51 protein-coding genes, 1 tRNA gene and 1 other RNA gene (1 of these 53 only partly in view) are annotated in these 57671 nt (G+C 51.0%); 31 read left to right on the forward strand and 22 right to left on the reverse strand.

Annotation, left to right across the window (positions count from 1 at the left end):
* The 3 genes from BUB73_RS03665 to pheT all read left to right on the forward strand — a co-directional run.
* Positions 1 to 175, forward strand: the final stretch of a protein-coding gene (locus BUB73_RS03665) for an RluA family pseudouridine synthase (protein ID WP_073156839.1). Its footprint begins 998 nt before the window's first position; only the last 175 of its 1173 coding nucleotides appear in the window; its start codon lies off the left edge, out of view; its stop codon occupies positions 173 to 175.
* The gene (gene hemH / locus BUB73_RS03670) at positions 175 to 1206 is read left to right on the forward strand and encodes a ferrochelatase (RefSeq protein WP_073283696.1); all 1032 of its coding nucleotides are present in this window, start codon (positions 175 to 177) and stop codon (positions 1204 to 1206) included. The genes BUB73_RS03665 and hemH overlap by 1 nt, the downstream gene beginning before the upstream one ends.
* 171 nt (positions 1207 to 1377) lie before the next feature.
* The gene (gene pheT / locus BUB73_RS03675) at positions 1378 to 3813 is read left to right on the forward strand and encodes a phenylalanine--tRNA ligase subunit beta (protein ID WP_073283699.1); all 2436 of its coding nucleotides are present in this window, start codon (positions 1378 to 1380) and stop codon (positions 3811 to 3813) included.
* 141 nt (positions 3814 to 3954) lie between these two features.
* Here the strand turns inward: pheT and BUB73_RS03680 are convergent, their stop codons facing one another.
* A complete protein-coding gene (locus tag BUB73_RS03680; protein ID WP_073283702.1) occupies positions 3955 to 4335 on the reverse strand; it encodes a hypothetical protein in 381 nt (126 codons plus the stop codon).
* A 408-nt stretch (positions 4336 to 4743) separates the two neighbouring features.
* Here BUB73_RS03680 and dnaX point away from each other — a divergent pair, with 408 nt between their 5' ends.
* The 8 genes from dnaX (at position 4744) to BUB73_RS03720 (ending at position 17294) form a co-directional block, all read left to right on the forward strand.
* A complete protein-coding gene (gene dnaX, locus BUB73_RS03685; RefSeq protein WP_073156849.1) occupies positions 4744 to 6516 on the forward strand; it encodes a DNA polymerase III subunit gamma/tau in 1773 nt (590 codons plus the stop codon).
* 131 nt (positions 6517 to 6647) lie between these two features.
* Positions 6648 to 6956 carry a YbaB/EbfC family nucleoid-associated protein gene (locus BUB73_RS03690; RefSeq protein WP_073156852.1) on the forward strand — a complete coding sequence of 103 codons (309 nt, stop codon included), beginning with the start codon at positions 6648 to 6650 and terminating at the stop codon, positions 6954 to 6956.
* Between the two features lie 225 nt (positions 6957 to 7181).
* Positions 7182 to 8600, forward strand: a complete 1419-nt coding sequence (locus BUB73_RS03695; protein WP_073156854.1) for a TolC family protein — start codon at positions 7182 to 7184, stop codon at positions 8598 to 8600.
* Between the two features lie 17 nt (positions 8601 to 8617).
* Positions 8618 to 9667 (forward strand): efflux RND transporter periplasmic adaptor subunit, encoded by a 1050-nt coding sequence (locus BUB73_RS03700; protein ID WP_073156857.1) that lies wholly within the window; start codon positions 8618 to 8620, stop codon positions 9665 to 9667.
* A gap of 18 nt (positions 9668 to 9685) precedes the next feature.
* On the forward strand, positions 9686 to 12847 hold the full coding sequence (locus tag BUB73_RS03705) for an efflux RND transporter permease subunit (protein ID WP_073283705.1): 3162 nt from the start codon (positions 9686 to 9688) through the stop codon (positions 12845 to 12847).
* Between the two features lie 110 nt (positions 12848 to 12957).
* Positions 12958 to 14211: a GspE/PulE family protein gene (locus BUB73_RS03710; RefSeq protein ID WP_073283708.1), complete on the forward strand. Its 1254-nt coding sequence runs from the start codon at positions 12958 to 12960 to the stop codon at positions 14209 to 14211.
* A gap of 2 nt (positions 14212 to 14213) precedes the next feature.
* On the forward strand, positions 14214 to 15212 hold the full coding sequence (locus tag BUB73_RS03715) for an MlaD family protein (RefSeq protein WP_073156866.1): 999 nt from the start codon (positions 14214 to 14216) through the stop codon (positions 15210 to 15212).
* Between the two features lie 9 nt (positions 15213 to 15221).
* Positions 15222 to 17294 carry an ATP-dependent DNA helicase RecG gene (locus BUB73_RS03720; RefSeq protein WP_073283711.1) on the forward strand — a complete coding sequence of 691 codons (2073 nt, stop codon included), beginning with the start codon at positions 15222 to 15224 and terminating at the stop codon, positions 17292 to 17294.
* Between the two features lie 39 nt (positions 17295 to 17333).
* Here BUB73_RS03720 and BUB73_RS03725 read toward each other — a convergent pair whose 3' ends face one another.
* Positions 17334 to 17639: a hypothetical protein gene (locus BUB73_RS03725; protein ID WP_101479569.1), complete on the reverse strand. Its 306-nt coding sequence runs from the start codon at positions 17637 to 17639 to the stop codon at positions 17334 to 17336.
* Positions 17640 to 17805: 166 nt separating this feature from the next.
* Here BUB73_RS03725 and BUB73_RS03730 point away from each other — a divergent pair, with 166 nt between their 5' ends.
* On the forward strand, positions 17806 to 19272 hold the full coding sequence (locus tag BUB73_RS03730) for an OmpP1/FadL family transporter (protein ID WP_073283714.1): 1467 nt from the start codon (positions 17806 to 17808) through the stop codon (positions 19270 to 19272).
* Positions 19273 to 19461: 189 nt separating this feature from the next.
* Here the strand turns inward: BUB73_RS03730 and rnpB are convergent.
* Positions 19462 to 19842, reverse strand: an RNA gene (gene rnpB, locus BUB73_RS03735) — RNase P RNA component class A.
* A gap of 99 nt (positions 19843 to 19941) precedes the next feature.
* Between rnpB and BUB73_RS03740 the strand changes: the two genes are divergently transcribed.
* Entirely contained in the window at positions 19942 to 21711 is a 1770-nt protein-coding gene (locus BUB73_RS03740; protein WP_073283717.1) for a BamA/TamA family outer membrane protein, read from the forward strand.
* A gap of 85 nt (positions 21712 to 21796) precedes the next feature.
* Here BUB73_RS03740 and BUB73_RS03745 read toward each other — a convergent pair whose 3' ends face one another.
* Positions 21797 to 22111, reverse strand: a complete 315-nt coding sequence (locus BUB73_RS03745; protein WP_073283720.1) for a hypothetical protein — start codon at positions 22109 to 22111, stop codon at positions 21797 to 21799.
* 352 nt (positions 22112 to 22463) lie between these two features.
* Between BUB73_RS03745 and BUB73_RS03750 the strand changes: the two genes are divergently transcribed.
* From BUB73_RS03750 to BUB73_RS03800, 12 genes are all read left to right on the forward strand, one after another.
* Positions 22464 to 23039 (forward strand): TlpA family protein disulfide reductase, encoded by a 576-nt coding sequence (locus BUB73_RS03750; RefSeq protein WP_083538113.1) that lies wholly within the window; start codon positions 22464 to 22466, stop codon positions 23037 to 23039.
* A gap of 64 nt (positions 23040 to 23103) precedes the next feature.
* Positions 23104 to 23466, forward strand: a complete 363-nt coding sequence (locus tag BUB73_RS03755; protein ID WP_073283723.1) for a hypothetical protein — start codon at positions 23104 to 23106, stop codon at positions 23464 to 23466.
* A 77-nt stretch (positions 23467 to 23543) separates the two neighbouring features.
* Positions 23544 to 23720, forward strand: coding sequence for a hypothetical protein (locus tag BUB73_RS17165; protein WP_158236674.1), 177 nt, complete (start codon positions 23544 to 23546; stop codon positions 23718 to 23720).
* 63 nt (positions 23721 to 23783) lie between these two features.
* Positions 23784 to 23857: transfer RNA gene (locus BUB73_RS03760), tRNA-Arg, on the forward strand.
* Between the two features lie 445 nt (positions 23858 to 24302).
* A complete protein-coding gene (gene metF / locus BUB73_RS03765; RefSeq protein WP_073283726.1) occupies positions 24303 to 25193 on the forward strand; it encodes a methylenetetrahydrofolate reductase [NAD(P)H] in 891 nt (296 codons plus the stop codon).
* Positions 25194 to 25348: 155 nt separating this feature from the next.
* On the forward strand, positions 25349 to 25873 hold the full coding sequence (locus BUB73_RS03770) for a hypothetical protein (protein ID WP_073156891.1): 525 nt from the start codon (positions 25349 to 25351) through the stop codon (positions 25871 to 25873).
* A 164-nt stretch (positions 25874 to 26037) separates the two neighbouring features.
* Positions 26038 to 27156 carry a 3-phosphoserine/phosphohydroxythreonine transaminase gene (gene serC / locus BUB73_RS03775; protein ID WP_073156892.1) on the forward strand — a complete coding sequence of 373 codons (1119 nt, stop codon included), beginning with the start codon at positions 26038 to 26040 and terminating at the stop codon, positions 27154 to 27156.
* A gap of 174 nt (positions 27157 to 27330) precedes the next feature.
* Positions 27331 to 27648, forward strand: a complete 318-nt coding sequence (locus BUB73_RS03780; protein WP_139259105.1) for a hypothetical protein — start codon at positions 27331 to 27333, stop codon at positions 27646 to 27648.
* 53 nt (positions 27649 to 27701) lie between these two features.
* Positions 27702 to 28553, forward strand: a complete 852-nt coding sequence (gene asd, locus BUB73_RS03785; protein ID WP_073283731.1) for an archaetidylserine decarboxylase — start codon at positions 27702 to 27704, stop codon at positions 28551 to 28553.
* Positions 28554 to 28578: 25 nt separating this feature from the next.
* Complete coding sequence (locus BUB73_RS03790; RefSeq protein ID WP_073283734.1) at positions 28579 to 29451, forward strand: hypothetical protein; 873 nt, start codon at positions 28579 to 28581, stop codon at positions 29449 to 29451.
* A gap of 44 nt (positions 29452 to 29495) precedes the next feature.
* Positions 29496 to 30341, forward strand: a complete 846-nt coding sequence (locus BUB73_RS03795; RefSeq protein WP_073156903.1) for a hypothetical protein — start codon at positions 29496 to 29498, stop codon at positions 30339 to 30341.
* 55 nt (positions 30342 to 30396) lie between these two features.
* Entirely contained in the window at positions 30397 to 30732 is a 336-nt protein-coding gene (locus BUB73_RS03800; RefSeq protein ID WP_073156906.1) for a GerW family sporulation protein, read from the forward strand.
* Between the two features lie 85 nt (positions 30733 to 30817).
* On the opposite strand, the gene BUB73_RS03805 is transcribed toward BUB73_RS03800, so the two are convergent.
* Positions 30818 to 31597: a hypothetical protein gene (locus BUB73_RS03805; protein WP_249269300.1), complete on the reverse strand. Its 780-nt coding sequence runs from the start codon at positions 31595 to 31597 to the stop codon at positions 30818 to 30820.
* Positions 31598 to 31861: 264 nt separating this feature from the next.
* On the reverse strand, positions 31862 to 32296 hold the full coding sequence (gene dtd / locus BUB73_RS03810) for a D-aminoacyl-tRNA deacylase (protein WP_073156911.1): 435 nt from the start codon (positions 32294 to 32296) through the stop codon (positions 31862 to 31864).
* Between the two features lie 68 nt (positions 32297 to 32364).
* Between dtd and BUB73_RS03815 the strand changes: the two genes are divergently transcribed.
* Positions 32365 to 32682, forward strand: coding sequence for a hypothetical protein (locus tag BUB73_RS03815; protein ID WP_073283740.1), 318 nt, complete (start codon positions 32365 to 32367; stop codon positions 32680 to 32682).
* Positions 32683 to 32715: 33 nt separating this feature from the next.
* Here BUB73_RS03815 and BUB73_RS03820 read toward each other — a convergent pair whose 3' ends face one another.
* From BUB73_RS03820 to BUB73_RS03835, 4 genes are read right to left on the reverse strand one after another with little or no spacing between them, the layout of a single operon-like run.
* Entirely contained in the window at positions 32716 to 33693 is a 978-nt protein-coding gene (locus BUB73_RS03820; RefSeq protein ID WP_073283743.1) for an asparaginase, read from the reverse strand.
* 2 nt (positions 33694 to 33695) lie between these two features.
* On the reverse strand, positions 33696 to 34679 hold the full coding sequence (locus BUB73_RS03825) for a hypothetical protein (RefSeq protein WP_073283745.1): 984 nt from the start codon (positions 34677 to 34679) through the stop codon (positions 33696 to 33698).
* On the reverse strand, positions 34676 to 35395 hold the full coding sequence (locus BUB73_RS03830; RefSeq protein WP_254795000.1) for a DUF4416 family protein: 720 nt from the start codon (positions 35393 to 35395) through the stop codon (positions 34676 to 34678). The genes BUB73_RS03825 and BUB73_RS03830 overlap by 4 nt, the downstream gene beginning before the upstream one ends.
* 7 nt (positions 35396 to 35402) lie before the next feature.
* A complete protein-coding gene (locus BUB73_RS03835; protein ID WP_139258193.1) occupies positions 35403 to 36686 on the reverse strand; it encodes a hypothetical protein in 1284 nt (427 codons plus the stop codon).
* 157 nt (positions 36687 to 36843) lie between these two features.
* Here BUB73_RS03835 and BUB73_RS03840 point away from each other — a divergent pair, with 157 nt between their 5' ends.
* Positions 36844 to 39075 carry a DNA internalization-related competence protein ComEC/Rec2 gene (locus BUB73_RS03840; protein ID WP_249269299.1) on the forward strand — a complete coding sequence of 744 codons (2232 nt, stop codon included), beginning with the start codon at positions 36844 to 36846 and terminating at the stop codon, positions 39073 to 39075.
* A 1-nt stretch (position 39076) separates the two neighbouring features.
* Here the strand turns inward: BUB73_RS03840 and BUB73_RS03845 are convergent, their stop codons facing one another.
* Entirely contained in the window at positions 39077 to 39784 is a 708-nt protein-coding gene (locus BUB73_RS03845) for a hypothetical protein (RefSeq protein WP_073156929.1), read from the reverse strand.
* A 61-nt stretch (positions 39785 to 39845) separates the two neighbouring features.
* On the opposite strand from BUB73_RS03845, the gene hisC reads away from it, so the two are divergent.
* The 3 genes from hisC (at position 39846) to BUB73_RS03860 (ending at position 43000) form a co-directional block, all read left to right on the forward strand.
* Positions 39846 to 40937 (forward strand): histidinol-phosphate transaminase, encoded by a 1092-nt coding sequence (gene hisC / locus BUB73_RS03850; protein ID WP_073283748.1) that lies wholly within the window; start codon positions 39846 to 39848, stop codon positions 40935 to 40937.
* 114 nt (positions 40938 to 41051) lie between these two features.
* Positions 41052 to 41879, forward strand: a complete 828-nt coding sequence (locus BUB73_RS03855) for an inositol monophosphatase family protein (protein WP_073156934.1) — start codon at positions 41052 to 41054, stop codon at positions 41877 to 41879.
* Positions 41880 to 41926: 47 nt separating this feature from the next.
* Positions 41927 to 43000 (forward strand): hypothetical protein, encoded by a 1074-nt coding sequence (locus tag BUB73_RS03860; protein ID WP_139259106.1) that lies wholly within the window; start codon positions 41927 to 41929, stop codon positions 42998 to 43000.
* A gap of 131 nt (positions 43001 to 43131) precedes the next feature.
* Here BUB73_RS03860 and BUB73_RS03865 read toward each other — a convergent pair whose 3' ends face one another.
* Positions 43132 to 45732: an ATP-dependent Clp protease ATP-binding subunit gene (locus BUB73_RS03865; RefSeq protein ID WP_073283754.1), complete on the reverse strand. Its 2601-nt coding sequence runs from the start codon at positions 45730 to 45732 to the stop codon at positions 43132 to 43134.
* 481 nt (positions 45733 to 46213) lie between these two features.
* Between BUB73_RS03865 and BUB73_RS03870 the strand changes: the two genes are divergently transcribed.
* Positions 46214 to 46975: a transporter gene (locus BUB73_RS03870; protein WP_073156943.1), complete on the forward strand. Its 762-nt coding sequence runs from the start codon at positions 46214 to 46216 to the stop codon at positions 46973 to 46975.
* A gap of 67 nt (positions 46976 to 47042) precedes the next feature.
* On the opposite strand, the gene BUB73_RS03875 is transcribed toward BUB73_RS03870, so the two are convergent.
* From BUB73_RS03875 to BUB73_RS17170, 10 genes are all read right to left on the reverse strand, one after another.
* Positions 47043 to 48443 carry a TldD/PmbA family protein gene (locus BUB73_RS03875; protein WP_073156945.1) on the reverse strand — a complete coding sequence of 467 codons (1401 nt, stop codon included), beginning with the start codon at positions 48441 to 48443 and terminating at the stop codon, positions 47043 to 47045.
* A 48-nt stretch (positions 48444 to 48491) separates the two neighbouring features.
* Entirely contained in the window at positions 48492 to 49268 is a 777-nt protein-coding gene (gene hisF / locus BUB73_RS03880; protein ID WP_073157388.1) for an imidazole glycerol phosphate synthase subunit HisF, read from the reverse strand.
* Between the two features lie 171 nt (positions 49269 to 49439).
* Entirely contained in the window at positions 49440 to 49763 is a 324-nt protein-coding gene (gene trxA / locus BUB73_RS03885) for a thioredoxin (protein ID WP_073156948.1), read from the reverse strand.
* A gap of 60 nt (positions 49764 to 49823) precedes the next feature.
* Positions 49824 to 50495, reverse strand: a complete 672-nt coding sequence (locus tag BUB73_RS03890) for a DUF3575 domain-containing protein (protein ID WP_073283757.1) — start codon at positions 50493 to 50495, stop codon at positions 49824 to 49826.
* A gap of 18 nt (positions 50496 to 50513) precedes the next feature.
* A complete protein-coding gene (locus tag BUB73_RS03895; protein WP_083539632.1) occupies positions 50514 to 52184 on the reverse strand; it encodes a PCMD domain-containing protein in 1671 nt (556 codons plus the stop codon).
* A gap of 11 nt (positions 52185 to 52195) precedes the next feature.
* The gene (locus tag BUB73_RS03900; protein WP_073283762.1) at positions 52196 to 53512 is read right to left on the reverse strand and encodes a PCMD domain-containing protein; all 1317 of its coding nucleotides are present in this window, start codon (positions 53510 to 53512) and stop codon (positions 52196 to 52198) included.
* Positions 53513 to 53521: 9 nt separating this feature from the next.
* A complete protein-coding gene (locus BUB73_RS03905) occupies positions 53522 to 54238 on the reverse strand; it encodes a hypothetical protein (RefSeq protein WP_073156960.1) in 717 nt (238 codons plus the stop codon).
* A gap of 66 nt (positions 54239 to 54304) precedes the next feature.
* A complete protein-coding gene (locus BUB73_RS03910; protein WP_139259107.1) occupies positions 54305 to 55294 on the reverse strand; it encodes a nickel/cobalt transporter in 990 nt (329 codons plus the stop codon).
* 23 nt (positions 55295 to 55317) lie between these two features.
* Positions 55318 to 55908, reverse strand: coding sequence for a DUF1007 family protein (locus BUB73_RS03915; RefSeq protein ID WP_139258196.1), 591 nt, complete (start codon positions 55906 to 55908; stop codon positions 55318 to 55320).
* 6 nt (positions 55909 to 55914) lie between these two features.
* Positions 55915 to 57537 carry a hypothetical protein gene (locus BUB73_RS17170; protein ID WP_175547631.1) on the reverse strand — a complete coding sequence of 541 codons (1623 nt, stop codon included), beginning with the start codon at positions 57535 to 57537 and terminating at the stop codon, positions 55915 to 55917.
* Between the last annotated feature and the right edge of the window lie 134 nt (positions 57538 to 57671).

Genomic DNA, 57671 nt, shown 5'->3' on the forward strand with positions numbered 1-57671 from the left:
GCTGGGCCTGCACCGTCTATTCCTCCACAGTTGCCGTCTGGAATTCGACTGGCAGGGCGAAAAGAAAGTTTTCGATTGCCCCCTGCCCAAGGAACTGCAATCTGTTCTAGACCAGCTGAAGCGCAAGCCCTACGAACGCAAGGAAAACAACTTCCAGCAGAGCCGCCGCAGGTAATGTCAACCGCTCTTCTTCTGGTTCAATTAGGCTCCCCCGCCAATCTTGATGTCGATGACATCGAGACTTATCTCCATCAGTTTCTTGGAGACTGGCATACCATAGGCAAGAAGAGCTTATTTTGGAAGCTGCTATTAAAGTTCGTCATTTTGCCAAAGGGCAAATTTTCTAGTTACGACAAATACCTTCAGATGTTTAACAGCAACGATTTCAAGGAAATGCCGCTGGTAACGTACTCTGAAGAATTTCTGACGGCACTCCGCAGGAAATTCGTCGCATCGGACGCACTGGAACAGCACAAGGTTGAAGACTACGTCACAATCCGTCTCGCCTATCAATACGGCTGTACTCCATCCATTAGCGAAACCCTAAAGCAACTTGAAAAAGACGGTGTCGACACAGTTCACATGCTGCCTTTGTACCCGCAGCGATCTGGCGTTACCACACAGGCAGCCATCGACAACGTATTGGACTGTGCCAGGAAAATCAAGTTCAAGGGGAAGATTTTATCTGCCACAGGTTTCTGCCAAAACGAAGCCTGGGCCCGAGAAGTGGCAAAAACCATTAGCGAGCAAATCGAAGAGGAAGACACCCTTCTTGTGTCATTCCATTCGATCCAAAGTTGGCGTGTAGAAAACGCAAGCGACCCTTACCGCAGCGACTGCGAACAAAGTTTCAAGAGCATTTGCCAAAGCCTCGCAGAAATTGCAGGCGACAAATTCAGCGGAGAAGCCCACCTGGTTTACCAAAGCAAGTACAAGCCCGGCAAGCTCCCCTCTGGAAAGTGGTTGGGGCCATCACTGGCAGAGACTTTGCAGCAGCTGGGCGAACAAAACAAACCCGTCGTTGTGGTAAGTCCCGTCTTTACCGCAGACAATTTGGAAACAATCTACGAAATTGACGACGAGGTGTCTCAGATCTATTACAGTGCTGGCGGTCCTCGACTCAAGCGTATTCCTTGCCTAAATGCAAACCCCGACTGGATTACTGCATTCGTCGAAGAAATCCTGCCCGCATTAAAGTTCGCCTAGGTCCAGCCCCAAAGAGTCTCCAACGCTGTCAAAACGCATTTTAACACCCCGGTCCCAAGACCGAGGCTTTTATTATTTCTAAATTGTCCCGCGTAATTTATGGGCTGCACAAGAGCCTGCTGTCTTTAAAAAAGATTGCAGTACAGGATGCAGTTAAAAAAGGAATAAAAGATGAAAGTTTCTTTAAGTTGGCTGAAGCGTCACGTGGATCTGCCGGAATCTGTGGCAGAAATCGAAAAAGCATTGACTTCCATCGGTTTGGAAGTTGAAGGCATCGAAGAACCGGGTAAGGTTTACGACAAGCTGGTGGTGGCAAAGGTCCTCACCTGCGAAAACCATCCGGACAGCGATCACCTCCACATCACCACAGTCGACAACGGCAAGGAAGTTGTTCAGGTGGTTTGCGGCGCACCTAACGTTGCTGCAGGCCAGACCGTGGTTCTCGCTCCCATCGGTGCAGAACTGCCCATGAGCGACGGCACCGTCCTCAAGATGAAGAAGTCCAAGATCCGCGGCGTAGAAAGCTTCGGCATGATTTGCGCTGAAGACGAAATCGGCCTTTCCGACGACCACGGTGGCATCATGGTTCTGGACGACTCCATCCCCGCCGGCACTCCTTTCGTAAGCCTGGGCATGTACGACGTCTGCTTCGAACTGAACGTCACCCCCAACCGCCCCGACGCACTTTGCCACCGCGGTGTCGCCCGCGAACTGGCAGCCAAGTTCGGTCGCGAACTGAAGCCCCTGGCCTACAACCTGGTTGAAGAAGCAGAAGCCGCATCCTCCGCAGCATCTGTTGAAGTTATCCCCGGTTGCGGTTGCTCCCGCTATACCGCCCGCGTCATCAAGGGCGTTGAAGTCAAGCAGAGCCCCAGCTGGCTGGCTAAACTTCTCCACACCGTCGGCATGAACTCCATCAACAACGTTGTGGACGTTACCAACTTTATCCTCATGGACGTAGGTCAGCCCCTCCATAGCTTTGACATGGATCAGCTGAAGGGTTCCATGATCAAGGTCCGTCGCGCTGTGAAGGGCGAAAAGATCCAGACCATCGACCACACCGACCACGAACTGACCGAAGCTGAACTGGTCATTTGCGATGGCGACCGTCCCGTAGCCGTAGCCGGCACCATGGGCGGCGTAGAATCCGAAATTGTGGACACCACCAAGAACGTTCTCTTGGAAAGCGCCTACTTCAACCCCACCATCGTCCGTAAGCAGGCAAAGCGTCTGGGCATTGGCTCCGACTCCAGCTACCGCTTCGAACGTGGCATCGACACCACCACCCAGGACGAATACAGCAAGTACGCTTGCGCCATGATCCAGGAAGTGGCTGGCGGCAAGGTCCTGAAGGGTTGCGTGGAATACACCGGCGAAGACCACCAGAAGGAACTGACCAAGATTGACCTCCGTGTTTCCCGCGTTGCAAAGATCATCGGTATGGACATCGCTGCCGACGTGATCCGCAAGCACCTCACCAGCATCAACCTGAAGCTGGCTGCAGAGAACGGCGAAACCATGACCTTCGAAATTCCGGGTAACCGTCCGGACCTGGAACGCGAAGTTGACCTTATTGAAGAAGTGGCACGTCTCGTAGGCTTCGACAACATTCCTTACAGCCTGCCCAAGTTCACCATGCAGCCCAACGAACTGCCGGCTGTGGAAGTGATGAACAGAAAGATCCGCAGAACTCTCTCTGCCATGGGCCTCCATGAATGCTTGAACCTGCGCTTCACCAGCAAGGCTCGCACCGAGGCTCTCTTCGGCACCAACGCTTCTGACCGCCGCGCAAACCCTGCAGCACTTCTGAATCCGCTTTCCGAAGAACTGGGCGTTGTTCCAACTTCTCTCCTCCCCAACTTGCTGAAGAACGTTGCCGAAAATGAAAAGAATCGCCCCGGTTCCGTTCGCTTGTTCGAAGTGGCCAAGGGTCAGTTCAAGCGAGAACGTGCCGACGTCCGCGACAACGGCTTTGACGAATCCAACCTCATCGCCCTTACCGTTGCTGGTGCATTCGACGTGAACCCGCTGAACGACAAGCCCGCTCAGATTGACTTTGCCGCCTTCAAGGGTCTGGTCCAGTCTTTCTTCAAGCGCTGCGGTCTCGTTGTCGAATTCCGCGTTCCCGAAAAGTTGGAAGCCTTTATGCATCCGGGCAAGCAGACCGAAATCGTCTGCGGCAAGACCGTTCTCGGCACCATGGGCGCCCTGCATCCGTCTGTAGCCAAGTCCTTCGAAATCGGTTACGAAACCTATGTGATGGAAGCTAACCTGGACAAGATGATTGAAGAAAGCCACAAGAAGATTATCTTCCAGGCCTTCAGTCGTCAGGTTCCTTCTACCCGCGATATCTCCCTGGAAGTGGCAAAGAGCCTCACCCACGAAGAAATCGTCGCCCGCATCAAGGGTCTCAATCCCAAGAACCTTGCCAAGATTTCCCTCAAGAGTATCTACGAAGGTGAAAAGATTGAAGCCGGCAAGAAGAACATGGTCTATAGTCTGACCTACCAGACCATGGACCGCACCTTGACCGACGACGAAGTGAACAAGGCCCACAACAAGCTCCGCGACAAGCTGGTTGCTAACGGCGACATCGTTCTGAGATAGCGGAAAGCGAAAAGGTCAAAGCGTAAAGAGAAACTTTAACCTTTAGGCTTCAAAAAAGATTGAACATCAAAAAATCCTCGCAGTCCAGCTGCGAGGATTTTTCCTTTATACTTTAACCTTTAAACTATAAGCTCTAAGCTATCAAACTCCCAGGGCGTCCTTCACCTGGCCAATAAAGGCCTTTTCTTCGGGAGAAATGTTGCTTGCGTTTCCGTCTTCGTTAGAAGCTTCTGCCACGCGGATCATGGCGTTCAGCACAGCACGCTTAAATTCTTCGGACTCACCCTTGATGGCTGCCACACAGGCATCAATACGATCCTTGGCGTTGCGGAACTTGCCATAGATGTTATTGAAATCGTCCCAACTTACGTTCGGAGTCAGTTCGTCATGAATCTTGTCCAGTTCATCGCTTTCGGCTTCAGTTGCAGAGGCGGAACCCGGCAAAAGTTTTTCGGTTTCAGTTTCATGAAAAAGGCAAGCCACCTGCCAGGAAAGGATCAAAAGAGCAAGATTCGGATTCATTAGTACCTCGTTTGTTTTTGCTAAAGATACAATAAAATAGTGAACAGCGAAGGGTGAACAGTGAATAGTGAAAAGGATTTATGAGATATGGCTTTGACGAGTGTTTGCGTTTGTCATTCCGAACTTGTTTCGGAATCTCATGAGTGCATAAGACCCTGAACGTCCTCAGGGTGACTCTAGGCGCCTCCGGCGCGATTATAATACCTCATAACTCGTATCTGATAACTCATATCTCACCCCTCACTTCTAGCACCTCATACCAGTTGTCTGAAACCTGGAGTCTGAAACCTAAAAAGCGAGCCCCGCGAGCGACCTAACAACCTCAAAGGAGCCGCAGGCTCCACCCTCCCCCCTTAATCTGTCCCCTTTAAACTTTACCCTTTAAACTATTTTACTATATTCCAGCCCATGGCATACGTAGCAATGGCCCGTAAGTGGCGTCCGCAATCTTTCTCCGACATGGTCGGTCAGGAACACATCGCAAAAACCCTTCAGAATGCAATTGAAGGGGGCCGTCTTCACCACGCTTTCCTGTTTACCGGAACCCGCGGCGTCGGTAAGACCACCAGTGCCCGTATCCTCGCCCGTACTCTGAACTGCACCGGCGGCGACCCGCTCCACCCCTGTGGCGAATGCCCCAGCTGTAAGGACTTTGCCGGCGGCAATCCCATGGATATTTTCGAAATCGACGCCGCATCCAATACCGGTGTGGACAATATCCGCGACGTGATCGAACGTGTGCAGTACCCGCCTGTTATCGGCAAGTACAAGATTTTTATCATCGACGAAGTCCACATGCTTTCTACCGGTGCCTTCAACGCCTTGCTGAAGACTCTTGAAGAACCGCCTGAACATGTAATCTTTATCTTCGCCACCACCGAAGTCAACAAGGTGCCCCAGACTATTCTTAGCCGCGTGCAGCGTTTTGACTTCAAGCGCCTTTCTGTAGAACAGGTCCGCAGCCGTCTGCGCTACATTTGCGAACAGGAAAACATCAACGCCTCCGACGAAACTCTTGACGTGTTCGCCGAAAAGGCAGACGGTTCCATGCGTGACGGCCTCACCTATTTCGATCAGGCCTACGCCTTTACCGGCAGCGAAATGACCGCCGAAGCCGTACGCAGCGTTCTGGGCATTCCCCCTGTAGAACTGTTCTTCACGCTGATTAATGCCATCGAAAGCCACGACCTCAAGGCCTGCTTCCATATGGTCGATGACGCCTGCAAGCGCGGTATCGAATTTACTCCCCTGCTGGATGGTTTCGGCAAGTTCCTCCGTAACCTGCTGTACTCCCGTCTGGACGCCTTTACCGCCGACGCCCTGAACGTCTCCGACGAAATGTACTCCAAGTACAAGAGCGCCGTTCCCGGCCTTGGCAACGTAGACATCCTCCGCATTTCCAAGATGCTGATCGACCTCCAGGGTACACTGCGTTACAGCACCAACCCCCGCCTTCTGGTAGAAACAACATTCGCCCGAATGGCATGGCTCGACAGAATCGTCGACTTGAGGCGAGCTCTTGCCGCCATCAACGATCCCGCAAACGCCTCGGCCAGTGCTGACCAAGAGGCGCTAAAAAAAAAAGTAACTGATGTCCAGAATATGCTGGACGCCCAGGAAGAAGCCAAGGCACTCCAGCAAGCCGCAGAAAATCCCTTTGCCGCCATGGAAAGGGGCATCTCTGGAGGTTACTACGGCGACGTCTACAGCCGCTACGAAGTGGCTGCCGCCTGGGGTTCCATCAGAAACCGCATCAACGATGACGGAGACTTCGCCTTTTCTGTGGCCCTCAACGATTCCGTGCTTGAAACGGGCAACATCCAGGAAACCCCCTTCCCCATCGCCCTGACTTATGTAGGCGACGCCGGTAAAGACGCCTGGGGCCCCAAGCAGATGGAAGAACACCCGGAATACCTGGAACGTCTAAAGCAGATTCTGGAAAATTGCCTACAGACCCCGGTTGCACTCTCCGTGAAGACCCGTGCCCTCAACGCCCAGGAACTTCACCAACGAATGCAGGCCCAGATGTCCCCCTATGAACTGGATATCCAGAAGGAGCCGGGCCTCCAACGCCTCAAGGAACTTTTCAATGCGGAACTAATCTATTCCCGCAAGAGCAAGCGCCAGGTTACCGTGCAACAGACCGAAGAAGACCTCGAAATGGCGGAGCAGGACAACTAAAAAAAACTATGTTTGCCCAAATTTTTCGTCTTTTTGTATAAAATCAGCATATTTTAACTGCGAACATTTATAAAAAAAAGAAAAAAGTCAATTTAGACACGCATTTTTGAACATAAGAAAGGAATAATACTATGGACATGAGCAAAATGTTGAGAGACCTTCAGAAGATGCAGAGCAAGATGATGAAGGCCCAGAGCGATCTTAAAGCCCAGAGTTTCGAAGCAGAAGCCGGTGGTGGTATGGTCAAGATCGCCATGAACGGTAAGGGCGTGGTCACCATGATCAAGATCAACCCGGATGCCGTAGACAAGGACGACGTGGAAGCCCTGGAAGACCTGCTCATGGCTGCCATCAACTCCGCTGTCAAGAAAAAAGATGAAGCCACCCAGTCCAGCATTTCCGACATTACAGGCGGCATGAAAATCCCCGGTTTGATGTAATTTTTCCATCTTTTTTACCTCATTTACAACCATTTTTGAGGAAAAAAGAGCCAAAAATATTTTACATTTTATGTAAAAGAACCCCCTAAAAAAGGGGGTTCTTTCATTTTTTTCTTCATTCATACGCCAAAATGGCCCGTTCATACAGACCCTAGGGAAAAAAGCCCTTGAATCACCCCCTCATTTTCCTAAATTTGGCACGTAAAAAAATTAAACAGGAGAATTATGTCTAAGCAACTTGCTATTTCGGCCACAATGGCTGTGACAATTGCCCTAAGCATGGCCGCTCAGACGTTCGCAGGACAGGTATATACCCGCGAAGAAGCTATCAAGGTGGCCCTTGAAAACTCATCCGATGTAAAATCTGCAGAAGAAAGCCTGAAAAAGACTCAGTCCGCAGTTAGCGAAGGCTACGGCAATGCATACCCCAGCATCGATCTCTCTGCCAAAGTGACCCGAATTTTCGGCCTGGATGACGTCAAGGCAAGTTCAGATATGTCCGATGCCATGAAGGGAATGGCACAAAACCCCGATTACGGTGCCCCCTCTGCCTATGATATGGCTGCCGCAGGCGGCATTGACGGACTTGTTTCCGCCATGAAAGCTCAAGGATACCGTTGGCAGTCCAGTTTGGGCATCACCGCCACCCAGATTCTTTACGCCGGCGGCAAGGTGGGTACCGGTATTGAAATTGCCAAGACAGCAAAGCTCGCCAGCGAAATCACCCTCGAAAAGACCAAGAATGACGTCCGCGCCCAGGTTGATGAAGCCTTCAACACCGTCATTTTCCTGGATAGTTCCGTTGCCGTCACCGAAGAGACCATGGAACTCCTCCAGAACGCCGTGGATTTGGCCACTCAGGCATACCAGAGCGGCCTCGGTACAGAACTGGACGTTGTCCGCGCCCAGCTGGAACTGGATGGCCTCAAGTCGGGTATCGAGGGCCTCAAGAAGACTCAGATCGTGGCACGCAACGGCATTCTCAACATCATGGGCCTCCCCTATGATCCCGAAGTAAAGTTCACTGGTGAATTCCGCGACCCCGAAAAGACCCCTATGCCGGACCTTTCCATGGAAGGTGTCAAGAAGCGCCGCAAGGAACTGGCTCAGCTTGCCGCCAAGGAAGAAATCGACACCAAGTTGGTTGACATCGAAGAAGGCAGTTTCAAGCCTACCGTTGTACTTGTGGGCGGTGTAGAATATTCAAACAAGCAGAATGAATTCTACAAGTGGGATGCACCTAACTGGGACAAGAACATCAACAAGTATATCGCTCTTGCCGTCACCATGAACCTCTTCAATGGTAAGCAGACCACCGAAAAGGTTGCCCAGGCAAAATCCGACTTGCGATCCACCCAGATTCTCAAGGACCAGGCAGAACGCGGATTCCGCCTGCAGATTGAATCCTGCCTCAGCACCCTCGGAAACGCACGTCAGCAAATCGACATGAAGAAACGTTCCGTAGAGCTGGCACAAAAAAATTACGATCTAACCGACGCAGCTTTTAAAGTTGGCCGAGAAACCCAGATAAACCTGCTTACCGCATTGGTAAGCCTGCGTAAGGCAAAGCTGGAATACTTCGAAGCCCTCAAGAACTGGAACTCCGCATACGAAGCTCTGCTCCAGGCAACCGGTGAATATTAAGAGAAAAGAGGAAGAAAATGAACAAGACCGTTAAGACAATCGTAACTCTCATGGCAGCCTCCCTGCTTTTCGCCGGCTGCGACCTCAAAAAGGATGAAAAGGAAAACAAGCCCAAGGTTGCAACCATCGAAGAAATCCAGAAGCAGAATGGCAAGCCCGCTCGCGTCGTAAAGGCAACCAAGGCCAAGCTTACCGACGTGCGCAAGTTCAGCGGCACCATCGAAGGCATGCAGCAGACTTACGCCATTTCCAAGATGAACGATCCTCTCGCCGCAATCAACGTAAAGGTCGGCAGCAACGTCACGAAGGATCAGGTTCTCGCAGAATACGTACGTTCCGCAGACAACACCCAGTTGGAACAGACCAAGGAACAGATTGCCCTCCTGGAAAAGGCAACCGAACGTATGCGCGATCTCCACGCCAAGGGCGGCATCACTCAGCAGGATATGGATTCCCAGGAACTGCAGCTGAAGATCGCCAAGATGAACTTGGAAACTTTGGAACGTGCAAACAAGATTTTGGCACCTTCTTCCGGTGTCGTTACAGAAATGAAGTTCCAGGTGGGACAGGTTCCGGGACAGGGTACATTCTGCACCATCGCAAAGCTGGACCAGGTCATCCTGAAGCTGAACATTACCAGCCAGGACATCGGTCTTTTCAAGAAGGGCGCTGCAGCAACTGTTACCCTCGCCGACGGCAAGAAGGTGAAGGGTAAGGTGACCACTATTCCTCTGGCTGCCAATCCCCAGACCCGCTTCTTCCCTGTTGAAGTTACCTTCGATAACAAGAACAAGAAGCTCCTCCCCGGCATGTACATTACAGCGGACATGGACATGCAGCAGGTTAGCGGCGTAGTCGTTCCTGCCGAAGCAATCGTTTACCGCAACGGTCTTAACACAGTATGGACTGTTGATGGCGAAGGTAACGCCAAGCGCAAGATTGTGCAGGTTGGCGTTCAGGCAAACGGAGATGTCCAAATTGTAGATGGACTTAGCGATGGCGACGTCGTGATGGTCGAAGGTCAGTCCAAGATGAACGACGGCGACAAGGTTCTCATCGTAGAATAATCCCGGGAGACTTTTTGAATGATTAAGGCAAGTATTTACAAACCAATCACCATGCTCATGGTCATCTTGACCGTGGTGGTGTTCGGTATCTACACCTACCGTATGATGGTGGTGGACTTGATGCCGAAATTCGATATTCCCGTTGTAACCGCAGTGGTTGTCTACCCTGGTGCAAACCCGGAAGAAATCGAATCTACAATTATTAAGCCCGCCGAAGAACAGGTGGAACTGGTGGACGGTATCGACTACGTGCAGTCCATCTGTATGGAAAACTACGGCATTATCGTTGCCATGTTTAACATGGGCATCAACGTTGACGTGGCCGCAAACGACGTCCGCGCCAAGGTGGAACAGGCTGCAGCCGACTTCCCCGATGCAGCCGAAGCTCCCATCATTTCCAAGGTGGACATTAACGCTTCTGCAATTATGTCCATTTCCTTCACCGGTCCCGCAAACTCTACCGAACTCCGCCAGAAGGTGGAAGACGACATTCAGCCGCTCTTCACTTCCGTTCCCGGCGTTGCTAGCGTCGATATCTTCGGTGGTACCACCCGTCAGATTTCTGTGGAATTGGACAAGGACATGCTCAAGAACCGTGGCGTAGATATCGCTACCATGATGGGTATGTACGGAGCCTCTAACATCAACAACCCTGTGGGTGAAGTCATCGGTAAGCGCAAGAATACTTCTGTGCGTACTGCCGGTAAGTTCCGCAGCCTCGATGAAATCCGCAACCTGGACCTCCCCACCGCTTCTGGCGTTATCAAGCTGGGCGAAGTCGCAAAGGTGAAGGACACCGTCAAGACCATTACTTCTGCATCTCGTTTCAACGGCATCAACTCTGTTTCTCTGGATATCAAAAAGCGCTCTGACGCAAACGTGGTGGAAGTCGCCCAGGGTGTGATCAAGCGTCTGAATGAAGTCAACAAGACTCTGCCTCCTGGTTTCGAACTCCATCTGGTTTACGACAAGTCTGAAGCAGTGAGCGAATCTATCGACAACGTGATTCAGAACATTATCGTCGCAATTCTCTTGACCTCCGTCTTGTTGCTCCTGTTCCTGGGTAAGCTTTCAACCATGCTTATCGCAGCACTGACCATGCCGATTTCCGTGGTGGGTTCCTTTACCCTCATGTACTTCGCCGGTTTCGGTATCAACATGATGAGTTTGATGGCTCTTTCTTCTGCAGTGGGTCTGTTGGTGACCAACTCCATCGTGGTGCTTGAAAATATTAACGCCAAGTTGCAAGAAGGCCTTGATCCCAAGGAAGCTGCCTATAAGGGTACTTCTGAAATCATGGTGGCCATTATGGCTTCTACCCTCACCAACGTTTGCGTGTTCGTGCCTATTGCATTCATGAAGTCCATCGTGGGTATCTTCTTCAAGACCTACGGTATGACCATGGTGTTCGCAACGGTTGTGTCCCTCCTCATCACCTTCACTCTTACCCCGCTGATGGCAGCCTACCTGTTCAAGGGCAAGAAGCGTGACGAGAATGGCAACATCATCGAAGAAAAGCCTGGCATTATCGGTCGAATCTTTGGTGCCATCATGGGCATCTTCCCCGCCATCATGAACGGTGTTCGCTTTGTCTACCTCAAGACCCTTAGCTTTGCACTCTCCATTTTCGGTGTGATTTTCCAGGTTGGCGCCCTTGTCGCCATGGTGATGTTCGTGGGCTACATGGTAAAGAACCACATGACTGTGGAACTTTCTCCCCGTCAGGACCAGGGTATGATGGCCGTGACTTTGGAAATGCCTGTGGGTACCAATATCGAAACAACGGATAGCGTTACCAAGATCATTGAATCCCGCCTGAAGGGCATTCCCGAAATCAGCCAGTACAGTGTGACGGTGGGTGGCGAAAGCGGCTTTACCTCCGTAAATCAGGCCAAGATGCGTTACAAGATGATCAAGCGCTGGGAAGGCCGTACCCGCAGTACCGACGAAATCGTGGACTCCATCCGTCCTTACCTGGCTGATATTCCTGATGCCTACATTTCCGTCAAGAGTACCTCCGCTTCCGAAATGAGCAACAACTCCGCCGGTGACGTGGTGCTTGAAGTTAGCGGTCTCTACGCCGACTCCGTCATCAAGGCTGCCGACATTCTCAAGGCAGCCGTTGCAGAAAAGATTGAAGGTGTTGTGGAAATCAAGTCCAGCTACGAAGCCGGTAAACCTGAAATTCGTATGATTCCGAACCGTCAGGCCATGGCCGACTACGGAACTACCGTCCAGCAGATGGCAACCTACAACTATATTGCTGTTAGCGGTTATGAAGCAGGTACCTATTCTGAAAACGGCGAAGAATACGACGTCTACTTCCGTATGCAGGAAAAAGACCGCGCCACTCACGCCGACATCGAAGACCTCCCCATGCTGACCCCCAAGGGTTACGTTTCTGCAAAGGAACTCTTCTTCATCGAAGATGGAGCAGGCCCCACCAAGATTGAACGTAAGCGTAAGCGCACTCGAATCGACGTTTCTATGAACTTGCTCCCGGGTCACACCACTGGTGAAATCATGGGTAAGGTTGGCGCTCTCGCTGCCGAAATGAAGGACCAGCTTCCTGAAGGTGTTACCACGGGCTTCGGCGGTAACGCAGACATGCAGAACGACATGGTGGAAGAATTTATCGCAGCAATCATCATGGCTATCCTCATGACCTACATCTTGCTGGTTGCCTTGCTCGAAAGCTTCGCACAGCCCTTCATCATCATGACTACCATTCCTATGGGTGCAATCGGTGTGTTCCTGGGCCTCATCTTTACAGGCAAGGCTCTGTCCATGATTGCATTGATGGCTATCGTGATGCTTATCGGTGTGGTGGTGAACAACGCTATTCTATTGCTTGACGAAGCAAACCGACTGCTACGAAGCGGTGCCATGGGACGACGTTCCGCTGTGATGACCGCAGCAAAGTCCAAGTTCCAGGCCATCGTGCTTGCAACACTTGCTTCCGTTGTGGCTCAGCTTCCGCTGGCATTTGCAATGGGTGGTGATGTGGCAGCAATGACCCAGCCTATGGGTATCGCTTCTGTGGGTGGTTTGATTGTGTCTGCAATCCTTACCATGTACCTGATTCCTACCTTCTTCTGGTTGCCCAACGCCATCTTCGGCAAGGTCAAGAAGGGCGCCAAGGCTGTGGCAAACAAGGTAAAGCGCAACAAGAACGACTAACATTTTAGTACATTAGAGAGAGAAGGTCCCGCGAACTCGTTCGCGGGGCTTTTTATTTTGCAAACAATATGCGACACAAAACGTTATACTTTATTTGTATAATTCAGTAGATGAATAAGATAAGTGTCCAATGGTTAAGACGTATCGGAGTCTGCCCCATAGAAGGGGCGGTTGCCGTCCCCAACAAATACGATGAGTTCCTGCTAGAGAAACTCCGAAAGGAACTGAGTGTAAGCCACATAACGCCGCAGGAATTTTCGCCGGCTCAAATCCGCAGGATGATCAGCCAAAGTCCATACGCCAACCGCAACACCAGCCAGGAACTTACCGAAGATATTCTAAAGCAGTCCACCAACTCCTGGGAAGCGGAACCTATTATCAATCTCGTAGACAACTTGCTGGAGCAAGCCGTCGATTCAGGCGCCACAGACATCCACCTGGAACCATTAAAAGATGAACTGCGGATCCGTTTTCGCAGGGACGGACTTCTTGAAGATTTCAAGAGGTTGCCCCTCTGGACCGCCGACCCGATTCTTGTACGCCTGAAAATTCTTGCAGAAATCGACATTACCGACAGGCGGATTCCCCACGACGGGAGCTTTACCTACTGCGGGCTCCAGGGGACCGCAAATGTCCGAGTCAACACGCTCCCCGTTCAAGGTGGCGAAAAATGCGTTCTTCGCCTGCTGCCACAAAGGCAGGACCTAGGCGAGGCACCTCGGGGACTCGCCGCCCTTCATTTCTCTTTAAAAATTGAACGAACCCTCCAGCGGATATTCCAATCCCCTCAGGGGCTGTTCTTGGTTACGGGCCCAACGGGCAGCGGCAAGACCACAACGCTTCACGGAGGACTTCAGGAAATCATCCAAAGAAAAATCAACGTAGTCACTATCGAAGATCCGGTAGAATACACTCTGAACGGGGCCAATCAGGTTCAAGTCAACGAAAAATGCGGGCTTACCTTCGCCTCGGCACTACGGTCTATTTTACGTCAGGATCCCGACGTTATCCTTGTGGGAGAAATCCGCGATTCGGAAACAGCCAAGATTGCAATTCGCGCCGCCCAGACCGGGCACCTGGTCCTTTCTACCCTGCACACCAATAGCGCAAAGGCCGCTTTCACCCGATTGCAGGATTTGGGCATTCAGCGTAACCTCCTGGAAGAATCGCTTCTGGGCATTATGGCCCAGCGTCTTGTCAGATTGAAAAACGGAGGGCGACAGGCCATTGTAGAATTGCTCCTGCCCAACGGATCATTTGCCGACGGGGACCTGCAGGATTCAGCTCGCAGACTTGTGCAACAAGGGGCCGTAGACCAGGCCGAAGTCCATCGAGTCTTGGGAAAATCTTTTCTATATTGGTAGCCATGAAGATTTCTGACCGCACATTGGGATACCTCAGCATAGTCGCACTGCTGTTGATATTCGTAGTTGTGGCCTACAGCATGTACAACGCCCACCACGAAGAAACCAAGACCGCCTTGGTGGACTTTCCTGAGTTGGGAACCCTGCAGCCCGAAGACCAGGTGGTTGTTCGTGGCTATACTGTCGGAACCATTGGCTCCGTCACCTGGCTTGGCGACCGCGCCCGCGTGCAAATCAAGTTTAACGAACCCATCATCCTCCGAGAAGGCTCCCAGTTCAACAACGTGAACTACGCCATCATGGGTCAGCGCCGTCTAGAAATTATTCCCTCCAAGACCGGAAATGTTCTTCCCGAAGATTATGTTCATACGGGAACATTCCAGCCGGGCATCGCCGAAGTCCTCCGTTACATTGAAAATGTGAACGAGCAGATGGATGTCATCCGCCACATGGTCCTTATGATTGTCGAAGGGGATTCCACCCACAAGTCCGCCATCCAGATGGTCGAAAACGCCATGACAACCATCGAGGGAATCGCCAAGAATGTGGAACGGCAGCTTTCAATCCTTCAGCCTGCACTCAAGGACGTATTCGCACAGATCGACAACGCCAGCGAAACTCTCATCGACGTAACCTTGCAGGCTGACACCGCCATTAAGGTAGCTGAGCAGACTGTCAACGAAAAAGTCCAGATGGCAGACAGCGCTATCAAGGTCATTTCTGAAGGGGTCGCCCACACCAACGAAATCATCCTCAGCATAGAACAGAACTCCCTGGCCAACCAGCTTATTACCTCCACCGAAACCGTGGATATGCTGAACGACTTGCTAGACAAGCTCAGCAGCCTGATCAAGGCTGTGGACACCAAGGGCATCAAGGTTCTTGACGATGACGGCAACCCGGTCAAGCTGTTTACCTGGAAGAATACCAACCTGATTGGAAAGACCGCCCGCGAAAAGGCTCGCGAACGCGCAGAAGAAGCCAAGAAGTCCAGCAAGTAAGGTGAGCCGATGGATTTGTCGCACCTTCCCAAGATGGGGCCTAAAAGTCTTGACGCGCTAAAGTCCGCAGGCATCAGCTCCCTTTCTGAATTTCTTTACAACATTCCCCGGACTTATCTGGACCAGACCAAGGTTTCTAAAATTGGCGACCTTCATGTAGGGGACCGAGTCGTGTTGATTGGAACCGTCACCAGGGCTGGTCTAATCCGCGGAAGGACTAGCCGCTTTGTGGCCACCCTTACCGACGGCACCGGCGAAATTTCGCTGACTTTTTTTCAAGGGGCTAGTTATCAGAGCAGGCGCGTACAGCCCGGCAGCCACTGGCTGGTAACAGGTGTTGTTGGCGAATACCGTGGGTTCCAGATGACCCACCCCGACATGCAGCCCTTCGATGCCGACGAGCAATTCAACGGCCAGATTTTACCAGTTTACCCCATGACCGAAGTCATGACCAAGAGTCGTATTACCCAGAAGGCCATGCGAAACTGGTACAGGTTTGTATTCAATTTTCCAAATCTAACCTTACCTAATGTCTGCCCCAAGGCGCTGACGGATTACCTCCATTACCGAACCGTGGTAGACAACCTGAAGGCACTGCACCTGCCCACAGATTTTAACGCCATTCGTCAGGCAAAGTTCCAGCTGAAAATTTTGGAACTGTTGCCTTTCTGCCTCCGTATGATCCGCCGTCGCGAAAATCAGAAATTGCGCGGGCACGAACGCCAGGTGGATTTGGGGCAGGTCATGAATGCGAAAACCAGGCTGCCCTTTAGCCTAACCGCCGGGCAGGACGCCGCCCTGAATACGATTATCTCGGGGCTGAACGGCAAGAAGCAGTTCCATGCTTTGCTGCAAGGTGACGTGGGCTGCGGAAAGACTGTTGTGGCCATGTTGGCCATGCTGGCCGTATGCGGCGCTGGCGAACAGAGCGCCCTGATGGTCCCCACTGATATTCTGGCAAGACAGCACTACAAGCAGATGAAGCCTTTCTTTGAAGCCGCCGGCATGCGAGTGGAACTTCTGGTAGGCGCCACTCCTGCGGCAGAACGTAGGCAGATTCTGGGTGAACTGCGGATGGGACTTTGCCAGGCCGTCATCGGCACTCATGCGCTGTTTTCGAAGGACGTTGAATTTTCGAAGTTAGGTTTCGTCATCATCGACGAACAGCACCGCTTTGGCGTGGGGCAGCGCGAAGCGCTTCTCGCCAAGGGCGAGTATCCTGACCTGTTGGTCATGAGTGCCACGCCTATCCCCCGCAGTCTCGCCATGACTTTATACGGCGACCTGCAGGTCATCTCCATCAAGGAAAAGCCTGCAGGACGTAAGCCCATCAAGACCCGCCTGGTCCCCCCCGACAAGCGCAACGACATGAAGAAGTTCATCGTGAACGAAGCCAAGGGAGGCAATCTCTGCTACTGGATCGTCAGCCGCGTCAACGCCGACGACAACGGCAGTTCCGCCGGCGATAACGCAGCACCCGCCCGCAGCGTCGAGGATGTAGTCAACGAACTGCGCGCCTTCGACAAGACCGTCGTGATAGAGGGCATCCACGGCCAGATGGACGAATCCCAGCGGGATGAAATTCTCAAACGTTTCGCCGCAGGCGAAGTCCATGTGCTAGTTGCCACTACTGTCATCGAAGTGGGCGTCAACGTCCCTCAGGCAAACGTCATGGCCATCGATTCCCCCGAGCGTTTCGGACTGGCCCAGCTCCACCAGTTGCGAGGCCGCGTCGGTCGCGGAGACGTGCAAGCCTGGTGCTTCTTGATGATGCCCGAAGGTGCCGCCGCCGAAAACTCCGTCGAACGCCTCACCCAGTTCAGCCACACCGAAGACGGTTTCGAAATTGCGGAACTGGACCTGAATACCCGCGGTGCAGGTAACCTAGAAGGCAACGAACAGAGCGGCAGCTGGGTATTCCGCTGGTTCGACTGGATCCACGACCAGGAACTGATCAGTCAGACGTTACAGATGGCCGAAAACATATTGAAGGATGCCGCCGTCTTCGACGAGGAAGCCCGTGAAAAAATCCAGATCTGGTACAGCGAGAAAAAGTCCGCCAACGAAGACGGAATCCATTAACAGTTCTCTTTATAGTTAGCGGAACCCTTTCTGCGGTCCCTATAATAAATTGGTCACCGTACCCACCACTAGGGCACACAGTACCACATTCAAGAAAAAGAACGTCCGGCGCACCACGATATAAAAAAGCGGGAGCCACTGGAGCATATTGTCCACAGGCGCCACCAGTTCCTTGATTCCAAGAAAAACGCTGATCAGGCCAGTAATCACCATCATGAGGGCCCCAACAAAATAGCCTTCGCCCAAAAACAGGATGGTAAGCACCGCACCGAGAATCATGGCGATGACGCCGATAATGACCTCCACGCGTAAAACGATATTTTTCAGCTGTTTTCTATCAATCACACCCTAAATTTAGAAACCCAACCCAAATCGGACGTCCTCCGCATACAAAATTCAGCAGACGGAAATCACACTCTTTTCATTTTGTAATAAAAAAGTAATCTCTTCAGCACAATTTTTGATAATTAATGGTATATTTTGATAACAAAAGATTACCAAAGGACTTTTTATGGGAAAAACATGGGTTAAAACTGCAGCCGTTATTGGTCTGGCCACCTCTAGCCTGTTCGCAGGCGGCGCCACCACCAACAACAACCATTCCGCCGCCTTCCTCCGTAGCGTTGCCCGCAATGCCACTATCGAAAACGACGCTCCCTACTACAACCCGGCCGGAACCGCCTTCATGAAGGACGGCTTCCACCTGTCACTTTCCAACCAGACTTTCTGGCAGGGCCGTACCATTACCACCGAATCTCCCCTGTTCGAGGGTGGTAAAAAGGAATACGAAGGCAACACCTTTGCCCCCTCCATGCCCGGCTTCCACGCCACATGGCATCACGGCAACCTGGCCATTTCCTCTACTGTCGGCGTTATCGGTGGTGGTGGATCCCTGAACTTCAAGCACGGCATCCCCTCTTTCGACTCCCAGCTAGCCTCTCTCCCCATGGCACTCTCTATGGGTGGACTCTCAACTACCAAGTATGACGCCGACATCAAGCTGGAAGCATCGTCTTACCAGATCGGTATCGCCCTGGGTGCCGCCTACCAGTTCGCCAACATGTTCAGCATTTACGCCGGTGGCCGAGCAACCTACTCCTACAACAAGTACGAAGCGACCCTCTCCAACGTAAGAATCAATCCGGAAAACGAACAGTTGGGACTTGACGGCGAAATGGTCAACGCAGCCGCCACCTTCAGCCAGCTTTCCGAAACGTTTGACGAATACGCCACCGCCGCCAAGGAAGCAGCATCCCTCTTCGAAAAAATGGGCGACAAGGCCTCCGCAGCCGAATACGAGGCAACCGCCCAGCAGATGGCCGCACAGTCTGAAGCCATGGCCGGTTACGCACAGGAAGTCAGCGACAAGGGACTTGACGTAGAACAGGAAGGCTGGGGATTCGCCCCCATCTTCGGTGCCTCCTTCCAGTACAAGGGCCTTACCGTAGGCGTGAAGTACGAAATGAAGACCGACCTGGAAATGAAGAACAGCACCAAGAAGAACGAAGTGGGCATGTCCGACTTTGACGACGGCAAGACCGATCACGCCGACGTTCCCGCAGTTCTCGCCCTAGGCCTGTCTTACGCCATCCTCCCCAACACCCGAATTTCCTTCGGCTATAACCTGTGGTTCGATAGCGATGTCGACCTGACCGGAGACACCGAAAACTATCTGGAAAACAGCCAGGAATTCATGTACGGCGTAGAAATCGACCTGTCCAAGAGCTGGACGATCAGCGGCGGACTCACCGTATTCCGCTGCGACCGCACCGACAACTACGTCAGCGACCTGAGCCAGCTGCTGAACACCTCTACCATCGGTCTTGGTTTCGCCTACCGTGTTACCGACTACCTCCGATTCGATGTGGGTTACTACCACACCATCTACAACAAGGATACGGATCAGGAAAAGTACGGTCTCAACACCTACGAACGCACCAGCCGCGGATTCGGTATCGGCATTGACCTGGATATTTAGTCGCATAAAAACAAAGCAGACTTAAAAAGAAGAAGGAGAAGCCCTCGACGCACCGTCGTGGGCTTTTTCCGTCTCCGCAACCGCCAGAGATTGCCAGCCTCCCGCCCTTGCAAGGCAAGGGCCTGGGGGTCCAGGGGGCAAAGCCCCCTGCATCTAATAAGACCCCCGCCTTTAGGGCAGGGGTCTTCAAAATAAGGGGCAGTTATAAGCCGGGTTCTGTACCCCTTGCGGGGCGATGACCATCTCTCTGGACGAACTGTTACCAGCCGCCTCAAGCGACCTACCCGGATATCCAACAGGCACGAGCCGCACCTGGCCGGAGTTGCCTCCAGCGGATTCCTGCTTGGTCTTGCACCGGATGAGGTTTACATTGCCACCCCTGTCACCAGGAATGCGGTGAGCTCTTACCTCGCCATTTCACCCTTACCTACATTGCTGCAGGCGGTATAATTTCTGTTGCACTTTCTATCGCGTTTCCGCGCCTGGACGTTATCCAGCATCCTGCTCTGTGGTGCCCGGACTTTCCTCCAGTCTGAATTTCTTCTCGCCGGCGGCCATCCGCTGCCCCGCGCTTAATATAGAAAAACCTAGCATTTGTGGCGAGGCCATTCCGTAGGCATTTTTCGTCAACATCCATTTTTTTTATATTGTGGACAACCTAGGATTTTTATGAACCGATTCTTAAGCACAGCCCTCGTCACTTTTGCAACCCTTGTCACAGCCGCGTTTGCAGAGCAGGATTCCACATTCAAGGACGAAGGCGCTTTTAAAATCGATTCCATCCAATACCACATTGGCGATGCATTCGACGATTCCAAGGTCCACACCAAGTACGACAAGTGGGCCTACGATCTTCTAAACTGGATTCACATCGAAACCCGTGAATCCACCGTCGAAAAACTTCTGCTATTTAATGAGGGCGACCAGGTAACGTCAATCCAGGTCCAGGAAGCCGAACGTTTCCTGCGTACCCAGAACTTCCTTTCTGACGCCCACATCAATATCGAAAATTCCGACGACAAAAACATCGCCCATGTCCACACCAGCGACAACTGGACTCTCACCGTTCCCATCGGTATCGGTTTCGGCGGCAAGGAATGGTCTTACGACAATCTGGTCTGGAGCATCGGCCTGCAAGAAAGCAACTTTCTCGGTCTAGGCCAGAAGTTGGGATTCTACTACGGACACAACGAATTCCGTGACATGCTTACGCTGGAATACAGCGCCCCCCATTTTCTGTTCCGCTACAACCACCTGGACTTGACCTACAGCTATAACACTGACGGTTATCTCGCCAGCGGCCAGATGTATATTCCCTTCCTGAGCCGTAGCCAGAATCAGTGGGCTTACACCATTGCAGGCCTCAAGAACAAGCGTTACGCCTACTTCTATGGCAGCGGAGATATGCCCGCCGGCGCAACCCATTACGACATGAACGTTCCCGCCGACTCCCTAGACAAATATCTGGGCGAACTCCAGCAATACAACGGCAACGAAACCGTCCAGCTGATGAAGGTCAAGGAATATGTAGACGACTCCCTCAGCTTCCGTGTCAGCAGGTCCTTCGGCGGAACCTTCCGCAAGCTCTATGTAGGCGCCACCTACGACTACCGCCGCGAAACAGCCTCCCACGGCAAGTTGTACCGTTACCTGTTTACCGACGGCGAAGACGCCTACGCCATCGACTCCGCCAGCGCCTGGAACGAATGGCTTCCGGAACGCAAGGATTCAAGATTGGGTCTGTACCTGACTCTTTCCAACCTGCGCTACGAAAAAATCAAGAATTTCCACAACGTCAAGTGGACCGAAGATATCGAAAAGGGTTACAGCCTCAAGGCCCAGATTTCCAAGAACTACGAACAGTTGGGTTCCGCCAACAACGACATCCGTCTGGACCTGTGGGGTGAACTTTACCTGGGAACAGGCATGCATCACCTGACCCTGAAGTCCAACATGAACTTCTACCTGGATCACGGGGAACAGCGGGACTTCTACGGAAAACTGTGGGGCGAATACATTTTCCACCCAAGCAACAAGGTTTCTACTGCCATTACGGGACTTGCAGACTTTTATGAAGACGCCCGCTACGGCTATCAGGTTTGCCTAGGCGGCATCAACGGAGGCTTCGCAGGATTTCCCACAGGATTCTACACAGGTCAGGCCCGCGTATACGGCAACCTGGAACAGCGCTACTTCCCCGACTTCGAACTGGCCACTCTGCGCCCCGTTTTCGTCGCCTTCGGAAGCATCGGCGAAACCGCCTGGGATTTCAGCGACATCAACCGCAAGGACCTGATCTACGTCGTAGGCTTCGGCGCCCGCTTTGTGCAGACCAAGTCCATCAGCCATCTGATCAACAAGATCGACGTCACCATCCCGGTCAACGGCATACGCAAGGGCGAGCCCCACTACTCCGTCACCACCTCCTACAGCCTGTAGTTAGGTTCCATACAGGGTCCCGTCGATACAGCTTTTCGCCAGGTCGGCCACCGCCGGGCATGCCGAATCCGTATGCAGGAATGGATCAGCCAGAACTCGCATCATCCATTCCTTGACCAGCAACCACATCTTCCAATTCCTTTGAGATTTCCTCCCTTGATTCGGGAGTCAAATTTCGACCCTTGAAAGAATCCCTTTTTAGTTGAACCTTTAGACTATCAAAGAAAATACCCCGCCATTCATCATCGGCCTTACCCGACAGAATTTTTCCATAGACGTCTTTAACAAACCGAACGGCCTCGTCTAGGTTTTCTTCTTTCAACGGACCATAGATTGCTCTCTTCCCCATTCTGCGGCTTACGGCAAACATATCCCATCTCACGATTAATACGGAAACCATCCGGACACGCAAGGACATTCTTCATCACAGGGTAGAAATTCCTGTCTGAATACCAGAAAAAAGGCTCATCAAAAAAAACTGGAGGCAATTCCCCAATAGGGCGTTTCAGCCGGACCTCAATCCCGAAACTAACCTTCATGGACACCTTACGGTTCTGCTCAGGATACCCGATTTTCGCCATTCTGTTTAGCTTTCTGCGCCCCACTCTTCTTTATTCGGCCCATTTTACACCTCTCCTCCCATTATCGTATCCAAAATTCAGTTTGCAAAATTCGATAAAAATCACATTTTGAATATGGAACCACCCCACAAACCAAATAATTTCGTATTTTAAGGCACGAAAAGGAGTTTTATGAGAAAATCCGGTACGCTTTTACAAAATCTGTTTTGTTCTGTTGCATTGACCGTTGCCATTTCTGCAGGAGCCGCCTCCGCCCAGCTAGCCCTGGAACAGCCCAAGATGGCCGACGTCCAGCTCATGCAGGATAGCACCACCAACCAGCCCATGAAAATGGACTTTTCCAAGCCCCTGGCCGGCATCAGCGATCCTGGCATCCTCTTTAGCCATTTCTCTAACCGCCCCCTGCTGATCTACTACTTCAGCCCCAAGTGCCCCCACTGCCAGCGCCACATGCCCGAAATCCAGGACCTGATGAAGGAATATGAAAAGGACGGCCTGACCGGTATCGCCATCGGCCTCGGCGGCGGCATCAAGAAGAACGACATCCGCCTCTTTATCGACCAGTACAAGGTGGTCATCCCCGTCTTCCAGGACTCCGAGTACAAGTTCGCCCCGGCCTACGGCACCGGTTACATCCCCGTGGTCTACCTGGTGAACCCCGACGGGACATTCTACCGCTACGAGACGGTGAACGACGCCAACATGAACCACCTGCGAGCCACCCTGAACAAGATGCTCAAGAAATAGGCTGGACATCAGGTTCACACGCTCTAACTTTTAAAAAGGGACCTCTACGAGGTCTCTTCTTTTTTTGCAGACCGACAATGCTGTATTCCCCGCACAAAAACAAGGAGGGTTAGACAAGAACAAGAAGTTCATCATTCTTGCTGCGGCAGGCATTCTCGCCGCATGCGGCGCAGCAGCTCTACAGTTTCAGCACCCCATTCGACAGAGAAACCTGCAATGTATCCGCCGACAAGTCCTCCGCCCAATGGGAAAGCCATATAGAAAGTGCAGAAGCAAAGTTCCCTCAGGAACCTGGACGGAAACGGGCTTTGTTGTTTATGATGGGATAATGGAAGAAGTTTTTGAAGATTACATCCCCCACGAAATAAACACCATTTCCATCACAGAAAACACAATCACCTTCAGTTCACCGCAAAACCCAGATTGAGACTTCTACAAGAACGAATTAGAGGCAGCATCAACGGAACCCAGTACTCCTTCACGGACGTCAATCTATACAGAGGAATGAGTTCGGATATAGCGACATTCACCCTTTCCGCAAACGGGAAGCAATGCCAGTACCGTTACATCTACGATCACAAGAAGGAAAACTGCACCTCAGAAAACATTCCCTATATGAACCTCGATGATTACGAAAGCGAAGGGGGATTCTACAAGTGCATCACCAACCTAACAAAATAACAGATCCAGTTGATGAAATAGAATATTTTTGCTATATTCCCGCCACACTTGAGAAAGTAGTATGGTCGAGTAGCTCAGTTGGATAGAGCATCTGCCTTCTAAGCAGAGGGTCGTGGGTTCGAATCCCGCCTCGACTATGAAAGAAGACCACCCCCTGTGGGTGGTCTTTTTTTCATATCCGAGACGTAGAAACTGCAGCAAGCCGCCAGGCTTGCTGCATCCCGCCTGTTCCAACGCAGACCTCATCCCTTTCAGCGATTCTACTAACCATTTCCCGATTTCCGTTACGTTTAGTACGTAGTTTATTACTTTGTTCGCCACAAAATTTGAGTTATAGTCTTATTTTGGGGGCTTTTTTAATAAAAATTTGCATTTTTCGTCCGACTCTCCCCTTTTTTCGGACACCTTTCGTTACTTTATCTTAAAAAATTACTAACTAAAGCACACCTAAGGTCCCCATTTAGTTAGTAAAATCGGCATTTTCACCATTTTGCCCTCAAAAAACATATAGTTTTTTTCTATTGCCAGCCATATAAAAAAAGTCTATTCTATTCCCCATCAATTTTTCCTATCTTACGCACCATGAAAATCGTTGATATTCTCAAGCAAGACAAGATGTCCCTCTCCTTCGAAGTGTTCCCGCCCAAGAAGGAAACCAGTTTTGAAAGCGTGAAAAACGCCACCGAATCTATCGCTGCCCTTGGCCCCGCCTTTATGAGCGTCACCTACGGCGCAGGCGGCGGCGTCAGCCAGTACACCCTGGAAATTGCCAAGAATCTGAAGTCCAAGTTCGGCGTGCCCATGCTGGCCCACCTGACTTGCGTGTCTAGCAGCAAGGAAACCGTGAAGCAGCGCATCGAAGACATGAAGGCTGCAGGTATCACTAACGTCATGGCCCTCCGCGGTGACCTCACTCCGGAACTGATCGCCAACGGCCGTACCGACTGCGACTACCACCACGCCGTGGAACTGGTCCGCGAACTGAAGGATAGCGGCGCAGACTTCTGCATCGGAGCCGCCTGCTACCCCGAAAAGCACCCCGAAAGTGCCAACCAGCGCGAAGACATCAAGTATCTTAAGGAAAAGGTGGACGCCGGTGCCGACTTCCTGACTACCCAGATGATTTTCGACAACAACCTGTTTTTCAACTTCCTGTACAAGCTTCGTGAAGCAGGCGTTACCTGTCCGGTACTCCCCGGTATCATGCCCATTACCAACGCCAACCAGGTAGAACGAGCCATCAAGCTTTCCGGCTCCTTCATGCCCCAGCGTTTCAAATCCCTGGTAGACAAGTTCGGTAGCGACCCCGAGGCCATGAAGCAGGCTGGTATCATCTACGCCAGCGACCAGATTATCGACCTCTACGCCAACGGAATCACCAACGTCCACGTTTATTCCATGAACAAGCCCGACGTTGCCGAAGGAATCATGAGGAACGTTTCTGCCATCCTGGGCAAGAACTTTATCGCCTAAAATCACAAAAAAAAAGCATTTTTTGCGAAAATCCGCCTATATTCCAACTTGGGCGGATTTTTTTATTCCATTGTTAAAATAAAAGTTTGTTTTTTAAAAATTCAAATTATATATATTGTCTAGGAACCGCCCCTTCTGGGCGAAAAAGGATATATATGATCTCTTACAATGACGCTTACAAGATCGCCGCCGAAATTCACCAGGGACAAGTGGACAAGGCCGGTGGCCCCTACATCGATTTTCTGCAGAATGTTGTTGACAACCTTAAAGCCAAGGGCGAACCTGAAGAAGTGCAAGTCCTTGCCCTGCTTCAAGATACCACAACTGCATCTGCCAAGAAGACTGCTGCGGACCTGGTCCAGATGGGCGTACCCGCCGACCTGGTCGCAAAGATCGAGAAGATGACTTACCACAAGAACCAGAGCTGGATCGACGAATACAGCTGCAAGCTGATGGCCCAAGGCGTTCCCGCCGAAGAAGCCACTTACGAAGCCCGCGAAAAGGAATTCGTCAAGTTCGCCGAAAGCCTGAAGGAAGACCCCGTCATGGCCAAGGCCAAGGCTGCTATCCTTACCACGCTCCTGGAAGACAAGTATATCCGCCGTAACGAACGCCGCGAACTGAAGACCAAGTTCCGTCTGAAGAAATATCAGGCTGCAGTCGAAGCGCTGGGCGTGTAGTTAGGACGGGAAGCCCCCTCCAGACGAAAGTCTATAGACGAGAGTTTCTCTCGTCTTTTTTTTGTTAAAACATGTAAAAAGAACTTTCCAAAATTCAAGCTTTTGCTAAATTTACCCGCGTCGAGACCATAAGGTTTCGCAAACATTTAAAAAGGAACATTATCATGGCTAATAAGGTCTATAACTTTAGCGCAGGCCCGTCTGTCCTGCCCGAACAAGCACTCAAGGAAGCTTCTGAAGCATGCATCGACTATGCAAACTCTGGCATCAGTATTCTCTCCATGAGTCACCGTTCAAAGCCCATCGAGAACATGTTCCTGGAAACTGAACAGCTTCTCCGCGACCTCATGGGTATCCCCGCCAACTACGACATCATTTTCCTCGGCGGTGGCTGCTCTCTGCTGTTCTGCATGATGCCGATGAACTTCCTCCCAGCTGACGGCGTTGCCGACTACACCGACACTGGTGTCTGGGCAAACAAGGCTCTCAAGGAAGCTAAGCAGTTCGGTAACGTTAACGTTGCTTGCTCCACCAAGGCTGATGTGTACAACCACATCGACAAGAACCTCCAGCTCAGCGACAACGCAACCTACCTCCACGTTACCGCTAACAACACCATTTACGGTACCGAATGGCACAACTTCCCGAAGCCCAAGTCTGGCTTCCTCATGGCTGACATGAGCTCCGACTTCCTCGCCCGCAAGGTGAACGTGGAAGACTTCGGCGTGATCTACGGCGGCGCACAGAAGAACATCTCCTGCGCAGGCGTTACCGTTTCCATCATCCGTAAGGACTTGCTCGGCAAGGTCGATCGTCAGATCCCCACCATGCTGAACTTCAAGACTCACCTGGACGAAAAGACCGGCGTGAACTCCATGTTCAATACTCCTCCGGTATTCGCAGTCTACACCATGAACCGCACCCTCAACTGGCTCAAGCAGATCGGCGGTGTTGACGCTATCGAAAAGATCAACCGCGAAAAGGCAGCTCTCCTTTACAGCGCCATCGACAACTCCAAGGTGTTCGTCGGTACCGCTGCTAAGGAAGACCGTTCTCTCATGAACGTTCCCTTCGTGTTCAACCGCGAAGTTGTTTCCGAAGAAAAGGATGCAGACATGGCTAAGGACTTCATCGAATTCGCAAAGTCCAAGGGTCTCGTCCAGATCAAGGGTCACCGTTCTGTTGGCGGCTTCCGCGCTTCCATCTACAACGCAATGCCCATCGAAGGCGTGCAGGCTCTCGTTGACTGCATGGGCGACTACGAAAAGAAGATCCTGGGCTAGTCCTAAGACAGCGTAAAGCTGAAAGTTTAAAGGTTAAAGGATTCGTCCTTTAACCTTTTTTTCTTTATCCTTTTCGCTTTATCCTTTATCCTAAAAAGGGTGCTTAGGCATCGGGATTCTTTTGCATAAATGATCTGTTGCCACTTTCACCCGAAGAATTTTTACTTTATAGTCATGAAGTTTATTAATGCCATTCTGCTTTCGTTGGTTTTGTCGTTTGGGCTAAATGGCTGTTCCAAAACAGACGTTGTTGTAGGAGGCTTAGTATTTGGAACCTACATGATACTTGATGCGGGCTCCCAAGACACTAAGAAAACGGATTCCACGGCGATTGTTTCAGACTCCTCAAAAACGGATTCTACAACTCAAACCACAAGTGCCGCAAAGAATGCACTTTCCTTTCTAGGATATACGATTGCGATAGGCCTCATCGTCGGACTTCCCGTCTTACTGGTTGTATTGATGGGGGCAAGTCCCGGCCTTGGGGACTGACGACAGGATAAAAAAAGAACCCGAGGCATCGGGATTTTTTTATCTTTACTCTTATGAATTCTGCATTTTACGTCTTTATGAAGTTGCTGCCCAAGAACGCAGCCAGCCGTGCCTTTGGCGCAATCACTCGTCTTCGTTTGCCGATTATCAGCAAGGTGGCCCGCAACATGTTCTGCAGCTACTACAAGCTGAACATGGACGAATCCGAGTACCCGCTGGAACATTACGCCAACATCGGCGAGCTGTTCATCCGCAGGTTAAAGCCGGGCATGCGTCCCATTGCAGATACCGAAATCGTTAGCCCTGTGGACGGCGTTCTTTCCCAGACTGCAACTTTCGACGAAAAGCAGGAACTGATTCAGGCCAAGGGCAAGACCTACACCCTGAAGGACCTGCTCCGCGACGAGGAAATGGCCAAGCGTTTTGAAGGCGGCGCCTTTGCCACCATCTACCTGGCACCGTTCAACTACCACCGCATCCACAGCCCCGTGAAGGGTCAAGTCCTGGACGCCAGCTACTGCCCCGGCACCCTGTGGCCGGTGAACGTAGGCAGCGTGGAACGTGTGGAAGGCCTGTTCTGCATTAACGAACGCCTGACCAGCCACATCCGCCTGGAAGATGGATCCGAAATCCTGGTCGTGAAAGTGGGCGCCACCAACGTGGGCCGCATCGGCGTAGCCTACACCGACGAACTGCTGACCAACGCAGGCAAGCTCCCCCGTGACCAGAAGCGTTTTGACTGGATGCCCAAGGCCCCTATCGCCGTAGAAAAGGGTGGCGAACTGGGCCGTTTCGAAATGGGCAGCACCGTGATTCTCGTGGTGGACAAGAAGATCCGCGAACGCAATCCGGAACTGTTCAAGAGCCGCGTAGGCCAGGCCGTGAAGGTGGGCGAAGCCCTCTAACCTAGAGCGTTCCGATCCCTCCGCAATGGCAGTTTCCATCGGCAAATTCATTCAAGACAATCCCGCGTTGTTCAAGGCGACAGCGGGATTTGTCGCTTTATTCAGGGACCTGCAGGATCCTGTCGTAGCCGTAACGCGGCACTGCAAAACTATCGAGGAAAAGGTGGGCTGGGTTTTACTGGGCACGGCATTATTCCAGAATTGCAGCTACCCGGAATTCGCAAACCTGATGCGAGCACTCCACGAGAGGTTCCCTGGAGACGCTCTATGGAAACTGCCTGTCCCCAAGGAAGAAGAAATCAACAACTGCGAGGAATCCGTCTTTCACACCCGCAGTTGGGAACTGTTTGATCATGCCGCAGGCATTTTCTGGAGCGTGGGCGCCTTTATGCGGAACCACGGCGCAGGCCCCGACCACAAGGGGAACAATAGCATCACCGATTACGTCGCCTCCCGCACCCCCGAGGAACTCTGGCGAGACCTGGGCGAAATCTACTTCATGGGAAAATCCAACCCGAGGCCCAAGGCTTGCGCCGCCATCTACCGTCTGATTACAGAAGAACCGGTAGGCCTTGGACTCCGCTGCAAACCTACATCCAAGATGCCCCACCTGCCCCTGACCATGGGCGCCCGCCGTTACATTTCTATTCTCGGCCCTGCCAGCAGCGAAAATGGCGGAGACGGATTCGCCAACATGACCCCCAAGGAAAAACAGGTCATGGCCAACCAGCTATTTGTAGCCCTGGCCAAGGAAATCCAGGCGTCCCCCTACCTCTCGTCTCACAGTATGCAGTACTTCCTGGAGAATGGCAAGGATGGGTTCATTTGTAGACAAGTGACCGACCACTGCAAAAAATGCCCCCTCCATGAGTTCTGCAATTACGCCGAAAAAAAGTGACGAACCCCAAACAGAGAGCCTCACAAATACTAAATTCAAACTGTATGAAGTTCCACAAGAAAATGATGAAGGCAGGTCTTTTTGCCGCCCTGATGCAAGCGCTACTCCTTTGCGCCTGTCAGCAGGAAGAGGTTAAGCCCGTAAGCCTGGAAGAGCTGACTTACAAGTCGGTAAAGCCCATCATTGCCGCAGTGGATTCAAGTATGGTCGGCGACATTTCCGCTCTGCAGAAGCGCATCGAAATCCGCTACCCGATTCTGGAAGGCGACACTCTGGACGTAACCATTCTGGAATTCAAGAGCGACGTGTACGCCCTGGATTACTACATGAACAGCGGACGATTCCAAGGCAGCGCCCCCATCTTGCGCGGTAGTTTTTTGGAACAGAGTATCCGTGCCGACCACAGGATTTTCATTTTCAGGCACGACAGCTTTAGACGCTACGAACGAAGCGACCTGGAAAACTACGTACGTCGATTCCCCGGATTCCACGGTGGATTTCCCCAGGCTTTCTTAAGTCTGCCCTTCGAAAATCGCGAACAGGGCAAGACCTCCATCCAGACAAAGTACTTCATGGGAGTCAAGTCCACCTTCCCCGTGCTTGTACAGAGCTACCGCGATGGCAACCTCCGCTGGAACGTGGCCCGCAGCTGGGACCAGGAAGAAGCCGAAGCTTTCGAAAGTTGGATCCAGAACTTGAACATTGTTGAACCCAAGGGCATCTTCCCCAGCAGCGACTGCGTCTATTTTGCTGCAGGCGAAGGGGCAAACGGAATCGCAACCCAGTTGGCAGGTGGCCGCATCGCCGTCGTCTGGGGATTCCTCAGCTGGCCCGATCTGGAACGCAAATTCTTTACCGCCAGCGACCGCATTTACGAAGCTCGATATTAAGGTTTAACGTTCATCCAGGCAAAACAACCTAGGTATTTATAACTATATTAGAATTATGGCTATTGAAAAACTCGCAGAAACTCTTTTAGAAAAGCTCCGCTTTATCACCCAGGCAGAAACTGTAATCGGCAAGCCCATTGAATCCGGCGACACCATCATCGTTCCCGTCAGCCGCGTTTCTGTCGGTTTTGGTTTCGGCGGACATTCCAGCAAGGGCGACACCTCCGCTTCCGGCGGCGGCGCTTCCGTAGATCCGGTTGCATTCCTGGTGATCAAGGGCGACGACGTTCGAATCATGCCCATCAGCAAGGACAGTTCCATTATGAGCAAGGTCATGGACCTGGTTCCCGATGTAATGAACAAGTTCAGCAAGAAAAATAGTGAAGTCTAATAGACAACGCATACTATAAAACAAGATGTATAGAAACGGCCCGCTATCGCGGGCCATTTTTCGTGCGCTAAATTTCTGCGTCAGACTAATGAGCTTCCAGGGTATTGACGTCGGTGGTGAACATCTTCTGCAGTCGAGCTCCAAAGGGTTCCGTCCATTCCTTTTCCGGAGCGACACGGCTAGCAGTCGACGCGGTATATTCCGAGTAGGTCAAGAAGACCAATTCCCCATAACGGGCATCCCAAAGGGTCCATAGGATCTTCCAGGTAAAGCCACCGGACTTGCCCAGATCAGGATCCATAAACACATCAAGACGCACCGGGATAGAAATATAGCGCAGACCATAGCGGCTAGCGGTATTGTTCAGCAAATTCTTGAGAGGTGTAGGCACCACACGGGTAAAGGGCTGCTCGATACCTTCGCGGTCCTGCCACGGGGTAAAATCTTCAAGAGGCAAATTATCGGCGAATTTGAAATTCAGGAAAGCGGCAGACAGCGTATCCAGGTAGCTGGAATCGGCGTCAGGCAGACGCATTCCCGGGAGCATCAGCTCGCGCTGCATCTTGGGGAAAGCCTTTACGAAGATGGAGTCTTCAACGCGAGCCAGATCAAAATCCAAGGCGTCGGCGCTGTAACTGTGGCAGAAGCGGCAGGTTTCGGGTCGCTTGGCATTTACCAAAAGCGAAGGGAACACGCCTACTACGGCATTGGAATCCAGGCGGTTATAGGCAGCCACATTCCATTCGCGGTAGAACTTTTCGTCGGTGATTTTCAGTTCGATATCGCCACGCTTACCGCACTCATCGCAGGGAGTGTCCATCATGCCGGAATCACCGGCAGATTCGCCGGGAGCATCGTCTCGCATACCCGCGCACGAAATCATAAAAGAAGACAAGAACAGGGCGAAAAAAAGTAAGACGACTTGAAATTTTATTTTGCGCACATTATCCTCGCAATGGGCGGTGAGATATGAGTTATGAGTTATGAGGTATGAGGTATGAGGTATGAGGTGTGAGGTGTAAGGTGTGAGTTATATTCTCTACACTTTAACCTTTTCGCTTTAGGCCGTTCGCTCTAGGTAGCGGAGCTACCGACCTCGCACCTCTAGCGAGGCTTGCCGAGCGAACCTTTATTCCAGCATGATGGTGAACGGGCCGTCATTGACTAAACTTACTTGCATGTCGGCACCGAAGCGACCTGTTTCCACCTTGGCAATTTCCTTGCGGCATTGTTCAATGACGTATTCATACAGTTCATTGGCAAGGGTCGGATTTCCGGCACCATTGAAGGTGGGTCGATTCCCCTTGTTGCAGTTGGCGTACAAGGTGAACTGGGAAACCAGCAGCAACTCGCCGTTTACGTCCTTGATGCTCAAGTTGGTCTTGCCATTTTCGTCGGCAAAAATCCTGAGGTTCATCATCTTGCGGATCAGGCGGTCTGCCTCTTCGCGGGTATCGGTTTCGCCAACCCCTATTAAGACCATATAACCCTGGTTTATCTGTCCGACGGTCTCGCCGGCGATATCCACCTGGGCCTTTTTTACTCGCTGGATTAGAAATTTCATATGACAAAATATAGACATTCAGACGATATATTAGTGGCTATATTTACCCCTAACTTTACGAGGAATTTATGAAGCGTCTAATTTTGATTTCCATGATTGCAGCAGCCTGCCTTACCGCATGTGGCGAGGAAGCCAGCGAAACCGCCAGCAAGTACGCCAACAAGGCCAAAAAGGCAGCTACCGAAGCTGCAGATGTAGTCAAGGATAAAGCAAGCGATGCAGCAGATGCTGCAAAAGACAAGGCTAGCGACGTAGCAGATGCAGCCAAGGACAAAGCTAGTGATGCAGCCGACGTCGCTAAATCTACAGCCAAGGACGCCGCAAACGCCGCCCTAGACAAGGCCGAAGACGCTATCAAGGCCGCCAAGGAAAAACTGAATCAGTAATGTTCCTGCGAAAGTTCCGCAACGAACCCGCAATCAGGCGTTTTCGAAAATTTTAGCCAGACGCGACGGATTTTTGGTCTGGGTCAAGGCCAGTCGCAAAAGAACTGCAGCCTTCTGAGGAGGCAGTTCACCGGCGCTGATTCTGGCCACACCTTCGGGTGCCAAAGCCAGATTCCTGTTCAGGGTAACCACACCGTGGTTAATTCGAGTAGCCACAACCACAGGGATGTCGACATTAGCCAATGCACGGGACCACGGAAGGCTAAATTCTCCACTGCCGGCCCCAGCAATCACGAGTCCGTCTGAAATGGCCGAGGCAAATTCCAGCAGGCGGGGGTTCGCGTCTACGGCGAAGTACACCACATGAACTCTAGGCAGTTCCGTCACGCCGGAAATATCAAAAAACGGGGATTCGCAGGCATTGTCAAAGTCAGCCGCCCCAGATCCAGGGAAATCGATTCCCATGGGCTGCAATTCGCTGGCGCTGCATTTCTGAACTCTGCGAGCATCAAACAGGTCGCCTCCGAAATAAACCCACACGTTATTTCCAACGGGTTCATCTTCTAGAGCAAAGCCAACAGCACTCTGTACGGCACCCAGCAAGTTAGCCGGGCCATCCGGTTCCTTGGCAGTGGCAGGGCGCATCGAGCCAGTCAGCACAACCGGCTTCTCGGTTCGCAAAGTCAGACTGAGGAAGTAGGCCGTTTCATCCATGGTATCGGTACCATGAGTTATGACGAACGCATCAACCAGTCCAGAGGCGGATCCATCCTCGGCAAGTTCGTCGATACGCTTGGCCAGCTTAAGCCACAGTTCGCCCGTCATGTCGTCAGAATTCACATTGCAGAACTGCTCCACCGTCACATCGGCGTAGTCTGCAATTTCAGGAACGGCAGCCACCAGGTCTACACCGGCAATCTGCCCCGATACATAGCCCGTATTGGCACCGGCTTCACCAACACCGGCAATAGTTCCACCAGTCGCAAGGATAACAACTTTCTTTTTCGCCATGGTCAGACCTCATTCAAAAGCTGTTGGGCAGTCACTCCATAAAATTTCTGCAGGGCTTCATCGGCGCTCATGGAGCTTAGGCTCTTGATAAAATCACGGAACCGTGTAAAGTCAGCATTCCTTTTCAGCATTCCCTCCACCATTTTCTGGGAATACCAGTAAAGCTTTACCGCCTCATCGGTACGGGTCTCTCCAACAAAGGGAGCCGACAGCACATCCAAGGAAGGTTCACTTCCGGCGGGTCTAGCCACGTCATTGCGGCTTGCATCTACAACCTGGGCAATACCTTCGTTGGCCCAGGTGGGAATTTTTACGCGGACCATGGCCCTAATAAAGGCGTGAGTCAATTCATGAAACAGCATGGGGCGATAGACTTCACGATACTGCATGACATTTACAGGAATACGAAGCTTTCCGTCAAACAGGGCTCCTGCCCAAGCAGGACGACCACCAACACCGCCATGATCTTCTGATTCATAAAGCACCACCTGCAACTTATTTTCGGGGCGGAAATCAAACAGGTGGCAAAGGGAATCGTAAGCGACTTCCAACACCGAGAGGGCTTCCAGCACATCGCTGCGAGAGGGGCGTCCATCAAATTCCAGTCGGAAATGGGCGGAACGTTCCAGGCCCAATGTTTCCATTTCTCGAATGAGCATCTTGGATTTTTCGGTTAGATATTCCAGATCCCCATTGCTGTAACCCAGTCCAGAAATGTAGGCGATGCAGTCTTCGTAGCGTTCCTGTTCCAGCAGCACACCCGCCATATGCAATTGCAAGTTGCGATCTTCGGGAGTTTCAGAAAGCAGCACTTTCAAATCCTTCTCGGCGCACTTCCAATCCCCGGATTCCAGACAGGCGTTGGTCTCTTCAACCAGGGCATTATGCTTTTCGATGGCGGCATTTTCTGCCAGGCGAACACGTAGCTGATGGCCTCCATATAAAAAGGCCACCACGACCACAACAATCAAGCCCAAGCGTTTCATAGGCGGAAAGAACCCTCACTACCAGCCGCTTTAGCCTTTTTATACTTTTGCCCCTCCGGCGCCAAAGTGGGCGGCTCGGTCATGTCGGATTGCAAGCAATCCGCCGCGACTCTCGACTTTTTATACTTTTGCCCCTCCGGTGCCAAAGTAGGCGGCTCGGTCATGTCGGATTGCAAGCAATCCGCCGCGACTCTCGACTTTTTATACTTTTCTCTTATCAACTGAAGGTCGTGTTGGTAGGGGTTGCGGGTAAAGTCTTCGAAGGCCCAGGCTGTAGGGTGAAAAACGCCCTTGGCATAGGTCAGCAGCATATCCAGCCACACGCCCTTCCCGGCGTAAAGTTTAAAAGGTCCGCGCTTGTAGCTAGGCAACACCACCTTATCCAAATCCATATAGCCGATGTCGATATTCACATGGCGGTGATCTGGATTCTCGCTGTTGGCAGTAGTCAATTCCAGTGCGTTGCTCCGCTCCTTTTCATCGGCGATGGTCTCAGGCGAAATGCATTTCTCAAAAGAAACCACTCCACGGTAAAGACCATCCCCCATTTCAGGGGTATAATAATTGGTCCTGTCAAAGGCAAAAAGTTTTCCCTTATGCCGAATCGGCCCCCAAGTCTTTTCGAGGAGTTCAATCACAGAGGGATCCCATTCAGCACCCTTCTGCAAAACAAAGGCTATCAGCTGAGCCTGTTCACTAAATTGAGAAGCTTTCATAAAAACCTTAATGAGGGAAAATCATCAAACTGGAACGAATGATTTCCAGCTGTTCCTTCGAGAACTGGGAATACCTGACATCAGAAACAACAGGGTACATGAAGTTGTCAGCATCGGGACACTGCTCCAATGTGAAATTATAGTCAGCCTTCGCTTCGCGTCTCATCCTCATTCCAGGAATACGGAAGTCCACCTCACCTTCTGCAGATTCCTTCACTAAGCCACTGCGCTGAAGTTCCGGACAATAGGGTGTGTCCTCCAGACCGTCTTCGTAATTGGAGAAATCATAATAGGCACTCATATCCCTCATAGTAGAGGTCGTATGGCGAAGTCCAAAGAAGTGTCCGGTTTCGTGCAAGGCAGTTTCCACAATTTCATCCATAGTCAAAGGAACTGACGACCCGCGGCTTCGCGTATGCGTTCCAAGCAACACGGTGCTGCCTTCACCAGCTTCCATATTACCGCTAAAAAGATTCGAGAAGCCAACAACGCCATCACTATAGATTGAGTGAACCAGAATCAATTCCAGAGCCGATTCCATATCGGGCCAGCCAGTCAATTCGCAAAGCATGGTATCCCTTGAAGATCTTCCGGCAACCCACGGTTCATCAGCCGGATAATTCTTGCCCACCCAGGGGTGATCCTGGGCGTAGCTCACATACAGGGTATCGATGGTCACGCTGGAATAATACTTGCGGAACCTTTTCAGCAGTTCATCGGAAAATTCCTCAATGGTAAAACCATCCAAAGTCTCGGCCACATTTCCTACAGCCACCAAATTCAAGGACATGTGATCGGAGTAGGCTCCCTTTCCCTTAAATTCGACATTCCTTGTGGAGCCCTTATAAAATCCGCGGTTCATTTCCAGCGAGGTCGCCCATTGAGCCATATCATTTTCGTCGCAGGTAAACTTATACACAAAACGGCCATTACTTTCGGTAGCCGAAATCACGCGGACCTTGGAAGCATAATAGCTGTCCCCCTTTACATCAAGTCTAAAAAGTTGCAGCCTGGGAGCTTCGGTAGCCTCCCCCTTGTCAAAGGACAGTTCGTAGGTAGCCTTAGGATGAACAAGCAACCTGATACCGTGAGCCAACTGGGCATCCACAGAATCATTGTTGGCCTTGTCATTGGGGAACATCTGAAAGAACAATCCACTGTCGGGCAACAAGGTCACTTCGGTTTCCTCATCGGAATCGAAGATACAGCCCATCATGCCAAGGCAAACCGCCAGCATCCACAACAACAAGGATTTCTTCAACATATTTTTACAGAAATTTTTCATTTTCATAGGTTCCTAATTCCCCAAAGATACGTGTATAGAAAAAAGATAGAATTTTGGGAGAATTCAGCCAATGAAGCACTTTTCAACTAGTATAAAAAATGTTTTCTGCAATCTTCAAGACCTGTTAACAGGAATCCAGGGAAAACCGGCCCTATGGGGAGCCATGGTTTTCATCGTCACTTTGGTCACCTTCGACGCCCCCGTCTATGGAATTCCCCTACTGATTCTTTGTCCCTTTTTGATCCACGTTGCCTCCCGCCACTTGCAAAAGGCCTCCCTTGCGGCCCTGATTCTAGCCCTAATCAGCCACTACGCATTGCATAGCCCCATAAACCCGATTAAGTCCCAAGATGTTCCTCAACAGGGTTGCGGCATCGTCGAGACGATTCAAAAAAAATCCAGCGGTCTAGCCGTCATCATCAACAGCGGTTCTAACAAAATAAGACTCACCGAAAAACGGGACCTCCCCATTATGCCCATGGCCGGAGATTCCATTTGTTACGAAGCCAGCTGGTACCCAGTCAATCCGCCAACCGTTCCAGGTGCGTTTGATACACGGCAATGGCTGCAATCACAAGGATTAACCGCCTACGGAAAATTCAAGCACTGGGATGTCTATAGCCACCGACTAGTTCCCGAACGATACTTCTATAAATTCCGACAATGGATAGCCCGCAGATTCGCCGACTACCTGGACCCAGCCGAAACAGGACTCTTGCTCGGGCTACTTGCCGGCGACAAGAGCGGAATACCCGACGCCCTCCGCAGCGACTTTCAGAGGACGGGGCTTGTGCATGTGCTAGCCATCAGCGGATTCCATGTGGTACTGCTGGCAGGAATGCTCATGATTCTTTTGAAAGCAACAGGCCTCCCCCATCACATAGTGCGTCTGTTTGCGGTATTACTGCTATTGCTCTACATCCCTGTAACCGGAGGTTCTCCTGCCGTGCGACGGGCCGTCATCATGTTCTCGGTCCCTCTAATAGGAGCCACCTTCCAAAAGCAGCCCAACCCATTAAACAGTCTGGGAATCGCCCTATTCATCATCATGTTCCCGGAACCTGAAGTCATCTGGAATCCAGGCTTTCAGCTATCCGTGGCGGCTACGGCGGGCATCATCATTAGCGGCCCTCTAAATCCACTACAGGGTCTCCCCAAGAAACTGACCAAGAACAAACTATGGGCATTTTTTCAAGGAGCCATACTGGAACCTACCTACGTCACCTTTTGCGCCACCCTTTCTACAGCCCCCTTTCTCATCCATCATTTCAAGACTTTGTCGCCCGTTGCCTGGTTCGGAAACATCGTCGTTGTGCCAGCCATTTCCATGGGTATGCAGGCTGGCCTATTTGCCTTGCTATCGCCCCTCGATATTTTAAGGCAAAACTTCTGCTATGCCGCCAAATTCTTTTTGCGTCTGGCCACCCTGTTAACGCGATTACTGTCCGACTCTTCGGAAGCCTCCGCCACGGTGGGCCCCTTCGGCCCTGCGTTACTCCTTCTGCTGGGGCTGGTGATACTGCTGGCCCCTGCCGCAAAAAAGAACCGCCTTGTCCAGAGATTTTACCTGACGAGCCTTCTCGTATTTTGCGGAACATTCGCCTACGGAAATTTCATAAAGGCTAGCGTTCCCAATTGGCAATTAACCACCCTAGATATAGGCCAAGGCGACAGCCACCTGCTTACAACTCCATCCCAAAAACATTTCCTCATCGACGCCGGTGACGGAACCCAGAACACCATCGTCCCCTACCTGCACCACATCGGAGTTTCCCGCCTCGACGCCTTTATCATCACCCACCCGGATCTGGACCATTACGGCGGAGCCCTTTCCCTGATTAAGACATTCCCTGTAAAAGAATTGTGGATTACGGATTGTGCCCGCATAGAAGACAAGTCTAACTGGCAAAAATTCATTCAGGAAGCATACAGCCGAGGCATAATCATTCGGGATATGGAACGTGGATTGCTATGGAAAGAACATCTTTTCCAGATTGAAATTCTTCATCCGGTTACCCGCCGGTGTGTCGACGTAAACACCCAGAGCATCACACTGCGGGCCAAGGGATTGGGACACTCCGCCCTACTTACAGGCGATCTGACTATTGCAGGAGAAAAGGAAATCATGAACACAGATATGTACATAAAAAGTGATGTCCTGAAATTAGGACATCACGGATCAAAAACGTCTAGCAGTCGAGTCTTTCTGCAAAAGGTGCAACCCCAGTTAGCTATTGTTTCTAGCGGGCGACACAACCGCTTTCGCCACCCCAGCAAGCAGGTCATCCAACGGCTGGATTCCCTTGGAATACCTTACGTGAATACCGCCGAAAAAGGGACCATCCACATTTTATTTTCAAGGGAAGGCGTGCAGACAAGCACCATGCTAGAATAAATTACAGCGAAGTCAAAACGTAGAGGGCAATGCTCTTCTGGTCGTTATTGGATTCCTGCAATACGCCGATATCGAATTCTACGCGGACTCTAGCACCACCTAGAGCCAACTCCATCTTGGGGATGATATCCAGCATGAAGTCATCCTTGAGGTAGCCCACGCTACCCGAGGAATTCACCTCGATCATCAAGAGGAAGGACTTTCCAAAATGCAAAGTGGGAATGGTTCCTACGGCGAATTTCACATAGCCGTCTTCGCCAGTTACACCCTTCAGAAAACCTGCACGGGCCTCATAACCATTGGAGAAATTCTTGGCGATGAAATATTCCTTGCCATAAGTCAGCACCAAGGCTCCACCGTTATCACGGTTCAAGCCGAAGTAGCCGTCAATTTCAAAAAAGGCTCCGTTAAAACGGTAGCGGGTACCGAAGTCTACGGAAGTTTCCACATTGTCCAGCTGATTGTAAGTGTACACATCCAGCTTGGCACCGATATCCCAGTCCTTGGCCAGCTGACCCATGATGTTCACGGGGAACAGCACATTGCTGCCAAAATCAGAACGCAGGCCAACACCGGCGGCGAACTTGGGAGACGGTCTGAAATCAGGGCCATAAGTATAGCGCATGTTCCAGATACGATCCAGGGCGAAACTGTTAGCTGCAAACATTGCAACCACAAAGGCGAAAATGGCAAGACGTAAATTTCTCATACTGCCCAAAGTTAGCTAAATTTTGTCCAGCCTTTTGTAGGCTCATTCAAAAGAGGATATTATGATCGATCCGCGTCCCGAACTTTCTAAGCTTTCTGACTACGTCCCTGGCAAGTCCATGGATGAAATTCGTGCCAAGTACGGCCTTACCGAAGTGGTAAAGCTGGCTTCCAACGAAAACCCCCTCGGCCCTTCCCCCAAGGCCAAGGAAGCCTACCTGAAGATCGTGGACACACTGCATCTTTACCCTCGTGGTGACGCTCCCACCCTGATTAACGCCCTTGCCGAATTTTACGGTGTCAAGACCAGCCAGTTGGTGCTGGGTAACGGTTCCGACGAAATCATCGACATGGTAGGCAAGGCATTTATCCGTCAGGGCGACAACTGTGTGGGCATTACCCCCACCTTCAGCGTCTACAAGTTTACCACACTCTCCAACGGTGCCGATTTTATTGGCGTTGGGGTCGGCGAAGAAAAGACCGACTTGAATAAGTTGGCCGCAGCCATTAATGAAAAGACCCGCGTGGCCTTTATCTGCAGCCCCAATAACCCCACCGGCGTTTACTACACAGGCGCAGAACTTGAAGAATTTTTGAGCAAGGTTCCCTCCAATGTGATGGTGTTCCTGGACGAAGCCTACGCTGAATTCGCCACCGCTGAAGATTACCCTCGCATGTTCGAAATGATCGCGAAGTACCCCAACCTGCTTATCAACCGCACCTTCAGCAAGATCTACGGTCTGGCAGGCATCCGTCTGGGTTACGCCATCTCCAGCGAACAGGTCATCAAGGCCATGTGGAAGATCAAGCCGCCTTTCGACATTAACCTGGCCGCCCAGGCTGCAGCCATTGCCGCCCTCGGCGACAAGGAACACGTGGAACGTACCCGCCAGCTGAACGCCGACGGCATCAAGGTCCTGAAGCCCTTCTTCGAAGGTCTCGGTTTCAAGGTGCTGCCCACCCAAGGCAACTTCATCTGCGTCCACATCGGCCCTAAGGCAAAAGAAATGGTGCAGTTCCTGGAAGAAAACGGCATGATTATCCGCGGCCTCACCAGCTTCGGTTTGCCGGAACACGTCCGCATTACCTTGGGCAAGCCTGAAGAAAACCAGTTCTTGATGAATCTTGTTAAGAAGTGGACAAAACAGGTATGAGGGCGCAGCGGCGCTGCTTTGAGGTATGAGGGCGCGACTTCGTCGCTTTGAAGTGTCATCCTGAACGACCCTATATGTCATCCTGAACGAAGTGAAGGATCCAGAGAGGTTACAATGAGCGCAACAAAAGAAAATCTTGATTTGTTAAACATTGCCCTGAAGGCTGCCGAACTGGCTCAGGGTAACATCCTAAAGTATTTCCAGAACGATGTTGGCGTGGAATGGAAAGCAGACAAGACTCCTGTGACCATCGCCGACAAGAGCACCGAAGAACTTTGCCGCGAATTCTGGGCAAAGGAAACTCCGGGCTTCGGCGTCATTGGTGAAGAATTTGGAATCGAAAGTCCCGATGCAGAATACCAGTGGGTCATCGATCCCATCGACGGCACCAAGGCATTCATCCACGGCGTGCCTCTGTTCGGTACCTTGATTGCACTATACCGTCGCGGCGAAGCAATCGCCAGCCTTATCCGCATCCCGGCCATGAACACCGCTGTTTGGGCCGTGAAGGATGGCGGAGCATTCCTCGGTAGCAGCGCACAGGACTGCCGCGTCTCCAAGTGTTCCAAGGTGGAAAAACTTTCCGACGCCCTGGTTCTTTCCGGCACCGTCAACACCATGGAAACTGCAGGCTATGGCGAACAGTACGCAAACGTCCGTCGCGCAGCCCGCCTCCACCGCGGTTGGGGCGACTGCTACGGTTACTACCTGGTAGCCGCAGGCCGCGCCGAACTGATGATCGACCCCATCGTTTCCCTCTGGGACATCGCCCCGTATCCTCTGCTTTTCTCTGAGGCAGGTGGCAAGTTCAGCATGCTGGACGGCAGAACCGAACTGTTCGATGCCAACGGCAAGCCCGTCGCCCCCATTTACGAAGGCTACACCAGCTTCGCATCCAACGGACTCATCCACAACGAAGTTGCAGGGTATTTCAAGAAGTAATATCAAAGCCGTAAATTACGGCAAAACAGGTTAGAAGGAGACAACAAATGAAGTTCACAAAAATTACAGTTGCAATTTTTACAGTTGCATTAACTGCTTTATCCTTAATCGCATGTGGCGACGACAGTTCCGGGACTGCAGCCTCAAACAATCCGTTTTCACCTACTGGCGGATATGTTTATCAGCTTTCCGTCAATGAAGCGACCCAAACACTTATTGTTTCCATGTCACGAGAAGTCGGCGACTGCGCCCTTGTAGATGGGGAACCACAATGGCTCGACGGAGGCTTAAAGGTTTATGCAGATACCAATACGTACGAAATCAAGGGAGACACTCTAATCCTCCACACCTTTAAGACCTATGATGACGAAGTTTACGATCGCAAAAACTTTCTTATTGGCAAAAACAATGGTCGCCTATATGGTACTTGGGAAGCGCTTCTTTGCAATGATGACGATGACGACGGAGTGCAAGAGTGCAGCCTCTCACCTTACGCCACAGAAACAATCACTTTCACCCAATCAACAGCCACTGTCAACTTTAGTTTAAGAGAAAATGCTGATTTCACAAAAACGGATCTAGCCTACTACATTGTACAGGCTCTCTACAATGGTTCCGGTTTCCACGAAATCTACGCCAGCGATTTTGACGATCAGGATCAGGGAGGCCCGGAGTTCGACGTTTTCCTGCAAGAAAACAACATTACGTATCAAAAAGTAAGCAACAAGCAAGCGAACTTCACCATTAACGGCCAAGTCTACACCTTTAGCCTCACCTCTGCAGAAGAATCAATGGAATCAAGGCTGGTAGAAGCAACCGTAACCACGCTTTCCTCCACTTGCTACCTAAAAGATTTTGAAGAAGCGATTTCCAAGGAAACCTGCAATAGTCGCGACATCTACGACATGAGCGGGTTCCACGAATGCGGCATTGAATACGAACCAGACAGCATTGTTTACAACCAACTCATTCACGAAAACCACCTTACGAACATCGATGAATTCCGTGAATGCATTCGTAGTATTGCTCAACAGCCAAGTTCAGACATTCCCCTTCTGTATAAAAGAGCAGCCAAGGAAGCAAAGCCATCCAAGAAAAATTCCTGGTTTGCAAAGTTCTAATCTAGCCAACAATAACACAACGCAGTTTGTATAAAAGAAACAGCCTCGGGAAATCCGGGGCTGTTCTTGTACCAGACTTTCGTCCAGCGCTTTGGGGTTAGGAGGAATTTTTTGCGGCGTTCCGCGACGCTTTACTTCACAGTAAACACGCCGTTTTCGTAGTCGATGACCACCGGCTTTGCGGAGCTTACTGTGCCAGCAAGGATGGCGTGGCTCAGCACACGTTCCACGTTGCGTTCAATGAAACGCTGGATGGGACGGGCACCGAATTCCGGCTGGTAAGCGCCATCCGCAATGGCATCCAAGGCTGCATCGGACAGAGTCAGTTCCAGTCCCTGACGGGCGGCACGCTTTGCAAGGCCAGCGAACTTCAGCTTTACAATGTCGCGGATCTGAGGCTTGGTAAGACTCTGGAATACCAGCGTTTCATCCAGACGGTTCAGGAATTCCGGACGGAAGAAAGCATGAAGGTCGGCTTCAATGTCGGCAACCGTCACCGGCGCGACGTTCTCGCCCGAAGAGCCTGCGGCACTACCAGCGGCGCCAGAAGTTGCGCGGGCCAAGCGTTCGCGGAACTTTTCTGCACCCAGGTTAGACGTCATCAAGATCAGGGTGTTCTTGAAGTTCACCGTGCGGCCCTTACCATCAGTCAAACGACCGTCATCAAGAACCTGCAGCAAGGTGTTGAACACATCGGGATGAGCCTTCTCGATTTCGTCCAGCAAGATGACGCAATAAGGCTTGGTACGAACGGCTTCCGTCAGCTGGCCGCCTTCTTCGTAGCCCACATATCCCGGAGGCGCACCGATCAAACGGCTTACCGTATGCTTTTCCATGTATTCGCTCATGTCGATACGGACCAGAGCGTTTTCATCATCGAAAAGTTCCACAGCCAAGGCCTTGGCCAGTTCCGTCTTGCCGACACCTGTGGGGCCCAGGAACAGGAAGCTGCCAATAGGAGCGTTCTCGCGGCTCAATCCGCTACGGTTTCTCAAGATAGCTTCAGACACCGCTTCCACAGCATCATCCTGGCCAATCACGCGAGCATGCAGGCGTTCATCCAAATGGAGCAACTTGGACTTTTCGCCTTCGCAAAGCTTGGTCACAGGAACACCAGTCCAACGGCTCACCACCATAGAGATGGTATCTTCCGTCACCTCTTCGCTCAGGTCATCGCCCGTGGTAGACTTTGCGATGGCAGCAGACTTTTCCGCGATTTCCTTTTCCAGGTTCACGATTTTGTTGTACTTCAGTTCCGCAGCACGGTTCAGGTCGTAGCGAGCTTCAGCCTGTTCCATTTCGGTACGGGCATCTGCCAGAGATTTCTTCAAGTCACGAATTTCAGCGAAGGCGGCACGACGATCCTGCCAGCGCTCCTGCATAGCCTTCACGGCGGCAGCAGTCACAGCCAGATCTTCACGCAGTTCCTTCAAGCGACGGACAGAAACTTCATCCGTTTCCTTTGCCAGAGCCTGCTCCTCGATCTTCATCTGTAGTTCCTTACGCTGCAAAGTATCCAGAGCTTCCGGCACCGTATCCATCTGAGTTTTTACCAAACTTGCGGCTTCGTCAATCAGGTCGATAGCCTTATCCGGCAAGAATCGGTCACTGATGTAACGGTTAGAAAGTTTCACTGCAGCCACCAAGGCATTATCATGCAGACGCACGCCGTGGTGAGCATCGAAACCATCCTTAATTCCACGGAGGATAGAGATTGCCTCTTCTTCCGTAGGTTCATCAACTTGCACCGGCTGGAAACGACGTTCCAAAGCGGAATCCTTCTCGATGTACTTACGGTATTCCTGGGTGGTGGTAGCGCCAATGCAGTGCAGTTCACCACGAGCCAGCTTGGGCTTCAGCATGTTACCCAAGTCCATGGAGCCCTCGGTCTTGCCGGCACCCACAATGGTATGGATTTCGTCAATGAACAGAAGAGTATTTCCGTCTTCTTCAAGGGCGTCCAGAACAGATTTCAGACGTTCCTCGAAATCGCCGCGGTACTTTGCGCCAGCCATCAGGGCGGACAAATCCAGGGCGAAAAGTTTCTTGCCCTTCAATGCGTCAGGCACATCGCCGCGATAGATTCGCTCGGCGAGCCCTTCGACGATAGCGGTCTTACCCACGCCAGGTTCACCAACGAGGCAGGGGTTGTTTTTCGTCTTTCGGCTAAGGATCAAGATTACACGACGGATTTCCTCTTCACGGCCAATCACCGGCGAAAGCCTGCCATCGGCAGCCATTTCAACCAGCTCACGACCATACAACTTCAGCGGGGACTGTTCCTCGGCATTGGCTGCCCCGGCAAAGGGATCGGAGAGCCAAGTCTCCACCACTTCCACGGAACCCAAGGCGTCTTCAAAAACCTTGGCAATGCCGCGGTCCCCCGCAAACTTCATCAAGGCCACCAGCATATCGCCAGGAGTCACCATACGGTTCACCTGACGGGCCGACTGCACGGCAGCACGCAAAACACGGTTCAGATCGCTATCCGGGCCCACATCCGGGTTTGCCCCTTCCACACGGGGCACCTTCTGCACGAAAGGCTCCAGACGACCGCGCAGGTCCTGAGTCTTCGCGTTCTTGGACTTATACAGCTTTTTCAGGGTCGCATCAGGGCCTTCTACCAGACCCACGGCCAAATGGGCACATCCCAGGTAAGAATGGGAATTACGGTCCATCAAACTCTGGGCCTTGGCCAAAACCTTTTCTGCATCATTATTAAAATCAGACATATTTGCCTCCGCCACAAGGGCGCTTTTCTTTATTAACGCCCCACTTAATGCAATTGTCGTGCCAAGACCGTCTTTTTATGGATTTACCGCAAAAAAACACCGCAAACGGTAAAAAAAGGCTTTTTTTTCATAAAAAAAGCCCCTATTTCGTTTAAAAAAGAACATTTTTCATCTCAAAAAGAACCGCCAGAACGTCCAAATTTGCGACATACACCCTCCAACACCCTCCCAAAAGGAGCGCTCCCATTGTAAAGTGTTGTAAAACCCAACAACGGCAAATCACCTTGGACTATTCCCACTTGGACCAAACAAATCTATCTTAAGGATACAAAACCAAACATCCCATACACCAACAACGGCGCTCCTTTGGGGGGGCGCCGCTTGTTTTTTTGGGGTCTAAAAAAAATTTGAGTTTATTGGTCTGCGCCCCCCCCTTTTTGTATATTACCGCCCGTAATTTTTTACAACAAGGAGAACAAACATGCTCAAAAAAATCGCACTCACCGGAATTTTCGCAGCCTCGGCAACCTTCGCCTCCTGGGATCTGTTCCCGGTGCTCCCCAAAAATCAAGGCGAAGCTCATACAGGTCTCGCTTACAACGAAACAAATTACGCCAGCTGCCTCACCATGTTCGCTGGCGCACGATTTTCCGTCATTCAAAACTTGGAATTAGGGGTAATGGTTCCGTTCCGCTTCTACACAGAACTGCATGGAACCGAAATGGACGATGTCAATGGTTTAGGAAACATCGAAGCTTCGATTCGATACCAGTTCATCCCTAAAATGAACGCTTTCTTCGACGTAGCTATCCCCGTTGGCGATGATTCTTACAACGTTGAAGACGAATGGACGCTGAAAGGAGGCTTTCAATTCTCCTCAATCTTAACCCCCACGGTCAACTTCGGGTCGGAACTTGGCGTCCAGTATGAAACAGAAGGTGAGAAGAACTATTCGGAATTAGCCGCTAACATTTCAGCAGAACTGGATTTTACCGTTGTACCCCACTACACGCCCTATATCCGTTCTACAGTTTCCTTTATCATCGGAATCTATGACGATAGCGGTTTTGATTCCTTTCTTGGCAAAAACACCCCAGTCGGAACCTGGATTACCGTGGGTTCCAAGTTTGACATCACCGAATGGCTGAACCTAGACGCCTCCTACGGAGTTGGCATCGGCGACCACCTTTATGGTCCCAACCGTCCTAAAACTTATGGCCTAGGCTTAAACTTCCGTTTCTAAGTCACAAGGTTTAAAGCAAAGGCGCTCCTTTCGGGGCGCCTCTTTTATTTTCTAACAGAAGATAAAATCACCTTCCGCCAACCAGGATCTGGTCCACCTTGATGGACGGTTGACCGACGGTTACGGGGATATGGCCGGAACTTGCGCCGCAGACACCGGCAGCCAATTCCAAGTCAGAACCCACCATGCTGATCTTAGGCATAATTTCGTGCCCCTTGCCAATAAGGGCCGCGCCACGGACCGGTTCGCAAATCTTGCCATCGCGAATGATGTAGCCTTCGTCAACAGCGAAGTTGAATTCACCGGTGGCCGGGTTTACGGAACCGCCAGCCATACGGGCGGCATACAGACCATAATCCACACTAGAAATCATATCGTCCAGGGAATCCTTGCCCGGAGCAATAAAGGTATTGCGCATACGGCTAACGGGAGCGTACTTGTAGCTTTCGCGGCGAGCACTTCCGGTAAGTCCGATGCCCACTTCCTTAGCACCCACACGGTCAGACATGTAGGTTTTGAGAATACCGTTTTCGATGAGGGTGGTGCGCTGTGCGGGAGTGCCTTCGTCGTCAATTTTCAGGCTACCCCAGACACCATCCAAGGTGCCGTCGTCAATGGCGGTAAGGCAGGGCTGACCAATAGCCGTTCCCAACTTTCCGCAGAAGGGGCTGGCGTTGCGTCGTACCGATTCCGTTTCCAGCGGATGGCCGCAAGCTTCGTGGAAGATTACACCGCCAAAGCCGTTGCCCATGACTACAGGCATCTGGCCGCCGGGAATGTAGCCGGCAGTCAACATGCGAAGCACTCGTTCGCCAGCGGAGTTGGCCATTTCTTCGGGAGAGTAATTGGCCAACAGTTCATAACCGCCAATGGCGCCCGGACGCTCGGCAGAAGTCAAACGTTCAGAACCGTCAGCTGCAGTGACGCTTACGCTCAAGCGCAGGTGGCTGCGGTCCATTTCCACATTCAGACCTTCGCTGTTCAACAAATTAATGTGGGTGCAGTCATCAGTTACGCCAACGGTCACCTGAACAATCTTGTCGGAAATGCCGCGGGCAGTCTTGTCGGCACGGAACAGAAAATCCTGTTTGACAGCCTGGCCCAAAACTCGAGGATCCTGGAAGGCGGCGGCGTTGTAATCGCAGACGCGCTTTGCAGGAGCAAATTCAAAAGGCTTTGCAGCAGAACCTTCACCACCATTCATGGCGGCAATGCGACCAAAAGCCAAGGTCTTTACCAAGTTCACCAAGGCTTCTTCGGAATCGTCGCTGGTAAAACCATAGAGGACTTCGGTACCATACAGCAAACGGATGCCGATACCGTAATCTGTACCTGCCGTAGCCGTTTCAATCTTACTGTCCTTAAGTCCCAGGCTAGAGCTTCGAGTTTCTTCTTCAAAAATTTCTACAAAGTCTGCACCGGCGCTTCGGCCAGCCTCAAAAATCTTAACAGCTACAGACGGATTCATAAAACCTCAAAAAAAACGCGACAACCCCTAGAGGTGCCGCGTCAAAAATTACTTGTTGCGAACGGGAACGCCACCCTTGCGCATGGCATCCTTGATGCCCGGCACAGTGTAGTCGCCAAAATGAACCATGGAAGCCACCAAGGCGGCATCGGCGCTGGTCTTATTGAACAGGTCCACAATATGGTCGGGAGTACCGGCACCACCGCTGGCAATCACGGGAACCTGGACAGCCTTGGCCACCTGGTCGGTAATGTTCAGTTCGTAGCCCTGCTTGACACCGTCGGTATCAATAGCATTCAGGCAAATTTCGCCAACGCCCAGCTCTTCAGCCTTCTTGGCCCATTCTACGGCATCGAGACCCATAGGCTGACGGCCGCCACGAATGTACACTTCATAACCGCTGGGGAACTTTTCAGAAACACCCACAAACTTCGCATCCATACCCAGCACGATGCACTGGCGGCCAAAGGCCTTTGCACCTTCTGCAATGATTTCGGGATGGAGGACAGCCAAGCTGTTAACACTCACCTTTTCGGCACCGGCCAGCAATGCCTGATGCATGTCTTCCAGATTGCGGATACCGCCACCTACAGCAAAGGGGATAAATACGCGCTTTGCAATCTGACGGATCATTTCCATGTCGCAGGGGCGGTTTTCGGCGCTGGCGGTAATATCGTAGAACACCAGTTCATCGACGCCTTCGTCACTATAGCGGGCACCCATCTCCACCGGATCACCGATATCGATATTACCCTTGAACTTAACACCCTTCGTCACCTTACGGTCACGGACATCCAAACAGACAATCAAACGTTTTGTGAGCATGACGCAAATGTAGAAAAAGGTACGAGGAATGAGGCATGGGCAGTGAGCGGTGAGCAGCCAGTTGCGAGCTAAAGTCAGGCAACTCCGGCGCGATTGCATCCTGCGCTTTCGATAAAAAAAAATCCACCCTTCAAAAGGCGGATTTTTTGAAAATCTGTATAAGAATCGCTATTAGAGGTTACGGTCGATAACAGCCTTGACGGTGTTCTTAGGCACTGCGCCAACAACGTTGCCCACTTCGACGCCGTTCTTGAACAGCTTCATGTTGGGGATGTTAGTAATGCCAAAACGAGCGCAAATGTCGTTCACGCCGGCATCATCTACGTTAATCTTTGCGATGATAGCCTTGCCGTCATATTCGGCAGCCAGTTCATCAACAATAGGGCCCATCATCATGCAGGGGCGGCACCAGGTAGCCCAAAAATCAACGAACACCAACTGACCAGAACTGATCACTTCATCAAAATTTTCTGCAGTAAGAGCTAAAGCAGCCATGACAATCTCCAATTTACATCTGTAAAGATAATAAAATCAGCCTAATTTGAGGATATATAACTAGAAAGTAAACCCAATTGTGTAATTTACATCAAAATCTACGCCCACAGAAGATACTTCTTCCAGGTCATCGCGGTACTTTTTGCTCAAATAAGTGTTGGTATAGGTGGCACCGATATCAAAGGAAGAGGTAAAATGGCCCCAAATGGTCTTATTACCCACATACATGGCAAGACCCAGGCTATTTCCGGTTTCCTTAACGTCCTTGCTCCTCTTGTCTTCGTAGTCGCGTTCCACCTTTGCGTATTCATAAATGGCATGAATAGCCGTGTACATTCCCAGATGGCCGCGGTTGAAGTAATAGCGGAAACCTTCAGAAATACCAAAGACATTCACATCAAAATCAATCTTCTTGCGATTTTCGTCTTCGCCATCCCAGCTCTTGGTTTTGAAGTAAGGGCGAGTGATAATGGATGCATTGGAATTGATGTTACCTTCCAAGGTTAGCATCAGTGGCAGATAATCCTTGAAGAGGGGGTAAAAAATCAGGGACACCGGATGCACAGAAATGGCAAAAATGGGTTCACTGCTAGCAACATGATTGATCGTCACATTAGGAGTCGCAGGAGCGGGAGCACCGGAAGTATACTTGGAGGGATCGTCCACTACCTGGGCAAAGCTTGCAGAAACAAGAGCACCCAACATAACCAAAGCCAAGAAAGTCTTTTTCATTTCGTCCTCTTAAAAACGTTAGTAATAATAGAAACGTATCTCGTCTACAACAAGTGTAGCTCCCACCTTTCCCTTGTAATAATTGCCGTTAGCGCTAGATGCCATGACCGCCCTGAGGTGGGTCACAGCCATATCGCCGTCATAGCCATTCAGATGGTTATCAATGCCGCTGGAATTTTCCAGGTCATCCTTAAAAGTGTTGGAATTATGGATAGGAGAATCTTCATAAGGTTCGCCATACTTAAACTTCAAGCGCAAGGTCTTAAAACCGTTTTCCTTTTCAACGATGGAAACCACATCGGGATTGGGGCGGCCAGAATTGTCATCTGAGGCAGAACGGTACCAGGCAGAAGCCACCAACGTATTTACATCGCTAGAGGTGCGGTACTGATTCTTTCCCTCATTTGCAGTGGCAGTACGATTTTCCAGGAAGAAGTAAATGTCGCAGCTGTCGCCCTTGCCTTCATAGGTAAAGTCTACTTCTACATACTGCGGACGACCTTCAAAAGGCCTACCGAAATCAATCAGTTCATTTCCGTCGGGATATTTGCTCAACATGCTCGTTGCGCCAACGCCCTTAGGATTAAAGTAGCCTGTAAAGATATTTCCGCTGGCAAACTGTCCAATGCCAAGAATCTTCGCATCCATGGACTCCATCTTGGCAGCCTTTCCACCAGCCACAACCAAAGGAGAAGTCATGTTGAAGCCGGAGGTGTTTCCATTAGACCAGTCAGATGCAACATACTTGTTCCAGGAATCAAAAGAACTATTGGGGAACTGATAGCCAGCAACAATTCGGTATTCCTGTTCGGTCTTGCCGTTGGAGACTGTAGCAATCACCCCCTGGGCCAGGTTGTATTCGCCGTCATTTTCTACTCCAGAAATTTCGGCTCCTTCAGACAAGGTAATATCGCTAATTTTAACGCTAGACAATCCCGAGGCGTAGTCCAAATCATCATAGTGGATTCTGAAGGAGACCTTGCCGTCGCTGACGGAGCTATCAATGATCGCCTCGTTCCCGCCAATCTTCATAGACAGAATTCGCGGTGCATCCGGTTTCGATTCAGGGAATTCTTCGGCGGAGCCGAGATTTTCGCCAGAATCCTGAGCCTTGGAACTGCTGGACTTCACTTCATCCTGCTTGTCGTCAGACTTATCATCAGACTTGGCACTGCTGGAAGACTTGGCCGAACTAGAAGAAGATTTGCCCTTGTCATCAGCAACGGCTTCTACGCCAGGAATGGTAAAGCTAATCTGCCAAATGGAGGCGTCCCCATTTTCGGCCACCACAGCCACATAAACCGCAAGGCTAGAGGGAATGCGGATTTTGTCGCCAGAGCGCAGACGTTCGCTGGAATAAGAAACTTCGTGAGCCAGAGAATCCAATCCGGCGGAATCCGACGGAAATTCCTTGAACTTGCTATTGACCAAGTGCAATGTCGCCATGGAACTGATATCCAGAACATCCACCGCCACGGAGTCCCAGGATTCACCTTCTTCGGGAGCGACAAGTTTCACCTTGATCTTATGTTCGTCGGCATAGACCGACACGGAACCATCTTGACCTTCAAAGGTCAGTTCGTTAAGAGTCTTGTAGCCCGATGTTCCAAAGGAATCGTAGTCGGCAGTGCAGGCTACAAAAGACATTAAAACGGTTAAGAACGCAAGGAGTGAAATCAGACCTTTCATGATACCACCTCTTAGTAATTCAGCTTAAAGTTATCGAGGATCAGCTTAGCTTCTTTTCCGCCACGCTGTTTTTTGCCAGTTCCAGCAGCACCGCCAGCCACCACATGGGCATAGGCAGAAGAAGCAAACATCACATGGATAGAAGCAACTTCTTCGGTTCCCTCGCCCAAAGTCAAACCTTCAGCCATGGCAAAACCACCCTGCAACAATCCATCGGGATCAGCGCCATAGGACAATTCGACAACGACGGTTTTATCGCTTACGGATTCGGAATCGGAATGCATACCGCAGGCCACAACCTTCTTGTCGGCGCTAACCAGCATCACATACATCAAGGACTTCTGAGGATATTCCGTACTTGTATTGGAAACATGTTCGTAGGAATATTTCACCTCAAAGGAAACCGGGCGTGCCGTAAACGGGCGACCAAATGTCATCCCCTGAGAAATATCCGATTCATAACCGGCATCCGGTGTTCCCGAAGTGTAATTCCACTGGTAAAGCTGGACGATATCATTGGCCTTAAAGGAGCCAGCAAAGTAGAACCCGCCTGCAATTTTCCAGGAGCCGGGAACGCTTAGAAATGAACCGACAATCTCGCGGGTGGTCAAGGTTGCACGACCACTGGCAAATTCAAGATTAGCCGAAGACTGGAACTTGATACCGCCGGCGGAAGTTGCTTCAGCCATGACATCGCTGGTAGTTCCCCAGAAAGAAGCGTCGTACTTGGTAAAATCGGAACCCGGGAGCTGCGGTTCTTCGGCACTACTAGACAGAATTTCTTCGGAGCTGGAAGAAATTTCTTCAGAGCTACTAGAAACTTCTTCGCTAGAACTGGATTCTGCATCCTTTACAGAACTGGAAGACTCGCTCTTGGCAGAACTACTGGATTTTACACTACTGGAACTGCTAACCTTTTTAGAACTGCTGGATTTTACCTCGGGAGATTTGACCTTCCAGACGTCAACAACGCGGTTCTTTTCATCAAGGACTACAATATTTGCGAATTCACCTTCTCTTGTTATCAAGTATGCGCCTGACTTCAGCGGACTATCCCAATCTATTTCAGGATCCACCAGGTCCTGGTCCAAAGCCAGGTAGTATTTAGCGCCACCCAAAGAAGACAGAGACGAAACCTTCAGGGAATCCTTTGGGCAGGGAACATCAATTTCATGTTTCTTGACATTCAGGCTTGCATCCTTGCAGTTTGAAAAGAGAGGGCCTTCATCAACCTTTTCAACTTCGGCGGAAGTTCCCGATTCGCCACAGCCCCACAGGCACAAGGCCACAGCCGCGAACAAAAAAGCAGTCTTATTCATCCAGTTCATTGCAATCTCCTAGAAGAACATGACCAGAGAGAAGTCCAGGGCCAATAGGTTAATGGTAAAGTTCACTACATTGTACACAAGCTGACTTTTAGTTTCGCCATTTTCTTCAACTTCAATGACGCTGGAATTCAGGCCCAGCAAGCCCACAGAAGTTTCAAAGGCGAATCGGTTCAGCACCATGATGCAAATACCGGGATTGATACCTGCCGCAATAGACCAGGAACGGTTGCGGGATTTCTTCATGTCTTCCCCATCATCGGTCTGGGATATGCCGTAGGAATATTCAACCGAAATGGAGGTTTCATTGAAGAAGTAGACGTTTCTGGAATCAAGAATCTTCAGGTAGTTTTTCAATAGCGGCTGGATAAAGAATCCGTTGCTCACATACTTCCGATGTTCAGACAGATCCAAAACATCTTCTAGCAGGGCGAAGTCAATATCAAACCAGGTTCTGGAATAACCGGCACGCATACCGATGGCCATAGCGTCCTTGACGAAGTAGCCACCGAACGCTTCAACCGTAAAAGTGTAGCCATAAGCCTCGTATACATCGCCGATCATAATGTTCAGCACATCATCATCGGTATTGGCCTGGATCAATGAAAGGGATGTACCGCCATAAAAATTTCCTGCAGCAATGGCTTCACCTTTTTCTACAGGATACAAGCCTTCTAGGATTCCACCTTTCTTTTCTTCGGCGGAAGCAATGGCTACAAAAAGAGCCAAACATAACAAAAAACAAAATCTCATATTATCGCAAAGTTAAAAATTTGCGAAAATCAGGTCAAACCCCTAAACCCTACCAGCAAAGAAATTGGAAAAAAGCAACAAGCCCGAAACAAAAATTACCGCCCCGCCTACCATCGAAGTAAAGCAGTAAATGCTAGAGGCAAAGCGAGATGCCCTTGAAGTTTTGTCGATTCCCTTTCTAAAGGCTACTGCCCCAATACCAAAAAGAACATTGGTACAAGTCATGCCGATGCAAACGAGAACCGCACCAAGCAAGGCAAGCCCCACCATGGAATTCAGCAGGCAGAATAGAACAATCAGGGCCACAGCCGGGCAAGGCACAATTCCCGTTACTGCAGCAATGCCGATAATTTCTTTCCAGCGGGCGAAAGGCGGCAACACATTTTCCTGGCCTTCACATTTACGGCGACGTCCCTTGACAAAATCCACAACGCCAAGCACAGCAAGCAGCAAGCCCGTAATCATGAGCAATGCATAGCTAGCCATTTCGATACCACCGCGACCATTTTCGAAAACAGGGAATACCGTGGCCTTGAAAATTGCATACAAAATAAAGAGTAGTACAACAGCGCTCAGCGTATGAGTAAAAGTAATACCCGCACCCAGAGCAACTCCCTGACGCCAACGTCCGCGACGAGCCAAGAAGAATCCGATGACAATAGACTTGCCATGGCCCGGGCCCAAGGCATGGAGCATGCCATAGACAAAGCACAGCAGAAGGAACTTCCAGATACAAGACCAGTCCCCAGATTTCATGGCCACAATTTTCGCCGTTACTTTTTCGCGCAGATCCTTCTGCACCTGAGCCAAAGCGGCATGAAAAGAGGCCCCCTGAGTGGGCGCAGATTTCAGAGGTTCCTCTGAAGTTGTATTGACCGCACTGTCAGGGACTGTTGAAGTTTCTACCTGCGTCGCAACAGGTTTAGAAGAACCATCTTCACTAACATCAAAGCGTTTCTTCTTGACAGCGGCGGACGCCCCAATAGCCAAGGAGAGCACTAGCACCATTAAAACTTTCAGGAGATTCTGCACATTCACCCCGCAACAGTCTTTCGCTACTTTTTCTTATATCTCAGGTATAAGCCTTCTATACCCGAATGAAAAGCCTTGAACAAGGTCAAGTCGCTAACGCCGTCGTTAAAAAACTCCACGTCTATGGAATCAGGAGCCTCAACGTCGGCACTTTCCATATCTGTGGTCATCAAGATGTAATTGGTAACGTCGGCAACAACAACTACAAGCATGGAGTAATCATTGGTGGCAGGGCAACCAAAATACACGTCAAAGTCAAGGACCAGTCGGCGATTCTGCAAAGAAGCCTTGAAGTTCTTGACCTGCTTAGCCTTCAAGAAATCAGAACCGCGCTGAACGTAGTTGTAGTAGTTATTCCCTTCAAGAGGATCCAGGATAATACTCTTGAACCACTCATTTTCCTTGGGAGAAATTACACCATCGCCATCAACATCGCCAGACGACATCATGGCGGTACTATAAAGTTCATCGTACACCCAGCGGTTCCTGACCGAGGTAAATCCATCCTTGTCAAAAAGAACCTTGACTGTCGCATCCACAAAAACGTGGGGATGGCAAAAGCCTGGGACAACCCAGGCCATGCACAAAAAGAAAATCAACTTTAGAGTCTTCACACGAACCTAGAACGCGAGAATAATACCGGCAGTCAACAAACCAATACCGATAGCACCAAGACCGGCAGCAATACCGCCCTTGACGTCACCAGAACGATTCAGACTATGGTTGTCCTTGACCATCTGGCGGGTATCGTCACTATCAAATGCAGAGAGCTTGGTGTAAGCCTTCTTCTTGGCAGCAGCGTCGCTCCAGTCACGTTCGGCCAGGTACCACAAAACACCACCGGCAATAATGGGAGCGATGGAGCCCCACAGAAGGCCACGGCCAATGCGATGGTTGCTGCGAGCCTTGTCGTAGTTCTTCTGGCTTTCGATGAATTCCACATCCAGCACCGGAGTCATTTCCACGTTGACCAAGTTAGGCATAAAGGCCTTCACTTCGATGGTCACGGAAGTATCGCGGTAGCCCACCTTTCTCAGGTAAACCGTTGCGGAGGGTTGGGGCTTAATCTCGTTGACCACCACGTCGGTCACGTAATGAGGCATCACGTACTCGGTGGGCTGTTCGTTGATGTACACTTCCACCGCTTCCGGATCCGTGTTCAAGGTCAGGCGGGTCGTGGGGCGAAGCACAGGAATGCTCACCTTGTTCAGGCTATCCGCATTGATGCGCACCACGGTAGAGCCCCACCATTCTACGTCCTTCAGGACCTTCATGACAGAGATGGTGTACTTGCCCGGCTTGATATTCTTGATGGTATCGGGAGCCACCTGCTTCAGGGGGATTCCATTTACGAACAGGGAGCAGGCTTCCGGTTCAGACACCACAAGGAGGTTGGCCTTTCCGGGAGGATAAAGTTCAATCTTTTCTTCTTCGATAACAATTTCGGGCACCACGTAATCAGAAAGGGACAGGTCGATCATGACCTCATCTTCCAGGTTGTAGAGGCGCTTCAGTTCATAGCGGTAAATCTTGATAAAGGGATTCTTGGCTTCGGCTTCGATACTGTCCTGGATTTCGCGCTGGCGGATTTCTTCTTCCACCTTGGCGATTTCTTCCATTTTCTGGCGCTGATCTTCCTTGGCAAGTGCGGTTTCAAGGTCGTCACCTACACCATCGTCGGCGGGAACCTCTTCTGCAGGTTTCTCTTCGGCCTGGGCAGACATGGAGTCCTTCACCGCGTCGGTCATGATGATTTCGTTTTCCTTCTTGGGAATGACGACTTCTTCATCTTCTTCGATTTCTTCCACCTCCTGGCCATTGCTTTCCTGGAGGGCTACGGCGGCGGCATCATCCAATTTTTCGATGCGCTTCTGCTGTTTTTCGTTGGGCTTCTTCAGGTAGACCGTATCCTTTTCGATCTTCACGAAGATGGCGTCCAGTTCTGTAGAGTCACCATTGACCCAGTAGCGGACCGGGACTTCGCGAGTCTTCTTTACGGGAGCAACCGGAGCGGCAGGTGCAACAACCGCAGCGGGAACAGCCGCAGGAGCAGGAGCGGCTGATTCGGCAGACGCAGGAGCCTCGGCAGGAGTTTCTGCGGTCGTACCGGCTTCATCTGTAGACGTTTGACCTTGAGACTGAGAGGCAACCGCCTCCAAACCAGCCATGGCATCGGAAGCCTCCACACTGGGGGATTCCTGCCACACATCCTGAGAGGACATTTCATCCTGGGCAAAGGCCATTGTAGCCGCAGCCCAAACAACCAAAGAAGTTAAAATACGTTTCAACATGTAAAGAAAAATAAATAAAAAAGGGCCTTTGGCAAAAGCCAAAAACCCATAATTGTAAGAAAAAGGGAATATTCTAGATAAAAAAA

The sequence above is a fragment of the Fibrobacter sp. UWH6 genome, from assembly GCF_900142465.1.
GTDB lineage: Bacteria > Fibrobacterota > Fibrobacteria > Fibrobacterales > Fibrobacteraceae > Fibrobacter.

Excerpts from the sequence above, each read along its gene's own strand:
- hemH (WP_073283696.1), top strand. The coding sequence starts at position 175 with ATGTCAACCGCTCTTCTTCTGGTTCAATTAGGCTCCCCCGCCAATCTT.
- pheT (WP_073283699.1), top strand. The coding sequence starts at position 1,378 with ATGAAAGTTTCTTTAAGTTGGCTGAAGCGTCACGTGGATCTGCCGGAA.
- BUB73_RS03680 (WP_073283702.1), bottom strand. The coding sequence starts at position 4,335 with ATGAATCCGAATCTTGCTCTTTTGATCCTTTCCTGGCAGGTGGCTTGC.
- dnaX (WP_073156849.1), top strand. The coding sequence starts at position 4,744 with ATGGCATACGTAGCAATGGCCCGTAAGTGGCGTCCGCAATCTTTCTCC.
- BUB73_RS03690 (WP_073156852.1), top strand. The coding sequence starts at position 6,648 with ATGGACATGAGCAAAATGTTGAGAGACCTTCAGAAGATGCAGAGCAAG.
- BUB73_RS03695 (WP_073156854.1), top strand. The coding sequence starts at position 7,182 with ATGTCTAAGCAACTTGCTATTTCGGCCACAATGGCTGTGACAATTGCC.
- BUB73_RS03700 (WP_073156857.1), top strand. The coding sequence starts at position 8,618 with ATGAACAAGACCGTTAAGACAATCGTAACTCTCATGGCAGCCTCCCTG.
- BUB73_RS03705 (WP_073283705.1), top strand. The coding sequence starts at position 9,686 with ATGATTAAGGCAAGTATTTACAAACCAATCACCATGCTCATGGTCATC.
- BUB73_RS03710 (WP_073283708.1), top strand. The coding sequence starts at position 12,958 with ATGAATAAGATAAGTGTCCAATGGTTAAGACGTATCGGAGTCTGCCCC.
- BUB73_RS03715 (WP_073156866.1), top strand. The coding sequence starts at position 14,214 with ATGAAGATTTCTGACCGCACATTGGGATACCTCAGCATAGTCGCACTG.
- BUB73_RS03720 (WP_073283711.1), top strand. The coding sequence starts at position 15,222 with ATGGATTTGTCGCACCTTCCCAAGATGGGGCCTAAAAGTCTTGACGCG.
- BUB73_RS03730 (WP_073283714.1), top strand. The coding sequence starts at position 17,806 with ATGGGAAAAACATGGGTTAAAACTGCAGCCGTTATTGGTCTGGCCACC.
- BUB73_RS03740 (WP_073283717.1), top strand. The coding sequence starts at position 19,942 with ATGAACCGATTCTTAAGCACAGCCCTCGTCACTTTTGCAACCCTTGTC.
- BUB73_RS03745 (WP_073283720.1), bottom strand. The coding sequence starts at position 22,111 with ATGGTTTCCGTATTAATCGTGAGATGGGATATGTTTGCCGTAAGCCGC.
- BUB73_RS03750 (WP_083538113.1), top strand. The coding sequence starts at position 22,464 with ATGAGAAAATCCGGTACGCTTTTACAAAATCTGTTTTGTTCTGTTGCA.
- BUB73_RS17165 (WP_158236674.1), top strand. The coding sequence starts at position 23,544 with ATGAGTTCGGATATAGCGACATTCACCCTTTCCGCAAACGGGAAGCAA.
- metF (WP_073283726.1), top strand. The coding sequence starts at position 24,303 with ATGAAAATCGTTGATATTCTCAAGCAAGACAAGATGTCCCTCTCCTTC.
- BUB73_RS03770 (WP_073156891.1), top strand. The coding sequence starts at position 25,349 with ATGATCTCTTACAATGACGCTTACAAGATCGCCGCCGAAATTCACCAG.
- serC (WP_073156892.1), top strand. The coding sequence starts at position 26,038 with ATGGCTAATAAGGTCTATAACTTTAGCGCAGGCCCGTCTGTCCTGCCC.
- BUB73_RS03780 (WP_139259105.1), top strand. The coding sequence starts at position 27,331 with ATGAAGTTTATTAATGCCATTCTGCTTTCGTTGGTTTTGTCGTTTGGG.
- asd (WP_073283731.1), top strand. The coding sequence starts at position 27,702 with ATGAATTCTGCATTTTACGTCTTTATGAAGTTGCTGCCCAAGAACGCA.
- BUB73_RS03790 (WP_073283734.1), top strand. The coding sequence starts at position 28,579 with ATGGCAGTTTCCATCGGCAAATTCATTCAAGACAATCCCGCGTTGTTC.
- BUB73_RS03795 (WP_073156903.1), top strand. The coding sequence starts at position 29,496 with ATGAAGTTCCACAAGAAAATGATGAAGGCAGGTCTTTTTGCCGCCCTG.
- BUB73_RS03800 (WP_073156906.1), top strand. The coding sequence starts at position 30,397 with ATGGCTATTGAAAAACTCGCAGAAACTCTTTTAGAAAAGCTCCGCTTT.
- BUB73_RS03805 (WP_249269300.1), bottom strand. The coding sequence starts at position 31,597 with ATGCGAGACGATGCTCCCGGCGAATCTGCCGGTGATTCCGGCATGATG.
- dtd (WP_073156911.1), bottom strand. The coding sequence starts at position 32,296 with ATGAAATTTCTAATCCAGCGAGTAAAAAAGGCCCAGGTGGATATCGCC.
- BUB73_RS03815 (WP_073283740.1), top strand. The coding sequence starts at position 32,365 with ATGAAGCGTCTAATTTTGATTTCCATGATTGCAGCAGCCTGCCTTACC.
- BUB73_RS03820 (WP_073283743.1), bottom strand. The coding sequence starts at position 33,693 with ATGGCGAAAAAGAAAGTTGTTATCCTTGCGACTGGTGGAACTATTGCC.
- BUB73_RS03825 (WP_073283745.1), bottom strand. The coding sequence starts at position 34,679 with ATGAAACGCTTGGGCTTGATTGTTGTGGTCGTGGTGGCCTTTTTATAT.
- BUB73_RS03830 (WP_254795000.1), bottom strand. The coding sequence starts at position 35,395 with ATGAAAGCTTCTCAATTTAGTGAACAGGCTCAGCTGATAGCCTTTGTT.
- BUB73_RS03835 (WP_139258193.1), bottom strand. The coding sequence starts at position 36,686 with ATGAAAATGAAAAATTTCTGTAAAAATATGTTGAAGAAATCCTTGTTG.
- BUB73_RS03840 (WP_249269299.1), top strand. The coding sequence starts at position 36,844 with ATGGTTTTCATCGTCACTTTGGTCACCTTCGACGCCCCCGTCTATGGA.
- BUB73_RS03845 (WP_073156929.1), bottom strand. The coding sequence starts at position 39,784 with ATGAGAAATTTACGTCTTGCCATTTTCGCCTTTGTGGTTGCAATGTTT.
- hisC (WP_073283748.1), top strand. The coding sequence starts at position 39,846 with ATGATCGATCCGCGTCCCGAACTTTCTAAGCTTTCTGACTACGTCCCT.
- BUB73_RS03855 (WP_073156934.1), top strand. The coding sequence starts at position 41,052 with ATGAGCGCAACAAAAGAAAATCTTGATTTGTTAAACATTGCCCTGAAG.
- BUB73_RS03860 (WP_139259106.1), top strand. The coding sequence starts at position 41,927 with ATGAAGTTCACAAAAATTACAGTTGCAATTTTTACAGTTGCATTAACT.
- BUB73_RS03865 (WP_073283754.1), bottom strand. The coding sequence starts at position 45,732 with ATGTCTGATTTTAATAATGATGCAGAAAAGGTTTTGGCCAAGGCCCAG.
- BUB73_RS03870 (WP_073156943.1), top strand. The coding sequence starts at position 46,214 with ATGCTCAAAAAAATCGCACTCACCGGAATTTTCGCAGCCTCGGCAACC.
- BUB73_RS03875 (WP_073156945.1), bottom strand. The coding sequence starts at position 48,443 with ATGAATCCGTCTGTAGCTGTTAAGATTTTTGAGGCTGGCCGAAGCGCC.
- hisF (WP_073157388.1), bottom strand. The coding sequence starts at position 49,268 with ATGCTCACAAAACGTTTGATTGTCTGTTTGGATGTCCGTGACCGTAAG.
- trxA (WP_073156948.1), bottom strand. The coding sequence starts at position 49,763 with ATGGCTGCTTTAGCTCTTACTGCAGAAAATTTTGATGAAGTGATCAGT.
- BUB73_RS03890 (WP_073283757.1), bottom strand. The coding sequence starts at position 50,495 with ATGAAAAAGACTTTCTTGGCTTTGGTTATGTTGGGTGCTCTTGTTTCT.
- BUB73_RS03895 (WP_083539632.1), bottom strand. The coding sequence starts at position 52,184 with ATGAAAGGTCTGATTTCACTCCTTGCGTTCTTAACCGTTTTAATGTCT.
- BUB73_RS03900 (WP_073283762.1), bottom strand. The coding sequence starts at position 53,512 with ATGAACTGGATGAATAAGACTGCTTTTTTGTTCGCGGCTGTGGCCTTG.
- BUB73_RS17170 (WP_175547631.1), bottom strand. The coding sequence starts at position 57,537 with ATGGCCTTTGCCCAGGATGAAATGTCCTCTCAGGATGTGTGGCAGGAA.